This is a genomic window from Caballeronia sp. GAWG1-1, from assembly GCF_023631465.1.
GTDB lineage: Bacteria > Pseudomonadota > Gammaproteobacteria > Burkholderiales > Burkholderiaceae > Caballeronia.
In genome coordinates this window covers 225,128-282,798 of record NZ_JALQDB010000034.1, presented here as the reverse complement: position 1 = coordinate 282,798, position 57,671 = coordinate 225,128, and the positions used below count along the sequence as shown (strand labels likewise).

At 62.3% G+C, this 57,671-nt stretch carries 51 protein-coding genes (2 of these 51 running past the window's edge); 42 read left to right on the top strand and 9 right to left on the bottom strand.

The window, feature by feature from the left end; all coding sequences use genetic code 11:
- From NCT03_RS24570 to NCT03_RS24525, 10 genes are all read left to right on the top strand, one after another.
- Positions 1–755 carry the 3' portion of an ImcF-related family protein gene (locus NCT03_RS24570; protein WP_502800415.1) on the top strand. It extends 2,809 nt beyond the left edge of the window, so the window shows 755 of its 3,564 coding nt (coding positions 2,810–3,564); its start codon lies off the left edge, out of view; the stop codon is at positions 753–755.
- Positions 755–2,335 (top strand): type VI secretion system protein TssA, encoded by a 1,581-nt coding sequence (tssA, locus tag NCT03_RS24565; protein ID WP_250494248.1) that lies wholly within the window; start codon positions 755–757, stop codon positions 2,333–2,335. The genes NCT03_RS24570 and tssA overlap by 1 nt, the downstream gene beginning before the upstream one ends.
- Before the next feature lie 8 nt (positions 2,336–2,343).
- On the top strand, positions 2,344–4,191 hold the full coding sequence (tssF, locus tag NCT03_RS24560; protein ID WP_250494247.1) for a type VI secretion system baseplate subunit TssF: 1,848 nt from the start codon (positions 2,344–2,346) through the stop codon (positions 4,189–4,191).
- Positions 4,155–5,297: a type VI secretion system baseplate subunit TssG gene (gene tssG, locus NCT03_RS24555; RefSeq protein ID WP_250494246.1), complete on the top strand. Its 1,143-nt coding sequence runs from the start codon at positions 4,155–4,157 to the stop codon at positions 5,295–5,297. The genes tssF and tssG overlap by 37 nt, the downstream gene beginning before the upstream one ends.
- Before the next feature lie 24 nt (positions 5,298–5,321).
- Entirely contained in the window at positions 5,322–5,852 is a 531-nt protein-coding gene (tssJ, locus tag NCT03_RS24550) for a type VI secretion system lipoprotein TssJ (RefSeq protein WP_250494245.1), read from the top strand.
- Between the two features lie 465 nt (positions 5,853–6,317).
- Positions 6,318–7,517 carry a non-hydrolyzing UDP-N-acetylglucosamine 2-epimerase gene (wecB, locus tag NCT03_RS24545; RefSeq protein WP_250494244.1) on the top strand — a complete coding sequence of 400 codons (1,200 nt, stop codon included), beginning with the start codon at positions 6,318–6,320 and terminating at the stop codon, positions 7,515–7,517.
- Positions 7,518–7,709: 192 nt separating this feature from the next.
- Positions 7,710–9,935, top strand: a complete 2,226-nt coding sequence (locus NCT03_RS24540) for a cellulose biosynthesis cyclic di-GMP-binding regulatory protein BcsB (RefSeq protein ID WP_250494243.1) — start codon at positions 7,710–7,712, stop codon at positions 9,933–9,935.
- The gene (locus NCT03_RS24535; protein ID WP_250494242.1) at positions 9,932–12,112 is read left to right on the top strand and encodes a glycosyl transferase family protein; all 2,181 of its coding nucleotides are present in this window, start codon (positions 9,932–9,934) and stop codon (positions 12,110–12,112) included. Before NCT03_RS24540 ends, NCT03_RS24535 begins: the two co-directional genes overlap by 4 nt.
- 98 nt (positions 12,113–12,210) lie before the next feature.
- Positions 12,211–15,177, top strand: a complete 2,967-nt coding sequence (locus NCT03_RS24530; protein ID WP_250494241.1) for an NfrA family protein — start codon at positions 12,211–12,213, stop codon at positions 15,175–15,177.
- Between the two features lie 44 nt (positions 15,178–15,221).
- A complete protein-coding gene (locus tag NCT03_RS24525) occupies positions 15,222–16,274 on the top strand; it encodes an alpha-amylase family protein (protein ID WP_350030175.1) in 1,053 nt (350 codons plus the stop codon).
- 3 nt (positions 16,275–16,277) lie between these two features.
- Here the strand turns inward: NCT03_RS24525 and NCT03_RS24520 are convergent, their stop codons facing one another.
- Positions 16,278–17,669, bottom strand: a complete 1,392-nt coding sequence (locus tag NCT03_RS24520) for an aminotransferase-like domain-containing protein (protein WP_250494240.1) — start codon at positions 17,667–17,669, stop codon at positions 16,278–16,280.
- A 371-nt stretch (positions 17,670–18,040) separates the two neighbouring features.
- Between NCT03_RS24520 and NCT03_RS24515 the strand changes: the two genes are divergently transcribed.
- From NCT03_RS24515 to NCT03_RS24480, 8 genes are read left to right on the top strand one after another with little or no spacing between them, the layout of a single operon-like run.
- The gene (locus NCT03_RS24515) at positions 18,041–18,523 is read left to right on the top strand and encodes an MSMEG_0572/Sll0783 family nitrogen starvation response protein (RefSeq protein WP_244829948.1); all 483 of its coding nucleotides are present in this window, start codon (positions 18,041–18,043) and stop codon (positions 18,521–18,523) included.
- Positions 18,524–18,528: 5 nt separating this feature from the next.
- On the top strand, positions 18,529–19,533 hold the full coding sequence (locus tag NCT03_RS24510) for a Nit6803 family nitrilase (RefSeq protein WP_244829949.1): 1,005 nt from the start codon (positions 18,529–18,531) through the stop codon (positions 19,531–19,533).
- A complete protein-coding gene (locus NCT03_RS24505) occupies positions 19,526–20,596 on the top strand; it encodes an MSMEG_0568 family radical SAM protein (RefSeq protein WP_502800414.1) in 1,071 nt (356 codons plus the stop codon). Before NCT03_RS24510 ends, NCT03_RS24505 begins: the two co-directional genes overlap by 8 nt.
- A gap of 2 nt (positions 20,597–20,598) precedes the next feature.
- A complete protein-coding gene (locus tag NCT03_RS24500) occupies positions 20,599–21,150 on the top strand; it encodes an MSMEG_0567/Sll0786 family nitrogen starvation N-acetyltransferase (protein ID WP_250494238.1) in 552 nt (183 codons plus the stop codon).
- The gene (locus NCT03_RS24495; RefSeq protein WP_250494237.1) at positions 21,147–22,118 is read left to right on the top strand and encodes a sll0787 family AIR synthase-like protein; all 972 of its coding nucleotides are present in this window, start codon (positions 21,147–21,149) and stop codon (positions 22,116–22,118) included. Before NCT03_RS24500 ends, NCT03_RS24495 begins: the two co-directional genes overlap by 4 nt.
- Positions 22,115–23,272, top strand: coding sequence for an MSMEG_0565 family glycosyltransferase (locus tag NCT03_RS24490; protein ID WP_250494236.1), 1,158 nt, complete (start codon positions 22,115–22,117; stop codon positions 23,270–23,272). The genes NCT03_RS24495 and NCT03_RS24490 overlap by 4 nt, the downstream gene beginning before the upstream one ends.
- Positions 23,273–23,284: 12 nt before the next feature.
- The gene (locus NCT03_RS24485; protein ID WP_250494235.1) at positions 23,285–23,569 is read left to right on the top strand and encodes an MSMEG_0570 family nitrogen starvation response protein; all 285 of its coding nucleotides are present in this window, start codon (positions 23,285–23,287) and stop codon (positions 23,567–23,569) included.
- Positions 23,570–23,596: 27 nt separating this feature from the next.
- Positions 23,597–24,877, top strand: a complete 1,281-nt coding sequence (locus NCT03_RS24480; RefSeq protein ID WP_250494234.1) for an MSMEG_0569 family flavin-dependent oxidoreductase — start codon at positions 23,597–23,599, stop codon at positions 24,875–24,877.
- Positions 24,878–24,940: 63 nt separating this feature from the next.
- On the opposite strand, the gene NCT03_RS24475 is transcribed toward NCT03_RS24480, so the two are convergent.
- A complete protein-coding gene (locus tag NCT03_RS24475; protein ID WP_250494233.1) occupies positions 24,941–25,222 on the bottom strand; it encodes a hypothetical protein in 282 nt (93 codons plus the stop codon).
- Positions 25,223–25,381: 159 nt separating this feature from the next.
- Between NCT03_RS24475 and NCT03_RS24470 the strand changes: the two genes are divergently transcribed.
- Both NCT03_RS24470 and NCT03_RS24465 read left to right on the top strand, forming a co-directional pair.
- Positions 25,382–26,020, top strand: coding sequence for a TetR/AcrR family transcriptional regulator (locus NCT03_RS24470; RefSeq protein ID WP_250494232.1), 639 nt, complete (start codon positions 25,382–25,384; stop codon positions 26,018–26,020).
- Positions 26,017–26,835: a helix-turn-helix transcriptional regulator gene (locus tag NCT03_RS24465; RefSeq protein ID WP_244829958.1), complete on the top strand. Its 819-nt coding sequence runs from the start codon at positions 26,017–26,019 to the stop codon at positions 26,833–26,835. Before NCT03_RS24470 ends, NCT03_RS24465 begins: the two co-directional genes overlap by 4 nt.
- 12 nt (positions 26,836–26,847) lie before the next feature.
- Here the strand turns inward: NCT03_RS24465 and NCT03_RS24460 are convergent, their stop codons facing one another.
- Positions 26,848–27,291: a DUF2000 domain-containing protein gene (locus tag NCT03_RS24460; protein ID WP_244829959.1), complete on the bottom strand. Its 444-nt coding sequence runs from the start codon at positions 27,289–27,291 to the stop codon at positions 26,848–26,850.
- A gap of 277 nt (positions 27,292–27,568) precedes the next feature.
- Here NCT03_RS24460 and NCT03_RS24455 point away from each other — a divergent pair, with 277 nt between their 5' ends.
- From NCT03_RS24455 to NCT03_RS24430, 6 genes are all read left to right on the top strand, one after another.
- Complete coding sequence (locus NCT03_RS24455; RefSeq protein WP_250468695.1) at positions 27,569–28,339, top strand: flagellar brake protein; 771 nt, start codon at positions 27,569–27,571, stop codon at positions 28,337–28,339.
- 76 nt (positions 28,340–28,415) lie between these two features.
- A complete protein-coding gene (locus tag NCT03_RS24450) occupies positions 28,416–28,757 on the top strand; it encodes a hypothetical protein (protein WP_244829961.1) in 342 nt (113 codons plus the stop codon).
- A 54-nt stretch (positions 28,758–28,811) separates the two neighbouring features.
- Positions 28,812–29,285, top strand: coding sequence for a hypothetical protein (locus NCT03_RS24445; RefSeq protein ID WP_250494231.1), 474 nt, complete (start codon positions 28,812–28,814; stop codon positions 29,283–29,285).
- 6 nt (positions 29,286–29,291) lie between these two features.
- Complete coding sequence (locus NCT03_RS24440) at positions 29,292–29,957, top strand: MarC family protein (RefSeq protein ID WP_244829963.1); 666 nt, start codon at positions 29,292–29,294, stop codon at positions 29,955–29,957.
- A 120-nt stretch (positions 29,958–30,077) separates the two neighbouring features.
- Positions 30,078–31,832, top strand: a complete 1,755-nt coding sequence (gene araD, locus NCT03_RS24435; protein ID WP_250494230.1) for an L-arabinonate dehydratase — start codon at positions 30,078–30,080, stop codon at positions 31,830–31,832.
- Between the two features lie 4 nt (positions 31,833–31,836).
- Entirely contained in the window at positions 31,837–32,571 is a 735-nt protein-coding gene (locus NCT03_RS24430) for a ribonuclease activity regulator RraA (protein ID WP_250494228.1), read from the top strand.
- Between the two features lie 3 nt (positions 32,572–32,574).
- On the opposite strand, the gene nudC is transcribed toward NCT03_RS24430, so the two are convergent.
- Entirely contained in the window at positions 32,575–33,501 is a 927-nt protein-coding gene (gene nudC, locus NCT03_RS24425) for an NAD(+) diphosphatase (RefSeq protein ID WP_244829966.1), read from the bottom strand.
- A gap of 215 nt (positions 33,502–33,716) precedes the next feature.
- On the opposite strand from nudC, the gene NCT03_RS24420 reads away from it, so the two are divergent.
- Complete coding sequence (locus NCT03_RS24420) at positions 33,717–34,049, top strand: hypothetical protein (RefSeq protein WP_244829967.1); 333 nt, start codon at positions 33,717–33,719, stop codon at positions 34,047–34,049.
- Between the two features lie 27 nt (positions 34,050–34,076).
- On the opposite strand, the gene NCT03_RS24415 is transcribed toward NCT03_RS24420, so the two are convergent.
- On the bottom strand, positions 34,077–34,574 hold the full coding sequence (locus NCT03_RS24415; RefSeq protein ID WP_250468672.1) for a response regulator: 498 nt from the start codon (positions 34,572–34,574) through the stop codon (positions 34,077–34,079).
- A gap of 201 nt (positions 34,575–34,775) precedes the next feature.
- Between NCT03_RS24415 and NCT03_RS24410 the strand changes: the two genes are divergently transcribed.
- Both NCT03_RS24410 and NCT03_RS24405 read left to right on the top strand, forming a co-directional pair.
- Positions 34,776–35,435 (top strand): glutathione S-transferase family protein, encoded by a 660-nt coding sequence (locus NCT03_RS24410; RefSeq protein WP_250494227.1) that lies wholly within the window; start codon positions 34,776–34,778, stop codon positions 35,433–35,435.
- Between the two features lie 23 nt (positions 35,436–35,458).
- Positions 35,459–36,169 (top strand): DUF899 family protein, encoded by a 711-nt coding sequence (locus tag NCT03_RS24405; RefSeq protein ID WP_250494226.1) that lies wholly within the window; start codon positions 35,459–35,461, stop codon positions 36,167–36,169.
- Between the two features lie 79 nt (positions 36,170–36,248).
- Here the strand turns inward: NCT03_RS24405 and NCT03_RS24400 are convergent, their stop codons facing one another.
- On the bottom strand, positions 36,249–37,388 hold the full coding sequence (locus tag NCT03_RS24400) for an acyltransferase family protein (RefSeq protein ID WP_250494225.1): 1,140 nt from the start codon (positions 37,386–37,388) through the stop codon (positions 36,249–36,251).
- Between the two features lie 62 nt (positions 37,389–37,450).
- On the opposite strand from NCT03_RS24400, the gene NCT03_RS24395 reads away from it, so the two are divergent.
- Both NCT03_RS24395 and NCT03_RS24390 read left to right on the top strand, forming a co-directional pair.
- Positions 37,451–38,767, top strand: a complete 1,317-nt coding sequence (locus NCT03_RS24395; protein WP_250494224.1) for an acyltransferase family protein — start codon at positions 37,451–37,453, stop codon at positions 38,765–38,767.
- Positions 38,768–39,183: 416 nt separating this feature from the next.
- The gene (locus tag NCT03_RS24390; RefSeq protein WP_250494223.1) at positions 39,184–40,041 is read left to right on the top strand and encodes a DUF6566 family protein; all 858 of its coding nucleotides are present in this window, start codon (positions 39,184–39,186) and stop codon (positions 40,039–40,041) included.
- A 57-nt stretch (positions 40,042–40,098) separates the two neighbouring features.
- Here NCT03_RS24390 and NCT03_RS24385 read toward each other — a convergent pair whose 3' ends face one another.
- Positions 40,099–41,604, bottom strand: coding sequence for a mannose-1-phosphate guanylyltransferase/mannose-6-phosphate isomerase (locus NCT03_RS24385; protein ID WP_250468656.1), 1,506 nt, complete (start codon positions 41,602–41,604; stop codon positions 40,099–40,101).
- A gap of 384 nt (positions 41,605–41,988) precedes the next feature.
- On the opposite strand from NCT03_RS24385, the gene NCT03_RS24380 reads away from it, so the two are divergent.
- Genes NCT03_RS24380 through NCT03_RS24335 form a run of 10 tightly spaced genes read left to right on the top strand, consistent with a single transcriptional unit; the run spans position 41,989 to position 54,771 of the window.
- On the top strand, positions 41,989–43,380 hold the full coding sequence (locus NCT03_RS24380) for an undecaprenyl-phosphate glucose phosphotransferase (RefSeq protein ID WP_244829975.1): 1,392 nt from the start codon (positions 41,989–41,991) through the stop codon (positions 43,378–43,380).
- A gap of 56 nt (positions 43,381–43,436) precedes the next feature.
- Entirely contained in the window at positions 43,437–44,834 is a 1,398-nt protein-coding gene (locus NCT03_RS24375; protein WP_250494222.1) for a UDP-glucose dehydrogenase family protein, read from the top strand.
- A 9-nt stretch (positions 44,835–44,843) separates the two neighbouring features.
- Positions 44,844–45,287, top strand: coding sequence for a low molecular weight protein-tyrosine-phosphatase (locus tag NCT03_RS24370; protein ID WP_250494221.1), 444 nt, complete (start codon positions 44,844–44,846; stop codon positions 45,285–45,287).
- The gene (locus tag NCT03_RS24365) at positions 45,266–46,462 is read left to right on the top strand and encodes a polysaccharide biosynthesis/export family protein (protein WP_250494220.1); all 1,197 of its coding nucleotides are present in this window, start codon (positions 45,266–45,268) and stop codon (positions 46,460–46,462) included. Before NCT03_RS24370 ends, NCT03_RS24365 begins: the two co-directional genes overlap by 22 nt.
- Positions 46,463–46,493: 31 nt before the next feature.
- Positions 46,494–48,725 (top strand): polysaccharide biosynthesis tyrosine autokinase, encoded by a 2,232-nt coding sequence (locus tag NCT03_RS24360; RefSeq protein WP_404989410.1) that lies wholly within the window; start codon positions 46,494–46,496, stop codon positions 48,723–48,725.
- Positions 48,726–48,754: 29 nt separating this feature from the next.
- Positions 48,755–49,726 carry a glycosyltransferase family 2 protein gene (locus tag NCT03_RS24355; RefSeq protein WP_250494261.1) on the top strand — a complete coding sequence of 324 codons (972 nt, stop codon included), beginning with the start codon at positions 48,755–48,757 and terminating at the stop codon, positions 49,724–49,726.
- Positions 49,723–50,850: a glycosyltransferase gene (locus NCT03_RS24350; RefSeq protein WP_250494219.1), complete on the top strand. Its 1,128-nt coding sequence runs from the start codon at positions 49,723–49,725 to the stop codon at positions 50,848–50,850. Before NCT03_RS24355 ends, NCT03_RS24350 begins: the two co-directional genes overlap by 4 nt.
- A 4-nt stretch (positions 50,851–50,854) precedes the next feature.
- On the top strand, positions 50,855–52,369 hold the full coding sequence (locus tag NCT03_RS24345) for a glucose-6-phosphate isomerase (RefSeq protein WP_250494218.1): 1,515 nt from the start codon (positions 50,855–50,857) through the stop codon (positions 52,367–52,369).
- Positions 52,366–53,544 (top strand): glycosyltransferase family 4 protein, encoded by a 1,179-nt coding sequence (locus NCT03_RS24340; protein WP_250494217.1) that lies wholly within the window; start codon positions 52,366–52,368, stop codon positions 53,542–53,544. Before NCT03_RS24345 ends, NCT03_RS24340 begins: the two co-directional genes overlap by 4 nt.
- Positions 53,545–53,604: 60 nt before the next feature.
- On the top strand, positions 53,605–54,771 hold the full coding sequence (locus tag NCT03_RS24335; protein WP_250494216.1) for a glycosyltransferase family 4 protein: 1,167 nt from the start codon (positions 53,605–53,607) through the stop codon (positions 54,769–54,771).
- A 63-nt stretch (positions 54,772–54,834) separates the two neighbouring features.
- On the opposite strand, the gene NCT03_RS24330 is transcribed toward NCT03_RS24335, so the two are convergent.
- A complete protein-coding gene (locus tag NCT03_RS24330) occupies positions 54,835–55,752 on the bottom strand; it encodes a GDP-mannose 4,6-dehydratase (protein ID WP_250494215.1) in 918 nt (305 codons plus the stop codon).
- Positions 55,753–55,758: 6 nt separating this feature from the next.
- Positions 55,759–56,802, bottom strand: coding sequence for a GDP-mannose 4,6-dehydratase (gene gmd, locus NCT03_RS24325; protein WP_250494214.1), 1,044 nt, complete (start codon positions 56,800–56,802; stop codon positions 55,759–55,761).
- Positions 56,803–57,082: 280 nt separating this feature from the next.
- On the opposite strand from gmd, the gene NCT03_RS24320 reads away from it, so the two are divergent.
- Positions 57,083–57,671: the beginning of an NHL repeat-containing protein gene (locus NCT03_RS24320; RefSeq protein WP_502800412.1), read on the top strand. It continues 1,607 nt past the right edge of the window; only the first 589 of its 2,196 coding nucleotides appear in the window; the start codon lies at positions 57,083–57,085; its stop codon lies beyond the right edge, outside the window.

Sequence of the window (57,671 nt, the reverse complement as noted above, 5' to 3'; positions counted from 1 at the left end):
ACAACGATGCATCGTTGCCCGATCTTGCGCGCTTCCTGCGACTCGACAATGGCGTGATTGCGCAGTTTGTCGCGACGCAACTTGCAGGCATCATCGAACGGCAGGGCGATCACTGGGTCGCGGCGCAGGGCGCGAATCAGGGCGCGCTTACGCTCGATCCCGCGTTCCTCATCGCGCTCAACAAGCTCACGCGCGTCTCGACCGTGATGTTTCCATCCGGCGATGCACACGTCCGCTTCGATCTCCGTGGTGTACCAACTCCCGGCGTCACCGAAATGACGTTCGTGCTTGCGGGCCGCACGTTCAAGTACTTCAATCAGCAAGAAGAATGGATGCCCTTCGAATGGCCGGGCCAGTCGCTGGAGAACGTCACGCATCTGGAATGGGAAACGGCGCAAGGCGGCCTGCGCTCGGCCCTCGATGCCCAAGGCCGTTTCGGCGTGATACGCCTGCTCGAGCGTGCGAAGGTTACGCAACAGGACAGCGCGCGCTACTTGCTTTCCTGGACACCCGATCAAAGTCAGGCGCTGCCGCTTTCGGTGCAGATGCGCGCGGAAGGCGGCGCGGGTCCGCTCGATGTGCTTGTGTTACGACACTTCGCTTTGCCGGAGCGCGTCTTCCTGGTCAATAACCCCGCGAAGACGAAGGCGACGTCGGCGGCCTCGAACCCTCCGCCGCTGCCTCCCGGAGCGTTCACTGCGGCGAATCAGTTGGGCATTCCCTTGCCGCAAGGCGCAACCATAGAGATGCATTGATGTTTGCTGGTCTTTTTAAAACGCTTTTCCCTTCGCGCGATGCTGCCCAATTTGCTCGCACTCGCCTCGACACTTGGGAGGCTTGGCTCGCGCCGCTTCCCGGAGATGCAGGCGTCGGTCGAGATCCCGGTTACGAAGACGCCTTCTTCAGCTTGAAGGATGAAGCAGGAAAACTTTCGGGCATCGACGATTCGTTGATTGTCCGCTCGTGCGAGCAAATCACGAAAGAAGTCGGCAAGGATCTGCGTGTCGCGGGCCATTACGCTTTTGCGCGATTGCGTCAGGATGGACCTGAAGGCTTCGTCGATGGTCTCGAACTCGCTGCTGCCATGATCGACCGCTTCGGCGATGCCATCTTGCCTTTGCGTCCCGAAGCCAGGAAGGGCGCGCTCGAAATGCTCGCCACGACACGCACGCTGGACTTGCTCGACAGCCGGGACGCTTTCGATCCTGGTGATGTGGAACGCGCGGTCGCCGCGCTCGATGCGATCGTCGGAAAGACACTCACATGGCCGGAAACGGCGCGGCCCAACTTGCAGATGCTCGCCTCTCGCTTCCAACGCAAGGACGACGGCATACAAAGCGCCGAGCCGAGCACGACCGCGCCGATTCCATCGGCTCCGGCGCTTGCCGGTAGCGCCCCGATCGCATCGCAGCGCGAATTGCTCGATCAGGCTCGCACCATGGCAGCATGGTTGCGCGATCAGGAAAACGGCTATCTGCCTTCTGCGCGACTCGTGCGCAGTATCCGTTGGGATACGCTTCACGAAGTCCCGCCCGCGGATGCCGGCGCTCGAACCCGCCTCGCCGCGCCACGCGGCGAATTGCGTCAGCAGTTCAAGCGCCTCGTGTTGCAAAAGCAGTGGAACGAGTTGCTGGAACGCGTCGAAGCGGCGTTCATGGAAGGGGTCAATCACCTCTGGTTCGATCTGCAACATTTTCAGCACGTTGCGCTCGATAACGTAGGCACGCCTTATGATGCATGGCGCGATTTGCTGCGCGCGGATTTCGCGCTCTTTCTCGAACGTCTTCCCGGCATCGAGCGGCTTGCCTTCACTGACGGTACACCTTTCGCCGATGATGTCACGCTCGAGTGGATCGCGCGTCACGCCGTCGTGCGCGATCTTGACGCAGGCGAGAGTATCGCGGCGTTGCCGGTGTCGGCAAATGCCGCGGAAGGTGCGGCCGGAGACTGGCCCGAGATCGAAGCACAGGCGCGTGATTTGTCCGCGCGCGATGGTATTGAAGCTGCATTTATCTGGCTCGATGCGCTGCCGGGCATGAAGACAGACAAGCATCGCTATCTGCAGCGCCTGATGATGGCGCGTCTGGCCGAGCAGGCCGGCCGCGCGGATACCGCACTCTCACTTCTCGCGGAACTCGATGCCGCTACGCGCACCTTGCCTCTCGCACGCTGGGAGCCGGCGCTCGCTTTTGAGGTCAAGCAGCAATTGATGCGTGCATTGAAGACGATGAGCGTCCGCAAGGACGCCGACAAGACAACGCTGACCAACCGTATCGGCGAACTGCGTAGTGAACTGATCGTGCTGGACCCGGCGCGTGCGCTCACGCTGTCATGAAAACATAGATGAACGACGAATCGACACAAGACCCCAATCAGGACCTCTCGCGCGGCGATCCGGTCCTGCGCTACTACGAAGCAGAAATGCGTTATCTGCGCGAGTCTGGGCGCGAGTTCGCACGGGCGCATCCTGATCGCGCGCGCATGCTCAATCTCGATCGCGTGGGTGATCGCGACCCCTACGTCGAACGTCTTTATGAAGGTTTTGCGTTTCTCACGGGCCGGCTTCGGCAGAAACTCGACGACGAACTGCCGGAGCTGACAGAAGGCATCGTAAGCCTGCTCTGGCCGCACTACTTGCGGATGATCCCATCGCTGTCCGTCGTGGAACTGTTGCCGCAAGGCGAGCGGATGCAAAAAACCGCATATGTCCCGGCAGGCGTCGCGGTGCGCTCCGCGCCGATTTCTGTGCCGACGGATTCAGGCACAACCGCTGCGCCTCGGACGGTGCAATGCCTCTACCGCACGACGCAGCCCGTCGCCATGCAACCGTTGCGCCTCTTGCAGGCAGGCCCCGCGGTGCGGCACGACGGCCGTTCGGTCATTCGGATAGCCTTTGAACTGGATAACTCGGCGCGCCGCACGGAAACCGATCTCTCGCGCCTGCGGCTACACCTGAGCGCGGATCAGCCGACGGCGTTTGCCATGCACCTTGCGCTGACCCGTCAGGTCGACGCCATCGAATGGCGCATCCCCGAGGTTCGTAACGGCGAGGCCCTGCCTTGCAAAGGCGTGAGCATCGAACCAGCAGGGTTCTCTCCTGAAGAACGGTTGTGGCCTAAGTCTGATGCTGCATTTTCGGGCTATCAGCTGCTGCTCGAATATTTCACGTTCCGCGAGAAGTTTCTGTTCGTCGATCTTTGCGGGCTCGACATCGACATGCTTCCGGTGGGCGCGACGCGCTTCGAGTTCGAAATTGTGTTGAAGCATGCATATCCGTCGGATCAGCGTTTTAACAAAGACAATTTGCGTCTCTTTTGCACGCCGGTCATCAACCTGTTCAGCCTCGACGCCGAGCCGGTGGTAATCAATCATCACGAGACGGAGTATCGCGTGGTGCCCGCGGGGCATCAGGGCGGGCACGTCGAAACCTATTCGGTCGATGCCGCCGAATCTTTCGATCACGAAACCGCCGAGCGCTTCGAATATGTTCCCTTCGCGACGTTTCGACATCGCGGAGGCATGTTGCGGCACGAGTCGCCCGAACGATACTTCCATACGCGCGTGCGGCCGGGTATGGACGGTCTACACGAGACGTGGGTGATTCTTGGCGGACATGCATGGGATTCGATGCAGACGCTGCCAGAGGAAAGCATATCGCTACGCGTGACCGGCACCAACGGAATGTTGCCGCGTAAGGGTTTGCGCGAAGCGCGCATCGACGAGCTCGCGCTCAGCACGCCAAACGTGGGCGGCGTGCGTAATCTCGTCGCGCCGACGCTGCCGCTTTATCCGCCCACCGGCGACCGGTTTCAGTGGCGCGTGTTGTCACATCGCGCGCCGAATTTTCTATCGATGCTCAACGCCGAGGTCTTGCGCGGCGCGCTCGCACTTTATGACTGGACCAACGACGAACTCAACCGGCGGCGGCTCGCCGGCATTCTGCACGTCTCGGAGCAACTGCTGGAGGAGATTTCCGGCGGCGCTGTGGAGCGCGGCGTGCTGATCGAAGTGACGCTCGACTCGCAGGCGTTCTCGGGCGAAGGCGACGTGATGCTGTTCGCCGAACTGCTGCATCGCTTCTTCGAACTGTATGCGGAAATCAATCTCTTCACGAAGCTCGCCATCGTGAGTCTGCCTTCGCAGGCTCGCATCGAATGGCCGCGCAGCAAGACGCGGCGTGCTCCGCTATGACGGCGCGCGATCTATCGGGGGTCGAACCGTTCGTCGCCGCGTTGCTCGCGCGCGCGCCGCGAATGAGCTTCATGCAACTGTGCCGTCTTTTTGAGGCGAGCGAGCCGAACAGGCCGGGTTTCGGCGAGCGTGACACGCCCGAACACGAACCCGTGCGCTTCAGGCCGCGCCCGCGCATGGGCTTTCCCGCAGGCGAAATGGCGAGTGTCGAATTCGCGGACGAGGGCGATGCCCTGCTTGCGCCTACCGTGCGCACTACGTTCATGGGTCTGTACGGCGTCGATGCGACGATGCCGACGCATTATCTCGACGATATCGTCCAGCGCGAGGAGGGGCACGAAGCAGTCGAAGCGTTTCTCGACCAATTCAATCATCGGCTGGCGACGCTGCTTTATCGGGCGTGGAAGAAGTATCGCTATCCGGAAAGTTTTTGCCACGGCGGTACGGACCAGCACTCGCAAAAGCTTTTGTGTCTTGCTGGTTTCGGCTGGGGCAACAAGCCCGCGCGCGCCGGTTTGCCAGATTCGCGCATGCTCGCCTTGCTAAGTCTGATGGTTCAACGTACTCGCACGCCGGAGGGTCTGGCTGGCGTCATTGCGCTTGGTGCGCCCGGCGTGGAGGTCAGGGTCGATGAGTTCTGGCCGGTTGCGAAGCGCACGGAACAGGGTTCGCCGCTAAGCGCGAAAGACGTGGGTGCCGCAAGCGCCGGCAGCAAGCGACGTGGCCTCGGCGGAGGTTATGTGCTCGGCAAGCGAATTACCTATCGAAGCCGTGCGGTGCGTGTGACGATGCGTCCGCGCGACGCCGAGCAGGCCAACGATCTCCTGCCCGGTGGGTGGCTGCATCGCGATCTGATGGCACTGGTGCGTCTCTATATCGGCGTCAAGGCCGATGTGCATTTGCGCGTGCAGATGTCCTCGCGTTTCGTTCCGACACCGGCGGTTGGCGTCCTGCTGGGTGCGCGCGCCCCGCGGCTCGGCTGGACCGTCGTGCTGCCCTCCGAGGCGGAACGCGACATCGAGATATCGCTCGGTGTGTGCGAGGCGCTTCCTGCTCCCGGCATCAATCCTTATCTCAAGCCATATGTCAGCCCGCACGCGGCGTGACTTCGAATCAAGCAGAGGGCAATCATGTTGAAACGATTTAGCGCAGCAAGCGTCGCCGCGACGCTGCTGCTTTCCGGATGCGGCGCTTGGCAAACCGTTTCCGATACCTCGGTCGACGCTTATAACGCAGTCTTCCACAAACGGGTGAAAGTGCTCGACGTGGATCTGACCGCGCGCGCCGGGCTGAATCAGGACGCGGCGGGTCGTTCGACTTCAGTGGCGGTACGCATTTATCAACTGAAGGACCGCAAGCTATTCGACAGCGCGGCCTATGGCGATCTCATTCGTGACGACAAAACCATGCTCGCGCAGGATCTCCAGGCAAGCCTAGGCGTGGTGGTCAACCCAGCTGCATCGGTGAGTCTTTCACAGCCATTGGAAAAGGAAACGGCATACATAGCGATCGCCGCTTTCTATCGCGATCCGCCTGCGAACGGAAGCTGGAAGCAGGTCGTCGAGGCGAAGAAGCTGTCCGCCGATGCTCCGCTCAAACTCGAGCTATCCGATCGGCAAGTAACGGAGCTCACCGATACTAAGGCAAGCGGCAAGAAATAGACTTGCGCACCGGGGCACTGATTCAGTTCGACGGACATTTCGCTCGCGAACCGCGTTCCTCACTACGGACAATGTCCGCCCGCTATCCATGCTCACGGGAGTCTGCATGGCGGGCTGCGCAGCGAATGATAGAAGACGGCTGTGTCGCGGCAATAGCATTCGCTCCCAGGCAAGTGCCCGACGTCCCTCGCCCTCGACGCTCATGGGAAATCCATGAGTTCGGTACTACTGGATATCGACTTCGATTGATCGTATAAAACGGCCGTGCGCATGAGGCGGCTGCGCGCTTCGAAGTGTGGGAAAAAACTAACCGTTCCGGTAAAAACCACCGTCCATGCCTTGACAAAACATGGCCACGCGAGAGCAGAAACTCTCGTTAGACTTTTTTACACTTTAGTTGGCAGAAGGTTTCTAAACGTCTGAATACAATCGAAATTGTTAAAGATTGTGTAGCCGTCGGGACCAATGACAACGAAGCGAACAACGATACTGTCCATTTTTGGGACGCGCCCCGAAGCCATCAAGATGGCGCCGCTCGTCAAGGCGCTGGAAGCGGAGCCGGGCGTTCGGTCCATCGTGTGCGTAACCGGTCAGCATCGCTCGATGCTGCAACAGGCGCTGGATCTCTTCGATATCGCTCCGCAGTACGACCTCGCGGTCATGTCCGAGAACCAGAGTCTGAACGGGCTGGCCGCGCGGCTGATCGGCGCGATCGATAACGTCATCGAAGAAGAAAAGCCGTGCCGCATTCTCGTGCACGGCGACACCACCACGGCAACGGCAGGCGCGCTCGCGGCGTTTCATCGGCGCGTGCCGGTGGCGCACGTCGAAGCAGGCTTGCGTACCGGCGACATGACGCGGCCTTGGCCGGAAGAAATGAACCGCCGCGTGGTCGATGTCATGAGCGACCTCATGTTCGTGCCGACGCAGCGCTCGGAACAGAACATCGCGCGCGAGACGCTGCAAGGCCGCTCGATCATCACGGGCAACACGGTGATCGACGCGCTTCTGTCAGTGACGAAGCGCATCGACTCGAACGCCACGCTGCGAGCCTCGCTCGATGCTCGCTTCCCGTATCTCGACGATTCGAAGCAACTCGTGCTCGTGACCGGTCATCGGCGCGAAAGCTTCGGCCAGGGTCTGCGCGACATCTGCGCGGCGCTCGGCGAGATCGCCCGGCGTGACGATGTTCAGATCGTCTATCCGGTGCATCTGAATCCGAACGTGCAGGCCACGGTGATCAGCGCGCTCGGCGCCTCGCCGAACGTGTTCCTCATCCAGCCGCAGAACTACATGGGCTTCGTGCGTCTCCTGCAGCGCGCGTCCATCGTATTGACTGACTCGGGCGGCGTGCAGGAAGAAGCGCCCGCGCTCGGCAAGCCGGTGCTCGTGATGCGCGATGTCACCGAGCGCCCCGAAGCCGTGCAGGCCGGCACCGCGCGGCTCGTCGGCACGGATCGCCATGCAATCGTTTGCGCTGTGTCGCTGCTTCTCGACGATGAAAGCGCCCGCGCCGCCTTCGCCCTCAGCGTGAACCCTTATGGCGACGGCCATGCCTCGTCGCGCATCGTTTCGGCGTTGCTGGACCGTCCTTTCGAGGAGTTTCGCCCCGACTTGCGCGTGTCCGAGGAGCAGCATCGTCTGATGCGCGCGGCGGTTGCGTAGTGCGGCAGTGCGCGCATCGCGCGAAGCGCCGCAAGGCCGCGAAGCGAACGATGCGGATATCGAACGAAATAACTGCCAGCTTGGGCGTTGCACCAAAAAGACCATCGCAATCTCGCGCGTTCGCGCTCTCGAGCCTCTTCGGGCGACAGAGCGGCTGTGCGTGAGAATGCGCCAAAATTCGAGCCATTCGCCTTGATCAACGACATCATCAAACCGCGCCGATTGCGCGTCGCACTCGCTTTGACCGCCGCATGGGCGGCCTTTTTCATGGCGCTTCCGTGCGCGGCGCTCGCCGCCGCCGGCAATCTTGCAAGCACGTTCGCGCATCTCGGGCTCAACGGCCGCGAATCGCGCACGGTGACACTGCGCGAGCTAGGGCTCTTGCAAGACGTCACGCTGAGCGCACCCGACACGCGCCAGGAGTTCTATCTCCCCGTTCCCGCCGATGTCCCGCTCAGCGACGCCACGCTGCAACTCGACGGCGGTTACGTACGCGGCGACGGCGGACGCGTGACGATGCTGCTCTCGCTCGACGGCTCGCCCGTGCTCTCGCGCGCCTTCACGCAGGACGCGGGCAACGTCGCGGTGAACATCGGCGTGGACGGCGCGCCGCGTTCGGCCGGTTTCGTGCGGCTCGGGCTCGGCTTCGCCTCGGTAATCAACCAGAACGTGTGCACGGACCAGACCGCGATCGGCAACTTGCTGCGCGTGCGTCCGGAAACGCGTCTGACCTTCAGCTTCGATCCCGCCGATATTCGCGATCTGCGCACGGCGTGGAGCGCGCTGCCTTACGCGCCGGTGCTCGCGGTGTCGTCGCCAAAACTCGCCAGCGACGCCTACGACACGGCCTGGCGCACCGATGCGCTCCTGCAACGCGACGGCAAGCGCCCGCTCGTGCAGGCGCTGCCAGCCGTGGGCGATACGGCCGACCTGACCGGCATCGACGTGCCCGCGGCTTTGCGCGCGATTCCCGCGTTCAGCGCGCTGGCCTCGGGCGGCAAGCATGCAATAAGCGATGACGCCGAACTCGGCGCGCTTGTCGTGCTCGGAGCGCGCGCGGCGTTCGGTCCGGACGTGATCGTGGCGGATGACGGCATGAGAAAGCGCATCGTCGGCGCGCTCGATGCGTTGCGCGCGCAAGTCGCCACCGCTTCCGCCGATGCCGTGCCCGCCTTCGACGAATGGCGCGCCCGCACGATGAACACGCTGACCGCGCCGCTCGCGCCGGGCGAGGTGCGCATTGCGCATGTCGGCGGACGCGCGGTGATCGTGGTCGGCGACACGCGCGGCATCGGCGCGCTGGCGGCAAGCTGGCGGCCCATCGATGTATCGAACCGGCTGATCGTGCATTCGATCGATGCCGACCAGCGCGTGCGCGGCGACAACATCGCGCTTTCGGAGCTCGGCGGCGATCCGCGCAGCATCGACGTGCAGACCAACGCGTCGTGGTCCGCGCGCTTCGACCTCGCCGCGGCTTCGGGCAACGGCCGTCTGCCGCAGAACGTGGTGCTCGACCTCGCGGCATCGCCGACACTCTCCAACGGCGGCGCGACCGCCACGGTGTATTTCAACGACGTGATGATCGGCGCGCGCCTCCTGAACGTGGATGGCGTGCGTCAACGCATCATCGTGCCGATTCCGCGCTATGCGCTTGCACGCACCAACGAATTGCGCGTGAGCTTTCGCCGTCAGCCGGATGCAGGCTGTCAGGCGCGCCAGGCCTATCCGGTCGCCGTGTTGCCGACGAGCCATCTGCAACTCGGCAACTCCACGCTCGACAACACCTTCGCGGGCATGGCGGCGCGCTTTGCATCGGCGGCGACGGTTTACGTGCCGCACGCCTGGCTCGACGATGCGTTGAACAGCGTGCCGCGTCTCGCTTATCTGACAGGCGCGGCGGGCGTCGCTCCCGTGCAGGCGAAGTTCGCCGTGAGCGAGTCGGGCGCGACCGTGCATCCGGATGGCGCGTTCCTCGCCGCCGATGTCCCGCTTGCCGACGAGCACAATCCCGCCGTTTATTCGGCCGACAGGCTTTCGCTGAAGTCCGCTTCGGGCGACATGCTGCTCGACATGTCGGGCCTTTCGCGTGTCGCGGTGGTGAGCGTGGCGAGCTCAAACGGACAAAGCGGCGTGGTCTATCGCTCGGCGGGCGCCATGCCCGTACTCAGCGACAAGCTGCAACTCTCGCGCGGCGACATTGCCGTGGTGGACGGCAGCGGCGTCCTTAAGCAGTTCGATACCGTGAATCCCGATGAACTCGTCGATGAACCGGCGGGCAGCTCCGACTGGATCACGCGGCACTGGGCGCGCTGGGGCATTCCGGCCGTGCTCGTGGTGTTGTTGCTGGTGCTGATCGCGCTGGCGGGTCAGGCGCGCCGCAGGCATCTGCGCCGGCAGAAGAAGGACAACGGCGCGTGATCCTGGAAACGATCAGGTGGTACGGCCAGATACTCGTCGCCGAGTACTACCAGACACTTGAATACGTCGCGGCGGTGGTGGCGACGATCATCCTGCTGTCGAGTCTCGATGATCTCTTCATCGATATCTGGTTCTGGACCCGCAAGTTCTGGCGGCGCGTGACGGTGGAACGCCGTTACGCGCCGCTCACCGTCGAGCAGCTTTACGCGCGCGACGAGCAGCCGATCGCCATCATGGTGCCCGCCTGGCAGGAGCACGATGTCATCGCGCCGATGATCGAAGACCTCGTGCGCGTGCTCGATTACCGCAGCTATACGATTTTCGTCGGCACCTATCAGAACGATCCGGCGACGATCCGCGAAGTGGAACGCATGCGGCATCGCTACAAGCATTTGCATCGCGTGGAAGTGCCGCACGACGGGCCGACCTGCAAGGCCGACTGTCTCAACTGGCTCGTGCAGGCGATTCTGCGCTACGAGTTCGAGGCGGGCGTGGAGTTCGCGGGGATCGTCATGCACGATAGCGAGGACGTGCTGCATCCCATCGAACTCAAGTTCTTCAACTATCTGCTGCCGCGTAAAGACATGATTCAGTTGCCGGTGGCATCGCTCGAACGCAACTGGTTCGAACTGGTCGCGGGCACGTACATGGACGAGTTCGCGGAATGGCACGCAAAGGATCTGGTCGTGCGCGAAAGTCTCGCGGGTGCGGTGCCCTCCGCCGGCGTGGGCACGTGCTTCTCGCGCCGCGCGATGCTCGCGCTCGTTCGGCAGACCGAGAGTCAGCCGTTCAATACCGAGAGCCTCACCGAAGACTACGATATCGGCGCGCGCATTCTCAAGATGGGCATGCAGTCCATCTTTCCGCTGTTTCCGGTGCAGTTCACGTCGCGCCGCAAGGTGTGGTTCGGCCTGGGTCCCGAGCGCGAGATCACGACCACCATGCCGCTATGCGTGCGCGAATTTTTCCCCGACACGTTTCGCACCGCGTACCGGCAGCGGGCGCGCTGGACGCTCGGCATCGGCTTGCAAGGTTGGGCGCTGACAGGCTGGAGCGGCACGCTCGCCAACCGCTATCTCTTGCTGCGCGACCGCAAGGGCGTGGTGACGGCGTTCGTCGGCATGCTGGCCTATCTGCTTGCCGTGCAGTTCATGCTGTTCGCGAGCGCTTCGTACTTCGGCTTCACGAATGATTTCTTTCCGTCACCGTTCATCGATTCCGGCTGGCTGCAGGCGCTGCTCGCCGCGAACTTCGTCGCGCTCTTGCTGCGCGTCACGCAGCGCATCATCTTCACGACGCGGCTTTACGGCTGGGAGCACGGCGTTCTGGCGGTGCCGCGCATGGTGATCGGCAACGTGGTCAACTTCATGGCGGTGTCGCGCGCGTGGCGCCTTTTTATCGTGCATGTGGTGACGGGAAGGCGGCTCGCGTGGGACAAGACGATGCACGATTTCCCGAGCGTGGATGGCTTGCGCAGCACGCGCCAGGACCTCGGCGACTTGCTGGTGTCGTGGCAGGCGATCGACCCCGAACGGCTCGAACAGGCGAAGCAGACGGACCATGCGCGCGAAGCGCCGCTTGGACGCGTGCTCGTCACGCGCGGCTGGCTCGACGAGGAGACGCTCGCGGAAGCGATCGCGTTTCAGGCGGACTTGCCGCGTGGAAGGTTCGACGTGGCTCGCATGCAGAACGAGCCGGGCGTCGCGGTGCCGCCGGAAACGCTCGTGCGCCTGCGCGCCATGCCCCAGGGCGCCGATGCGAACGGCAACGCGATCTTCGTGAGCGCCAGTCTGCTCGATGACGCGGCGCTCGCCGAATTGCGCGAAGCGACCGGCTGCGCGGTATCGATCAACGTGGTGCGCGAAAGCGAGATCGCGGCAGGCTTGCGGATGTTGCGCGATGTGGGCGTGTCGGCGCTTTCCGGCGACGAGCAGACGGCCGCGAAGGCGGTGAACGACGAGGCTGCGCGCGGCGTGCCCTTGCTTGGCGACATCATGATCGAGATGGGCCTCGTCACGCGCCGCGCGTTCGAAACGGCGTTGCAGAATTATCGGCCGGAGCGGCATGGACGTATCGGCGATTACATGGTCGCCGAACGCGTGATCACGAGCGAAGCGCTCGCTTCGGCGGTGGGCGAGCAACGGCGCCGGTATGCGAAGCGGGCGGGTGGGCAATGAAGCGCTATCGTGCGCGCCTGCGTGGCGAAGAATCGGCTTTGCGGGAAAGAATCGATTTGGTTGCGAGAAAGCATGGGGCTCGATTGCACACCGGAACGATGCCCGATCGTCAGGTGCCGAACGCGCGCCGGATGACGCCGCCGGCAACGCGCGCGACATCCCGCGTCGCTCGCGTCATGTTCTGGACCGCCGCGATGATGTGCGCGAGCGGTCACGCACACGCCGATGAAACCTTGCCCTTGCAATTGAGCGGCGCGCCGTATCGCATTGCGCGCGACGCTTACGCGGCGTTCGGCGAACATCGATATGCCGATGCCACCGCGTCGGCGCGCGAGGCGATTCGGCAGCGGCCGGACGTCGTGGGTTTGCGCGTGCTGCTGGCCAATTCGCTGGCGGCGCGTGGCCGTCTGAAAGAAGCGAGCCACGAACTGTCCGATGCGATCGCGCAACTCGGACCCGTGCCCGCATTGATCTCGCGCCGCCGGCAGATCGATACGTTGATCGCGGGCGGTGGCGAAGGGCATCCGGGCGGTGGCGGCGCCGGCGATCTGCAAGGTCCGGCGCTCGTGGCCGCGCGCGCGGCGTATCGCGATTTCGGCAAGAAGGATTACGCGGCGGCCGTGCGCGAGAGCCGTGAAGCCGTGCGTCTCGCGCCGCACGTCGAGCGCTTGCGCTATCTGCTCGTCGATTCGCTCGCCGCTTCCGGCGACGATCCCGCCGCCTACGCCGCCGCCGACGATGCCGCGCGTCGCTTCGGCGAGAACAACGAATTGCGCACGCGGCGGCGTTATATCGGCGATCGGCTGGCGCCGGTGGAATCGAAGGCGGCGTATGCGGCGCGTGCGAATGGCGATTTCGTCGAAGCGGAAAGCCATGCGCGCAAGGCGGTGGCGTTCGCGCCGTCGCGGATGGAGTTTCGCACGCAGTTGCTCGAAACCCTCTTCGCGCGTGGCGATCTGGCGGGCGTGGAAGCGGCGGCGAGCGATTGCATCGCTATCGATCGCAACGACGCGCTCTGGTGGACCTTGCGCGGTTATGCGCGTGCGGCGCGCGGCGCGAATGCGGACGCGGATTTCGCGCACGCGTTGGCGGTGGCGCCGGAGTCGCTGTCGCAGGCGGGGGATACGCGGGCGAACGTTGGGGCGCAGGCGGATGATGCGAACGAAGGCGGCGCGATGAGCGTTGCTTCCTCGGCATTGCGGAATCCGCGCCAAAGTGACGCTGCCAGTGCAAAGACAAGCGCCGACTCTTCAGACCCAAACAGCACGATGCTCGCTGATTCGGCGGCAGTGCGCCATCGACCACGCGGCAGCGAAGCTACGGATGCAAACGTGAACGCCGACACGCAAGGCAGCGCCATGCGCGCCGACCCCACGGGCATCGAACTGGAACGCGTGTTGATCGCCGAAGGCGACGCGCGCCGCGCCGAAGCCGCCGCTTCCGGCGAAAACGTGATGTTCGACGAAGCCGATGCGCGCCGCGCCAATCCGTCGATTGCGGGCATAACGCAGTCGCGCGGCAACCAAGCCACGAATGACGTGGCCTCGACGAGCGGCGAAGCCGCTTCCGCAGCCGAACGTAGATATCGCGATGCCCGTGTGGCACGCACGATCATCGCCGATGTGCGGCTCGCGCAGAACCGTCCGCAAGCCGCGCTCGACGCGCTGCCGTCCGTATCGCAACGAAACGCCGCCGCGCTCGACGATGCCGACGCCGCCATCGCTTTACGCCGTCAGCGCGCTAAGACGATGCTGCAAATGGCCGCCGCCGCGCAGAACGACATCGACCCGCGTGCGCGGCCGACCTTCGATTGCCGCGAAGACCGCTACGGCGCATCGTGCGATGTCTACGCCCACGACCGCGCGCTCGCCGACACGCGCGCCGCACGCTTGGCCGAACGCGATGGCGAGCATGGCGAGGCCATCGACCACTGGCGCGATGCGATCGCCGCCGTACCCGACGATCCGCAATTGCGCATCGCGCTGATCGATGCGCTCGCGGCGGCGGGAAAAACGCGCGAGGCATCGAAGGAAGCGCGCGCGGCCATCGACGCCAATCTGCTCGATTCGATGAGCGACCTGCAGGCGGCCTTCATCGCGTCGCGGGCGGGCGAGCGGCAGCTTGCGCTGGACCGTTTTGCACGCGCTGAACGAAGCGGGACATTGCCACCGGGCGCGCAAGCCGATGCGGGTTATGCCGCGCTTTCGATGCATCGCAACGAGGAAGGCGCGCGCTATCTCGAACGCGCGATGGATCGCACCGCGAGCGCGCCTCACGCAGACGACGCGCTCACGCCTCAAGCCGTGTACGACGCGCGCGCGGCCCACGCCGAAGCCACCCGCGACTGGGGCTTCAGCATGAACGTGAACTATCGCGGCAGCGGCGCGCAGCAGGGCTTTGCGTTCAACCCGACGCCCGGCCTGTCGAGCAACTGGCAAGCGGGCGCAGAGGCGTACTGGCGCCCGTTCGGCAGCCTCGGCGACCGCATGTTCGAAGTCTATGCGCGCGGTTACGAGAACTTCGGCGTGCAGGGTAGCGGACCGTCGGGGGCATCGACGTTGCAGGCCGCGTTAGGTGCGCGCGTGAAGCCGTTTGCATCGGTGAATGCAATCTTCGCCATCGAAAAGATCTTGCCGATAGGCTCGGACGTGCGCTCCGACTGGCTCGCGCGCGCGGCCTATTCGACCGGTTTCGGGGACACGCGCCGCCTCGACGTGCCGAGTTGGTGGACCGGCACGTTCTACGGCGAGGCGGGCCATTACCTTGTGAATCCGTCGACGTATGCGACCGCGAACGCGCGGCTCGGACGCACGTATCGTATCGATTCGATCAGCCCGCGCCTCACCGTGTTTCCGCATGCGGTGGTCGGCGTGGACTACGATTCTGCAATCGATCGCAGCGTGCCGGTGGGCATCGGCGCGGGCGTGGCGGCGCGTTGGTGGTTCCGTGGCGATGGTTACGATACGACGCGCTCGTTCGTCGATATATCGGTGCAATATCGCGTGCGCGTGGCGGGCGACGATCGCGCGAAGGGCGTGTTCTTCGGTGCGGTATTCTCGTACTGATGGCGCTCATGCTGCCGATGGGTTGGATGCAGTGCAGGTCTTGCATGTACGAGGTTTATGACATGTTCGCGGGTCATGCGTTTGCACGGCGATTACGCGCTTCGTTGTTCGCGGGGCTCAGTGTGCGCGGCGCTCGGTCGCTTGCTTCGTCGCGTTTAAGTGCGGGCGGCGGCGTCGATCAGTCGCCTGGATTGGGCTCGCAGGCAGATGCAACCGCAAGCGCGTTGCCCGCGCGGACTTCACGCGCCGTTATCCGTGTGATGACGACGGCGTGCGTGTTCGCATCGATATGCTTCGCGAGCGCGGCGCCGGCGCAACCGCCGCGCATCGTCTCCGGCATCGTCTGGCAGCCGGACAACACGTTTTACGATCCGCACGGCGACTGGGACAAGCTCGGCGCGCACGAACTGATCGTCCAATGGACGGCGGTCGATGGCATCTCCTTCGTGCCCGGCGCGGGCTTTCGGCCGGCGCCGCGCATGCCGGACTGGGAGCGCATTGGACGTGAGCCTTGGGCACGCGATGTGATCATCGGCTTGTCGGGACGTTTCAGCGAAGCGGTGGCGCGTGCGAATGCGGCGCAGCTTTCCATCGAGTCGATGCGTCTGGCGGATGTCGTCTTGCCGGTGCACGTGACGGGCTACTACTTTCCCGTCGAGATCGATCCGACCTGGCAGGATGCGAGCGCGCTGCGCACCTTGCTCGATGCGTTGCCCCGGCCGCTCTGGATCAGCGTCTACGATCGCGCGAACGTGGGTGGGAATGCGATCGCCGAATGGCTCGATGGCTGGCTGCCGCGCGATGTCGGTGTGCTCTTGCAGGATGGATGCGGCGTCTATGCGCGCGAGCCGCGAGTGGCGCGGCAATATGCGGATCAGCTTGCGGCGCGCCTGGGGCGCCATCGCGTGAGAATAATCGCGGAGGCGTTTCGACCGAACGTCGGTGGCGGATTTCGCTCCGCAACGGTCGATGAATTGAAGCCGCAGATCGATGCTTATCGCGGATATAAAACCTATCTTTTCGATGGGCCGCATTATGTGTCGAACGAGCTCGTCAAAGATCTGCTCGATGCCTATTCAATCAACAGAGCGCAGTGAACGTCAAAGCATCGGCATATGCAAATGATGCGGATCGGCCAGCATATCGGCCACCCGCTTCAAAGCCTCCCTGCAATCCTCGCGATTCTGCGGTCCACCCAGACACAAGCGCAACGCATTAGGCGGATTGCCATCCGTTGAAAACGCCGCGCCCGCAACGGCTCCGATCCCCTGATTACGCAACTGCAACGCCAATTCCGAAGCGCTCCAGTCACACAAGTCGGGCACGGGCAACCAGAGATGAAAGCCATGCGGATGCGCGCTATACGGAAAGTCGCGCAACGCCTGCGCCGCAATCGCCTGCCGCGCGATCGATTCCTCGCGCATGGCATCGAGCACGTCGGCGGCGGTGCCGTCGTTGATCCAGTGCGTCGCCAGCAGCACCGTATATGGGCTCGGCATCACCGTCGTCGCGCGCAACGCGCCCGCGATACGCTGCGTCTGCCGTGGCGTCGGCGCCTTGAGATACGCCACGCGCAAGCCCGCACCGAAGGTCTTCGATAAACCCGTGACGTGATAAGTCAGCTCGGGCGCGAGCGCGGCAAGCGGCGCGGGCGCATCGAGCGGCAACATGCCGTACGGTTCATCCTCGATGATCGGCACGTTATAGCGCATGGCGACATCCGCCAATGCCTCGCGTCGTTGCGCGCTGATGGTCAACGTACTTGGGTTCTGCAAGGTCGGATTGCAGTAGAAACCGCCGGGCTTCTCCGTCTTGCAAAGCGCTTCGAACGCATGCGGCAGCGGCCCCTCGTCGTCGCGCGGCAACGCCTGCAAGCGAACTCCGAGTTGCGATGCGATCGCCTTGATGCCAGGATACGCCAGCGTATCGAGACAGATCATCTCGCCCGGTCGCGCAAGCTGCGAAACAAGTGCCACCAACGCGCTATGAATGCCGGGACAGACGAGCACCGTATCGTCCTCGCAATCGGGCAGTCGCATGCGCAGCCACGCACGGCCCGCCGCGCGATCCGCCGCCGTCCCGCCGAAGTCCTGATAGCGCAACAACTGCCACGGGTCCGCACTCTGCATCAAACTGGCCGCCGATGCCCGCAAGCGCGCCGTCAACCCGGGCGGCTCGGGCGGCATGTTCATCGACATCTCGACGCTGCTGCCGCCCGCCAGCGGCAAGGTCTGCGTTCGGCCGCGCACGAAGGTGCCGCTGCCCGCGCGCAGATCCAGCAAGCCGCGTTTGCGTGCTTCCGCATAAGCGCGCGCCACGGTCGTGTAGTTGAGATTCAGGACATCGGCGAGATCGCGCAGTCCCGGCAGACGATCGCGCGGACGCAAGCGGCCGCTCGCGAGATCTTCCTCGATGAGATCGGGAATCGTCAGATAAGCAGGCTTGCGGCTCTCTTCGAGCTTCCTGATCCAGTGATGCGCGGGCTGATTCATAGGGGCGATTTCCCTTGTGTGCATGCGATCAGCCAAGCATGCCGCATCAAAAAAGATCGCATAAGCCTGGGCAACCTGATTGCATTGATCGCATCGATGCACGGCTTCGGTGTTGCGCGCACCAGCGCCATGCGTGTCTGCGCCGAATTCGTGCGCGCGATCTTCATTGATTGCATCGACAAAACGTCGCGAAGCGTTACCCATCATGGCGCGCGAAAATTTTTTTCGGCGCGCATCGCCGCAGCGCTTTTTATTGATCGCGAAGTGATTGCATTTCGCGGGCCAATCATTGGCATATCCGTTGCGTTTGTAGGCTCGCCGTCGCGACAACTCGATGCGCGCCATATCAGACACCACCATCGGAGAATGCCATGCCCGCAGTCACGCAACCGCTTCACAAGAACGGCGATTATCTGGTCGACTACGAAGAGAAGGTCTTCGAGGATGTCAAAGCCGAGCCCGGCGAAAAAGCGCTCGTCACGTTTCATACGGTCGCGTTCGAAGGCTCGATCGGCTTCGTGAATCTGCTGCAGGCAACGCGTCTGCAACGCAAGGGTTTCGATACTTCCGTGCTGCTCTACGGCCCCGGCGTCACGCTCGGTCTGCAACGCGGCTTTCCCACGCTTGGCGACGAAGCCTTCCCCGGTCATCTCAACTTCAACAAGCAACTACAGAAGTTCATGGCCGAAGGCGGCAAGGTCTATGCATGCCGATTCGCGTTGCAGGCGCTGTATGGGCACGGCGAAGCGTCGTTGATCGAAGGCATCCGGCCGATCAGTCCGCTCGATGTGCTCGACATCCAGCTGCTCCATCGCAAGGATAACGCGCTCATCATCCATACGTGGACCGTCTGACGATCATGGCCGCACAGAGCGCAAAACGCATCGTCCGCGCGGCGGCCGTGCAGATCACGCCCGACTTCGAGCGGCCCGACGGAACGCTCGACAAGGTGTGCACGGCTATCGACGAAGCCGCCGCGAAAGGCGTGCAGTTGATCGTGTTCCCCGAAACCTTCGTGCCGTACTACCCGTACTTCTCGTTCGTGCGCGCGCCGGTTGCCATGGGCGCCGATCACATGAAGCTCTACGAACAGGCGGTCGTGGTGCCGGGGCCGGTCACGCATGCAGTCGCCGAACGCGCGCGGCTCGGCAATATCGTGGTCGTGCTCGGCGTGAACGAACGCGATCACGGCAGTCTCTATAACGCGCAACTCATCTTCGATACCGACGGCAAGCTGTTGCTCAAGCGCCGCAAGATCACGCCGACGTATCACGAACGCATGGTCTGGGGACAAGGCGATGCAGCGGGTCTCAAGGTCGTGGATACGAGCATTGGACGTGTCGGTGCGCTTGCTTGCTGGGAGCACTACAACCCGCTCGCGCGCTATGCGTTGATGACCCAGCACGAAGAGATCCACTGCAGTCAGTTTCCCGGTTCGCTCGTCGGGCCGATCTTCGCGGATCAGATCGAAGTGACGATCCGTCATCACGCGCTGGAGTCCGGCTGCTTCGTCGTCAACGCGACGGGCTGGCTCACCGAGGCGCAGATCGAAGCCATCACGCCCGATCCGAATCTGCAGCGCGCGCTGCGTGGCGGCTGCAACACCGCGATCGTTTCGCCCGAAGGCCAGCACGTGGTCGAGCCATTGCGCGAAGGCGAGGGCATGGTCATCGCCGATTTGGACATGTCGCTCATCACCAAGCGCAAACGCATGATGGATTCGGTCGGCCATTACGCGCGACCCGAGTTGCTGAGTCTTGCGATCAACGACCGTCCCGCCATGCCCGTCATGCCATTCACCGGAGCCTCATACGATGAGCGCCAGAGAGAACCTGCCAGCGTCGAGCCGGCAATTGATGACTGAGCTTCAGTCGGCGGGCCTGCGGCTCGTCGATCCGCGCGCCGGCGTTTCGAGCCGGCGCGGCGGCGCGGGGCCATCGGATCACAAGGCCGTCACCGTGGATGGCGTGACGATCATGGTGCCCGTGCATACGAGCACCGCGTGGAACTCGCCCTTCGTCGCGGGCGAAGCGGACGCGAACGGCGCGAGCGCGCTGATGCGCAATGCGATCCCTATCGCGAGCATCAGCTTCCCGAAAGCGCCGCGTTTCTATGCGATGCAGACGCTCGACGGCGTGCCGTACTCGCACATCGCCACCTTGCACAGCAAGGACGTGCTCGCGACGACGGTGCTGCAAACCTGCATCCGCTATGAAAGCCGCCGCAAGTCGTGCAAGTTCTGCGCGATCGGGCAATCGCTCGCGGCGGGGCGCACCATCGCGCACAAGACGCCCGAGCAGCTTGCCGAAGTGGCGCGCGCGGCGGTTCTGCTCGATGGCGTGAAGCATATGGTCCTCACGACCGGCACGCCGCCCACGCCGGATCGCGGCGCAAAAGTGCTGTGCGACAGCGCGTTCGCCATCAAGGCCGCCGTCGATCTGCCGATTCAGGCGCAGTGCGAACCGCCCGATGACGACCGCTGGTTCGAGCGCATGAAGGCAAGCGGCATCGATACGCTCGGCATGCATCTCGAAGCGGTGACGCCCGCCGTGCGCGATCGCATCATGCCGGGCAAGGCCAGCGTGCCGATGTCGCGTTACATGGAAGCGTTCAAGGCAGCCGTCGCCGTCTTCGGACGCGGACAGGTCAGCACGTACATTCTCGCCGGCCTCGGCGATAGCGCGCAGTCGATCATCGACATGTCGCGCGAGTTGATTGCGCTCGGCGTGTATCCGTTCGTCGTGCCGTTCGTGCCGATCAGCGGCACGCCGCTCGAAGACCATCCCGCGCCGGAGCCGGAATTCATGCGTTCGGTGCTGGCGCCCATCGGCTCGATGCTCGCCGAAGCACAGATGCGCTCGACCGATATCAAGGCCGGCTGCGGCAAGTGCGGCGCGTGTTCGTCGCTTTCATCGTACGAGGTGTGATCATGTTCGTCGAAGCCGATGTGCCCGATCTCGATTACTCGCCGGTCGAATATCGCGTGAAGTGGGCGACGCTGTCGTGGGAAGCGAGCGAAGCCTACAAGCTGCGGCGCGCGGTGTTCTGCATCGAGCAAGGAATATTCATCGGCGATGACCGCGACGCTATCGACGAACGCGCGCAACTGCTCGTCGCGCTGAGTTGCGTGGCGGGCATGCCGGAACAGGTCGTTGGCACGGTGCGCATCCACGAGGAAGAGCCCGGCGTGTGGTTCGGCTCGCGCCTTGCCGTGCACGCTGCGTTTCGCTCGCACGCGAAGATCGGCGCGACCTTGATCCGGCTTGCGGTATCGAGCGCGCATGCGTTGGGCTGCGAGACGTTTCTCGCGCACGTGCAGTCGCAGAACGCGCCGCTCTTTGCGCGCCTGCGCTGGGATTCGCTGAAGGAGGAAGCCATTTTCGGGCGCCCGCATCATCTGATGCAGGCGCAACTCGATGCGTATCCGCCGTGCGTCACGCCGCAAAGCGGCTTCGTCGCGCTGGCGCGCAAGCCGTCATGAGCACGTTGTCTGCACTGGTCGAGCGTTTGCGCGAGAGCCGCGGCTTTCGCCACAAGCGCGATATCGCGGATGTCGTGAGCCGCTTGCCCGACAACCGTCTCGATCTTTCGCAAGCGGTTGCAATCGGCGACGACTGCGCGGCTATTCGCGATGGCGACGGCTTTCTGCTCTTCGCCATCGAAGGCATGGTCAGTGACTTCGTGCGCGCCATGCCGTGGTTCGCGGGCTATAGCGCGGTCATGGTCAACGTGAGCGATATCTACGCGATGGGCGGCCGCCCGCTCGCCGTAGTCGATGCGTTATGGAACGCGAACATCGAGGACGCCTCCGAAGTGCTCGCGGGCATGACGGCCGCATCGGCGACGTACGGCGTGCCTGTCGTCGGCGGACATAGCAACGTGCAGAGCGACGGCGCGCAACTCGCGGTGGCCATTCTCGGCCGCGCCCGCAAGCTCTTGACGAGTTTCGATGCACGACCCGGCGACGCGCTTCTCATGGCCGTCGATCTGCGCGGCAAGTATGAAGACCCGTATCCGTTCTGGAATGCGTCGACCGATGCGCCGCAAGGCCGTGCGCGCGACGACTTCGAGATACTGCCCGCGCTCGCCGAAGACGGACTCTGCGATGCAGCCAAGGACATCAGCATGGCGGGCGCGCTCGGCACCGCGCTCATGCTGCTCGAATGTTCGAAGGCGGGCGCGCGTATCGATCTCGATGCCATCCCGCGTCCCGCTGACGCCGACCTCGAACGCTGGCTCACCGCCTTTCCGAGCTTCGGCTTCGTGCTGTCGGTGCGCCCCGAACATGTCGATGCCGTGCGCGCGCGTTTCGAAGCCCGTTCGCTGGCGTGCGCCGCGATCGGCTCGGTGGATGCGTCGCGCGAAGTGGTCGTCGAACGTGGCGGGGAAAGCGCGCTGTTATGGAATCTGCGCGAAGAAGGCTTCATTTGCGCGAGGAGCGCGACATGATGCGCATAGGCTTGCTCACGCATTCGGTGAATCCGCGCGGGGGTGTCGTGCATAGCCTCGAACTCGCGCGTGCGCTCCACGAAAGCAGCCACCTCGTGACGATCTTTGCGCCCGCGCGTGAAGGCGAATCCATGTTCCGCGCATCGCCGTGCCGCGTGGTGCTGGCGCGCGTGGTCGGAACGCGCGATGGTCTCGCCGCAATGGTCGATGAGCGCATCCGCGCGCTGAAACATGCGCTGATCGAAGAAGGCGCGGAGAGCTTCGATGTTCTCCATGCGCAAGACAGCATTGGCGGCAATGCGCTCGCCGAGCTTAAAGCGGAAGGCTGCATCAAGGGATTCGTGCGTACCGTTCATCATCTCGACAATTTCGACGATGCGCGTCTTTCGCACTGGCAACGTCGCGCGTGGCAAGACGCCGACGCCGTGCTCTGCGTCAGCGATGCATGGACGCGCACGATGTACGACACGCATGGCGTGCATGCGCGCACGGTGAGAAACGGCATCGACAGAATGCGTTATGCGGCGCGCGCGGACCGACAGCGCGACGAGTTGCGCAAGCGCTTTGCGATAGGCGCGGGGCCGGTCGTGCTGGCTGTGGGCGGCATAGAGGCGCGCAAGAACACGCTCATGCTGCTCGAAGCGTTTACGCTGCTGCGTGCGCAACGGCCATCGGCGCAACTGGTGCTTGCCGGCGGCGCGAGCCTGCTCGACCACGACGCCTACACGCGCCGCTTTCTTGCGCGTGCAGCCGAGCTCCGCCTCGATCACACGCAAGTGATCCTTACCGGTCCCTTGCCCGACTGTCAGATGCCCGCGCTGTTCAGCATCGCCGATGTCGTCTCCATGATCTCGCTACGCGAAGGCTTCGGCCTGGTCGTACTCGAAGCGCTGGCGAGCGCCAAACCCGTCGTGGTCTCGCATATCGAACCCTTCACCGACTATCTCGACGATCGAACCTGCATCTTTACCGATCCACATGACGCCGCTTCGATTGCCAAGGCGCTTGCAAAAGCAATGGACGGTGCACACGACATCGATTTCGATCAAGCCGTGCCGGCCTTGCTCGACCGCTACACATGGCAGGCGAGCGCTGCGCATCATCTCGACATCTACGGCAAGTGGCTGCAAAGCCTGCCGCTCACGACCGTCTAAAGGAACGCCACCATGCCTGTCATGCACTTTCGAATTCGCTGGCCCGATGGCGTCGAAGCGAACTGTTATTCGCCGTCCACGGTTGTCGGCGAATTCTTCACACCGGGCAACACCTTTCCCGTCGATGACTTCGTCGCGCGCTCACGCGAGGCGCTGACGATAGGCTCCGAGCGCGTGCGCGAGAAGTACGGCTTCGCGTGCTCGGCCGCGATGGATCAACTCGCGCAGATCGAAGCCGACGCGGGCCGCTTCGATGCAAGACCCGGCGCGCTCGTCACCGTGCTCGCGCTCGATTGAAGTCCTTGGATCAAAGGGAATCGGAACATGTCGAACGTCACTTCCACAGAGACGCACTACAGCGTGATCGTCGTTGGCGGCGGGCAGGCCGGGCTGTCGGTCAGCTACTTTCTGCAGCAGGCGAACATCGATCATCTCGTGATCGAGAAAGCGACCGTCACGCATACCTGGCGCACGCAGCGCTGGGATACCTTCTGCCTCGTCACGCCGAACTGGCAATGCGCGTTGCCGGGCTACCCGTACACTGGCGCGGACCCGCATGGCTTCATGAAGAAGGATGAGATCATCGACTATCTCGATGGCTTCATCGCGAAGGTCAATGCGCCCGTGCTCGAGCAGACCGCCGTGTTACGCGTGCAACGTGATGCAGCGGGCCGCTATGCCGTGAAGACCACGCAGGGCGAGTTCACGGCGGATCAGATCGTGGTGGCATCGGGCGGCTATCACACGCCTATCGTCCCGCGCATGGCCGAACGCTTGCCGCAGGAGATCGCGCAGATGCAGTCGTCGGAATATCGCAATGCGGATCAGTTGCCACCGGGCGCGGTGCTCGTCGTCGGATCGGGCCAGTCGGGCGCGCAGATCGCGGAGGACTTGCATCTCTCGGGACGCAAGGTGCATCTCGCCGTGGGCGAAGCGCCGCGTTGCGCGCGGTTTTATCGCGGACGCGACGTGGTCGACTGGCTCGCGGACATGCGCTACTACGAAATGCCCGTGACGGATCATCCGTTGCGCGAAGGCGTGCGCGACAACACCAATCACTACGTGACGGGCCGCGACGGCGGCCGCGATATCGACCTGCGCCGCTTTGCACAGGAAGGCATGGAATTGTTCGGGCGGCTGCAGGATCTCCGCGATGGCAAGCTGCGTTTTGCGCCCAACCTGCGCGCGAACCTCGACGAAGCCGACGATATCTACAACCGCATCAACATGAGTATCGATGGCTTCATCGACAAGCATGGCATCGACGCACCCGCAGGCGAACGCTACGAACCCGTGTGGCAGCCGCAAGACGAGCGCACCGAGCTTGCGTTGACGGACAGCGGGATCACGTCGGTGGTGTGGTGCATCGGCTTCACGCCGGACTTCAGCTGGCTCGATGCGCCAGTCTTCAACGGACGCGGCTACCCGACGCACCGGCGCGGCGTGACAGCCACGCCCGGCATCTACTTCGTGGGTTTGCCGTGGTTGCATACATGGGGCTCGGGCCGCTTTTCGGGCGTCGCGCGCGACGCGCAATTTATCGTCGATGCGATCTGTGCCGAACGGGCCGCCACGGTCGATCAGATATCGATCGCGTGCGCCTGATGCTCGACGCGAGTGAAACGGCCCGCGCTAAAACGTACAACGAAGCGGGCCTTGGCCACACATTTACTTCACCGATGCAGCGCTATTGAGCTGTGCATAGTCGGCGGGCATGGCGCCGGACGTCAGCACGGTGGCAGGCAGATGCTGCGTGTCTTCCGCCGATACGGCGCCGACGAACTTCCAGCCGGCCGGCATCTTCACGAACGTGTAGCCCGTGGGTTGATCCACGAACACCGAATAAACCGGACTCGCTTGCGACACGACAGGCGCGGCGGTTTGGGCAAACGAAGCCAGCGGCGTGGCCAGAACGAACGCGGCGGCCAGGGCGGTAATAGATGATTTCATGTTGATGCTCCAGAAAACTGAATTGTGTAATGATCGACACACATATTAAAACACTGGTCCGTGCAAAGGTCCAGATATTTTGTTACGATCAACACAGAATTCAGAATTCCATGGAACGCACCAATCGCGTGCCACGTCGTTCATAAAAACGGAGACGACATGACGCTGCATCGAGATGAAGTCTTGGAGACGGTTCACAAGACGCGTGGCCGACCGCGCGCCTTCGACCGCGACGCCGCCCTCAGGCGCGCGATGGAAGTGTTCTGGGCCAAGGGTTTCGACACCTGTTCCATGGCCGATCTCGTCGATGCCATGGGCATCAACTCGCCGAGCCTTTATGCCGCGTTCGGCAGTAAGGAAGACTTGTACCGCGAGGCGATCGCGCTCTATTCCGCCGCGGAAGGTGGCGCGGCGGTGCGCCAGTTGCGCGCGCACGAGTCCGCGCGCGACGGTTTGCGCGCCATGTTCCGCACGAGCATCGAGCTTTTCACGAGCGGGACGGGGTCACGCGGCTGCATGATCTTTCTGGGCGGCATGTCGGTGGCGCCGGAGCACGGCGAGTTGCGCGACGAGTTGCGCAAGATTCGCCGTCAGGTGGCAAGCGCCATCGCCGCGCGGCTCAACGATGCGCGCAAACACGGCGAGCTCCATGCCAACGCGGACATCCATGCGCTCGCCGCGCTTTGCATGACGCTCTTCGCGGGCTTGTCCATCGAGGCGCAGGATGGCGTGCGTCGCAACGCGCTGTACGCCGCGATCGATCAGTTCATCGCGAGCTTGCCGTTCGAATCGAAATGAAAGCGCCGCTCAAGGCCGACACGCACATCTGGCGCGCGCCGGAACTCGGCGCGGAACTACTGCGCGGCCGCTTTGCCGATTTCTCCTACGACGTCCATGCGCACGACACAGCCTGTTTCGCGCTGCTAACGGGCGGCGCCATCCGCATCCGCATGCGCGGCACGGAGTTCGTGGCGCGACGTGGCGACCTCTACGCCATCGACGCCGATGAACCGCACGCGGGCTGGCCCGTCGACGAAGCCGGCTGGACGCAGCGCACACTCTATGTCGATGTCGCGCATCTGCGTGCGCTCGCGGGCGACGAACGTATGCGCGGCGGCGGGCTGATCGGCCCGATCATTCGCGATCCGGCGTTGTGCGCGGCGCTTCACGATGTGCACCGGTCATCGGAAGAGCAGGGACCGTCGCTGTATCGCGACGAGCGGTATTTGCAGTTCGCGGCGCGTCTCACCGGCCGGCATATGACGGATCGCACGAAGGACGCAAAAGCGCCGCGCGAACCGCGCGCCGTGGCGGCCGCGCGCGGGTTTATCGACGAACGTCTGGGCGAGCAGGTGCATCTGGAAGATATCGCGGAGGCGGCGAATTTGCCGCCCTATCGCTTGTTTCGCGCCTTCAGTCGTGAAACCGGCATGACGCCGCACGAGTATCAGCGGCAGGCGCGCGTGCGCGTCGCCATGGCGTTGATCCGCGATGGCGGCGCGTTGAGCGATATCGCGGCCGCGACCGGTTTCGCGGATCAGGCGCATCTCACGCGCACTTTCCGCCGCATGCTTGGTGTCACGCCAGGCGCATACAAGACGGCGACGCGTTGAATCGAAGCAAGTTTATTTAAGCAGGCCGAGATTCGCGACCGCTTTGCTGACGGGCTTCTTGTCGCCGATCAGCGCGAGACCGACATAGCGCAAGGCCTCGGTTTCCACGCTGGCGACGGCATCGCGGAAGGCGTCGTAATCGGTCGTTTGCTGGCCTTGCACGGGAAACGTCACGACATCGCACGATGCGGCCGCGGCCTTCGCGCGCAACGCCGATAGTGTGTCCTGATCTGCCGCCAGCACTGCAATGCCGATGGGAATCAGCCCCGGATGCGCGTGCCCAGAGGCATCGACGAGCGGCGCGCCGACGAGCGACGGATGCCGCTGCCCCACCGTCAGCGCCAGCACCGCCGCCGCGTTCGCCGCCCGGCCGGGTGGCAGTTCGCTATCCACCACGATCACGCAGCGTTGCGGCCGCGCGCTTGGTTCATGTTGTTCCGGTGATGCGCTCGTCATAAGGGCTGTCCGTTTCGGTTCGAAGTGACCCATTGTGAAAGCGCTGGCGGCTTGTCGTCTTGAATCCTGTTGCACGCATGTTGCAACGCTAGCGCGTCGGCGCAGGCATTCTGAAAGCCTCGAACCCTTTCCTGCCGGGCAAAACGCTGAAATAACACGAAAACCTAGTCGTAACCCGCGTTATGAAGCGTTTGCTTTTCGTGCAAACTGCGCATATTCGAGACGTAGCTCGCATTGTTCGTCGTTCCTGCTGGAAACCTCAATCGACCCGACCGCCATGCTCGCTGAAACGCAGTCGCAGACTGCCCCGCCCATTACCGACATCGAACAACTCGCGGAAGACTACGCGCGCTTTGCCCGCCGTACGCCTTCCGAAATGGGCATTTGTCTGCGTTCGCTCCTGCAGCGGCGCGACATGCTGACAGTGGCGAGCGCGCACGGCCAGATCGTCACGCAACTGCTGGAAGTAGACCCGCGCGAAGGGCGCATCGTGTTCGACTGGGGCGGCGTGGAGTCGGACAATCGCGCGTTGCTCGCAGCGCCGCAGTTGTACTTCAAGGGCGCGCCGGAAGGCGTACGCGTCGAGTTCACGACGGGCCCGGCGCAAGCGGTGAGCTTCGAGGGACGACAAGCGTTCGAAGTATCGTTCCCGGAAGCCGTCTATCACGTGCAGCGCCGCGAGTACTTCCGCGTGCCGGCGCCCATCCTCGATCCCTTTTTCGCCAAGGGCACTTATCCGGACGGTGACCCGTTCCACTGCGAAGTGCACGACATTTCGCTCGGCGGCGTCGCGCTGCGCATGGATACGCCGCGCCTCGCGGAAACGGAGATCGGCACGCTCTTCACCGATGTCCTTTTGAACCTCGGTGCGGGCGGCTCGCTTTCGGTGGATCTCGCGCTCGTCTCGCCACGCAGTATCACGACGCCGCGTGGCGACGTGCGCTATGTCGTCGGCTTTCGCTTCACGCGGCTTTCGGGCTCGGCGGAAAGCGTGTTGCAGCGACTGATCACGCGCATCGAGGCGAAGCGGCGCAGCCTGTCGGCGTGAGCGCGGACAGAGGAAACGAGGCGCGTGGAGTAGAATTCGGGCCTCATTCCAGCAGTTAAGACGACGCATGTTGACTATGTTGCCCAGAGCCTGGCGCGGAGAAGAACGCTTCTGGAAAGTCTGGTGGCTACTGGGTCTGCCCTTGCATCTCGCATGGTGGGCGCTCTATCTCTACCTTCTGTCGAGCGGCCTCGCTCCCGAAACGTTCCTGTTGCTCACCATCTGGTTCTGGCCCGGCACGCTCGCGTTATTCGCGGCGGGTTCGGTACTCTATCTGGCGTGGTGCGCGGTGGCGTGGCGTTGTTCCGGCAATGTCGATAACCGCTTCTGGACAATCCTCGCGCGCGTGCTGATCGGCGTGGGGCTGGGCTCGTTTCTGACCGAATGGCTGTTGATTCTCGGCGCGCCGCTCGCCTGAGCGCGACGCCTGGCGCGATGCTTCGCGGTTTCTTTTGACACGGAGTGCCTTTGCATGCCGCTTCGATCGATGTTCCGTTTCCTGAGCGCTTGCTGCGCCGCCGCCGCGTTGTGCGGCGCGCTGCCACCGGCGGCCAACGCGCAGACCGATCAGGATGTCGATGCCCGCATCGACACGCTCTTCGGCGCCCACGAGACATATCGCGCGTTCTTCGACAAGCTCAAGCAGGCCGTCGCGGCCGGCGACAAGAACGCGGTCGCGGGTATGATCCACTATCCGATCGCGGTGCATCGCAACAGCAATGGCGACAACGCCTTGCTGCGTAACAAGCGCGAGTTCGTGGCGGCCTACGCGGGTATCTTCACGCCAGAACTCGTCGATACCGTCGCGCATCAGCAATACGCCAAGCTCTTCGTGCGCGACCAAGGCGCGATGATCGGCGACGGCGAAATCTGGTTCAGCGGCGTGTGCCGTGACGATGCCTGCAAGGACTCGGACGTTCGGATCACGGCGTTCAATCTGGAGTGAGCGGACATGTTCACGGAGTTCGCGAAGACCGTGCTCGTGATCGTCGCGGGCCTGTTTCCGATCATCAATCCGCCCGCGGTCGCACTCGTCGTGCTGAGCATGCTGCCGCATCTGGCCGATGCCGAACGCAGCGAACTCGCGCGGCGCATCTGCATCAATAGTTTCGCCATCCTGGTCGTGTCGCTGCTGGTCGGTGCTTATGTGCTCAACTTCTTCGGCATCTCCATTCCGGTGCTGCGCGTGGCGGGCGGTATCGTCGTGGCCATGGCGGGGTGGGGATTGCTCCAGGCGCCCGACGACGACACAACGACCGAACCCGCGCCCACGCCGCGTAGCGGTGCTTCGCTGCGCGCCAAGGCGTTCTATCCGCTGACCTTGCCGATCACCGTCGGACCGGGTGCCATCGCTGTCGCCATCGCGCTCGGAACCGGGTCGCCGCGTGAAGGGTTGCAGCCGGTGCATCTGATCGGCGTGATCGTCGGTCTCGTGCTCGTGTGCGCGAGCATCTACTTGTGCGTGCGCTTTGCCGGGCATCTGGAACGGCTGCTCGGCACGGTCGGCACGCAGGTCGCCATGCGGCTTTTCGCGTTCGTCATCTTCTGCATCGGCGTGCAGATTCTCTGGCTCGGGCTCTCCGATCTCATTGCGTCGGTGCGGCTCAGTATCAAATGAATCGTAAACCCTAGGCGACGCGTCTTCGATGCGAGCGCTAGGATGCGGTTCGATTCAATGGTAGCGATACCATCGCACGCAAAGACCGGACGACGATCCGGCCGCACAAGGAGACACGGTTTGACCTCATCCCGCAAGACGCCCGAACAGTTGCGCAGCCACCGCTGGTACGGCGTGAACGACCTGCGCTCCTTCGGTCACCGTTCGCGCACGGCGCAGATGGGCTATCACTCGTCCGATTACATGGGCAAGCCGGTCATCGCCATTGTGAATACATGGAGCGAGATCAATTCGTGCCACACGCACTTCAAGCAGCGCGTCGAGGAAGTGAAGCGCGGCGTCTGGCAGGCGGGCGGCTTTCCCGTCGAAATGCCGGTGATGACGCTCGCCGAGCCGTTCCAGAAGCCGACGACCATGCTCTACCGCAATTTTCTCGCGATGGAAGTCGAGGAACTGCTGCGGTCATATCCGTTCGATGGCTGCGTGCTCATGGGCGGCTGCGACAAGACCACGCCTGGCCTGCTAATGGGCGCGATCAGCATGAATCTGCCTTCCATCTTCCTGCCCGCCGGCCCGATGCTGCGCGGCAACTGGAACGGCCGCACGCTCGGCAGCGGGTCGGACACGTGGAAGTACTGGGCCGAACTGCGCGCGGGCAAGATCACGGAAGACGAGTGGAAGGGCGTGGAGAGCGGCATTGCGCGCTCGCCGGGCCATTGCATGACGATGGGCACCGCCTCGACCATGACGAGCGCCGCCGAAGCGCTCGGCCTCACGCTGCCGGGCTTCGCTTCGATCCCCGCCGTGGATTCGCGGCACGCGCAGTTCGCATCGCTGACGGGGCAACGCATCGTCGAAATGGTGTGGACCGATCTCAAGCCGCTCGACATCCTCACGCCGAAGTCGTTCGATAACGCCATCACCGCCGTGCTCGCGATGTCCGGCTCGACCAACGCCATCGTGCATCTCGTGGCCGTCGCGCGCCGCGCGGGCGTGCCGCTCACGACCGCGCGTTTCGATGAGTTGTCGCGCATCACGCCCGTCATCGCGAATCTGCGTCCGGCCGGCAAGTATCTGATGGAGGACTTCTTCTATGCCGGCGGTCTGCGCGCATTGCTCGCGGAACTTGGCGATCTAATCGATGGCTCGCAACTAACTGTCAATGCTGCGACCCTTGGCGAAAATATTGAGGGTGCCGAAATTTTCGACGATGACGTCATTCGCCGGCGAAGCAACCCGCTCGTGCCAAACGATGGCCTCGCCGTGCTAACCGGCAACCTCGCGCCCGATGGCGCCGTCATCAAGCCGGCTGCGATGGAAGCGCATCTGTTGCGGCATCGCGGCCCGGCGGTCGTGTTCAGGGATTACGCCGACATGGCCGCGCGCATCGACGATGAAGCACTCGACATCACCGCCGATTCCGTGATCGTACTGCAGCACGCAGGACCGGTCGGCGCGCCCGGCATGCCGGAGTGGGGCCAGTTGCCGATTCCGCAAAAGCTCCTCAAGCAAGGCGTGCGCGACATGGTACGCATCTCGGATGCGCGCATGAGCGGCACGAGCTACGGCGCGTGCGTGCTGCACGTGGCGCCGGAATCGTTCGTCGGCGGACCGCTTGCGCTGGTCGAGGATGGCGATGTCATCGAACTCGACGTGCACGCGCGCAAGCTTCATCTCGACGTAAGCGACGCGGAACTCGCCGCGCGCAAGGCGGCGTGGATCAAGCCGAAACGCCCGTTCGAGCGCGGCTTTGGCGTGATGCATCAACTGCACGTCACCCAGGCGAACAAGGGTTGCGACTTCGACTTTCTCGAAGAACCCTTGGCCGATGACTCTGCTGAAATGAAATCGCACGACGATCCGGAAATTCACTGACACCATGACCATTCAAGACATCGACGTCGCCGACGAAACCATCGAGCAACTGCGCCACGTCAGCACCGCGACGCTCACCACGCAGCTTTTCAAGCGCGGCTTGCGCAACGTGTTTCTGCAAGGCGTCGCGCCGCTCGTCAAGCCCGCTAATGGTGCGCCGAACCTCGTCGGCCCCGCGTTCACGTTGCGCAATATTCCGGCGCGTGAGGATATCGATCACGTCGGCGTGTTTCAGGACCCCGATCATCCGCAGCGCAAGGCCGTCGAAACGGCGCCGCCTGGCAGCGTGCTCGTGCAGGATTGCCGCGGCGACCGCACGGTGGCGTCGACGGGATCGATATTGACCACGCGTCTCAAGGTGCGCGGCGTCGCGGGCATGGTCTCGGACGGTTGCGTGCGCGACAGCGGCACGATAGGCGATATCGGCTTGCCGTTGTTCTGCGCGGGCGCGAGCGCGCCGCTCAATCTCGCGAAGCATCACGCGGTCGATATGAACGTGCCGATTGCATGCGGCGGCGTGGCGGTGTATCCGGGCGATATCGTCGTCGGCGACGTGGATGGCGTCGTCATCGTGCCGCGTCACATGGCGTCCGAGGTCGCAAGGGACGCGGCCGAGCAGGAGTTGCTGGAAGAGTTCATCGCGAAGCGCGTGGCGGACGGCGCGATCTTGCGCGGCACGTATCCGCCGAACGAAGAAACGCTCGCCGCCTACGCGCAATGGCGCAAGACACGCGGCTGATCGCTATTCTTCCGCGAACGCCTTCAGCAAATGATGCGCGATGGCAAACGGCTTCGGCGCGGACAAGCCTTGCGCGTGGGAGCCATCGAGCATCGACGCTACTTCCTCGCGTGAGAACCAGCGCGCATCTTCGAGCTCGTTGTAGTCGATCGTGATGTCGGTTTCGACCGCGCGTGCGAAGCAGCCGATCATCAGCGACGATGGAAACGGCCACGGTTGCGAAGCGTAGTAGCGCACGTCGGCCGAGCGGATGCCCGCTTCCTCCAGCACTTCCCGGTACACCGCATGCTCGAACGTCTCGCCCGGCTCGACGAAGCCCGCGAGCGCCGAGTACATGCCGGGCGCGAACTGCTTTTGCCGCCCGAGCAGGCAGCGCTCGCCATCGGTGACGAGCATGATGACGACCGGATCGACGCGCGGAAAATGCTGTGCGTGGCAGTTCGGACAAAGGCGTCGCCAGCCCGCGCCGGCGGCATCCGTGGCGTGGCCGCAGTTCGCGCAGAAGCGGTGCCGCCGATGCCAGTCGAGCATCGAACGCGCTTCGCCGAGCGCACTGACGAGCGACGGTTCGACAAGACCTTGCATTGCGATGGGCCGCAACTCCACCGCTTCGACGGGCGACGCCTCGAGCGCATTCGCAATACTCTCGGCGCTGCCTTCGAGCGCGTGCGCGAAGAGCGCGCGGCCATCGGCTTCGCGACCGAGCAGCACGGTTTGCAGCGGCGCGCCGAATTTCGCGGCTTCGTCTGCATCGAACAAAGGATCGTGACCGTGCGCGCGCTTGAAGAGCGGCACATCGTTCACGAAGAGCAGAAAGCGCGTGGACGTCTGATCGCGCAGACCGGCGACGAAGCTGTCGTCGTCGCGCTTTTCAGAGACGCGGTCGAGCGGAGCAAGCGTGAAACCGATGGCGTGGGGCGGCGTGGGCATGATGTTTTTATCGATGAGCGGGATGCGTGTCATCCGCGCGGACTGGGGATATTCGTTTAGTCGGACATCGTAACGAAGTTGGCGGGTTCTTGCTGATGGGCAATTGCTTGACGGCAGGCTTACAGTTATCGCGCGGTTTTAGGATTTATCCCGTGGCGGCCGCCAAGCCCAGACTCCTAGAGTTCAGCTCCAACTCAACTAAAAGGGGAAGACTCATGGAGCCGAACATATCCGTGTCGATCGACGAGAAAGGGCAGCCCGTCATCACGCACGGCATGCCGCTTGCCGATTACTGCGTGCAGCGCGCGCAGACGTTGCGCGCGATGGTCCAGGTGGTATGCGGCGCGAAGCGCCCAGGAGAGGACGCGGGCGTCGTGTCCGCCGCGCTCATCAAGCCTCTGATGCAGTTGATCCGCACTCAGGTCGACGAGCTCGAACCGCTTTTCAGGGCGCTCGATCAGCGCGCGTACGAGAAGGGTTTCGATGACGGCAAGGAAGTCGGTTACCCCAGGCGCGCGCTGGTGGAACTGGACAAACAGAAGGTCTAGCAATGGCGCGGGGCACGCGCCCCGCGTTCAACTTGCGACTGTTTTGACGGACACGCGCACGTCGCGATACGACGGATTGATATCGAAGCTGCGCGCGGTGTTGCAGTACGCCGCGATACGGCGGGAAACAATGCCCGTTGCCCCTGACAACGCGCGCTGACAAACGCGCTCCATTTCGCGCAACTCGTCGCACTTGCTGACGATACCCGCCGCGCCCGCCTCTTGCATCGCGAAGAGCGTACTCGGCTCGGTTTCCTGCGTAAAAGCAACCACGGGTACATCGGGGAAACGCTCGCGCACCATGCGCAGCAGCGGAAACTCGCCGCCTGGCGCGCCTTCGAACGCACAATCCATCACGATGAGATCGCCGCCCGTCCTTTCGAGCTTCGTGAACAACTGCGCGGCGTTGCGCGCCGTTGCCGCCACCCGATAACGCCCGCGCGCCTCGAACCAACTTTGCAGGCCCAGCAGCACGACGGGCTGGTCGTCCGCTATCACGATATTTATCTTATAGATGGGCGTCATGCAGAGTTTCGCGGGTTTCGCTGGTGCTTCGGGTCTCGCACCTTAACAAAGGACGGCACGTCAGCGCTGCATCGCACAACAAAATTTTTTTAATTCCGCATGATCCGCTGTCGATTTTCAACGTGGCCGCGCGTCGTGCAGATAAGGGCCAAAGTCGCGACGGTTTTTTGCTTCTTTCGGCTCATTACAGGAGGTTTGTCGATGAGTCTGATTCTGTACGCGCATCCGTTTTCCTCGTATTGTCAGAAGGTGCTGACCGCGCTGTACGAGAACGCGACGCCGTTCGAATGGCGCGCGCTTTCGCCGCAAACGCCCGAGGCGATGCGGGAACTGACGGAGTTGTGGCCGATAAAGCGCTTTCCCGTGCTCGTCGACAACGGCCGTTCCGTGATCGAGGCAAGCGTGATCATCGAGTATCTCGGGTTGTTTCATCCCGGCCCGGTGCGCTTGATTCCGGAAGATCCGCGCGCCGCACTGGAAGTGCGCTTTCTCGACCGCTTCTTTGACAACTACGTGTCCACGCCGCAGCAGAAGATCGTGTTCGATTGCATGCGCGCGGATGGCGAGCACGACCCGCACGGTGTCGCTGATGCCCGCGCGATGCTCGACACGTCCTACGCCTGGCTCGACCGCCTGATGGCCGCGCGCGAATGGGCGGCGGGCGATGCCTTCACTCTCGCCGATTGCGGCGCGGCGCCTTTTTTGTTTTACGCGGACTGGACGCATCGCATCGATGAGCGGTACGCGAACGTCGTCGCGTATCGAAAGCGTTTGCTCGCGCGGCCTTCGTTCGCGCGTGCGGTGGATGAAGCGCGGCCGTATCGCGCGTTCTTTCCGCCGGGCGCGCCGGATCGCGATTAAGCCTTCATGACAGGAGACGAAACATGAATACGCTCGTTCCCGCAGCAGAACTGGCTCAACGCGCCACCATGACTTTTCCGAACGAAAGCGCGGAGTATCGGCAGGCGCGTATTGCGTTGCTTGCCGAGGAAATCGAATTGAGGCGACATATCGAGCGGGTTGCGGAGATGCGGCGCGCGCTGCCGCCTGGCGGTATCGTCAAGGGCGATTATCACTTCGATGGCGAGCGCGGCGCGGTCGATATCGACGGGCTCTTCGGCGACAAGAACACGCTCGTCACGTATAGCTACATGTTCGGGCCGGAGCGCAAGCGGCCGTGCCCGATGTGTACGTCGCTGCTATCGGCGTGGGAAGGGGAGGCGGCGGACATTGGACAGCGCGTGGCGCTGGCGGTCATCGCGCGTTCGCCGCTCGAACGGCTGGTCGCGTTCAAGCAAGAGCGCGGCTGGCGCGATCTCGCCTTGTTCTCGGATACGAATGGCAATTTCAGCCGCGATTATCACGGCGTTTCGAAAGACGGCGGCGACGAACCGGCCATCAATGTCTTCACGCGGCGCGACGGCGTGATTCGCCATTTCTGGAGCGGCGAGATGGATTTCGCCACGGCCGATCCCGGCGAGGACCCGCGCGGCGCGCCCGATCCAATGCCGCTCTGGACCGTGCTCGACATGACGCCGGAAGGGCGCGGAACGGACTGGTATCCAAAGCTGGAGTATGGGGCGAAGAGTGAGTAAGGTGCTTAATGATCGCAATTGCAAGCACCTGCAATTACGCGTCAGCGACACGCCGCACACGGGCAATGGCGCATGCAAACTACTTCGGCCCCTGCGTGCCGAGCGCATCGCCATGCGTCATGCCAGGCTGCCGGCTTCTGCCCACCCGCGCCGCGAAGCGTTCCTTGATGCGCAGGAACGGCACTTCGACCAGAAAGTAGCTCAAACTCGCGGCGACGAGCGCACCGATTACGCAGTCCGGAAAGCCGAATGCAACCGGCGAATGCGGATGCATGAATAGCTGCTGCCATAAGTAAAGGCTGAACGAGATCGTGCCGACATAAACGAACGGCGCGGTACGCAGCAAGCGCGAGAACCAAAAGCCCTTTTGCGATACCAACACGATGATGACGAAGCCGACCATCGCGGCTTCGAGCGTCGTGCCATAGGTGGCGCGCCATAATCCGCCGAGTTTGTCCTGCACGGGAGGCACGACGAACATCAGAAGCGCGATCAGCACGCTGGGAATGACCGAGCCTAACGGCAGCGACGCGACCTTTTGCGCGAGACGGTCCTTATTCATCGCGACATAGCAGCCGATGAGAATTGGATCGATACCGGTATGCAGCATCATGCTGAGTTGCCCGCGAAGGCTCGGCGCCGCAAAATAAGTGGCTATTCTCACGAGTGGCACGAAGAAGATCAATCCGATGAGTACACGTTGATTGCCGCGCTTCAGGATGTAAAAGAGAAGCGGCGGCCAAAACCAGTAAAACTGCTCTTCGAGCGCGAGCGTCCAGAAGTGCCCGAGATACCAAGCGCCTTCGACGTGAGCCGCGTTCACGTTCGCAAGGCCCGCAACGCCGGCATAGTTCCAGAGATGCAATGCAGCCAAAGCAACCTGCCGATGATCGACATCGACGAGACCGGCAGCCGCTAGCGTCGACACGATCATGAGATAGATATAGAACGCGGGCCAGATGCGCAGCGCGCGCTTTGCGTAAAAAGGCATGAGGCGAATGGTGCCGGTTGCTTGCCACTCGGCTTGCAGAATGCCTGTAATCAAAAAACCGCTCAGCACGAAGAACATCAGCACGCCGAGCCTGCCATCCGATATTAGGCGCAGCGGCGCATAGACGCCTTTGAAACCGCCATCGCTCATATGCTGCGCGTGTCCGATGACGACCATCATCACCGCAATACAGCGCAAGCCTGTCAGCTCTTGCACATGCTTCTTCATCGATATTCCTCAAGGAAGTCATGATCGGCGGCTAGTCGTTTAGTCGCACGCGCTCGAGCTCGATGGTCGGTCTAAAAAATTGGCAAGAAATAGCGCGGCTTGTTAGGAAATATTTCCGGTGCACGGTAGCGGCAGCTTTAGCGGCTTCAGCCCAAGGCTCAAGCACACAAGAAAAGTACAAAGGGATTTTTTTATTTTTATCCCTTCTATTCTTAAGCTGCCACCTATCTACCAGACAAGATCGTGCAAAGATGAACAAGAAAATTCGCGGCTTCGACGGCCTGCGCGGCATCGCCGTGTTCCTGGTGTTTCTTCATCACAAGGCAATGGCCGAAGGAACCGGCTTGGGCCATCTGGGCGTATGGATATTTTTTGCGCTAAGCGGATTTTTGATCACCGACATATTGACGACACAGCGACGGTATATCGATGCAGGCACGAGTACGTTCGGCGCGGAGTTGAAACGCTTTCTGTATCGGCGGACGTTGCGCATTTTCCCGATCTACTATCTGCTGCTCGCCACGCTCGCGGTGCTGATGACCATGGGTTTCGCCGGCCCCGAGTTGGCGGGCGGCATGCCGTATCACTTCGCCTATTTGTCGAACTTCTGGATTGCGGATGTGCTGCACGCGTGGCCGGGCCGTTATTCGCACTTATGGAGCCTCTCGATCGAGGAGCAGTTTTATATCGTCTTCGCGCCGCTGTTGCTTGGTCTTCGGGCAGATTGGCACGGGCGCATATGCTGGCTAGTGATTGCGCTTGGCGTGGGTTCGCTCTTTACCATGAAGGCGCTGCACGAGTCACCGATTGCAATCTACACGCATCCGCTAACCAATTTTTGGTTGCTTGCGCTTGGCGGTATAGGAGCCGCGTTCGTCAAGCGCAGTCGCTTGCGCGCGCCGCTTTACGCGGTCGTCATTCTCTCTACGGTGATCGCGCTTTTGTGTTTTCAGGAACCCGAGTGGGAGCGCTTGGCCAATCCCTATTCATACACCGCGCTGTATGTTCTCTATGGCGCATGTATCGCAATGCTCGTTTGCGCGATAGCATGTAGCGCAAGCGGTCCGCTCTTGCGTGTGCTTGAGTGGGCGCCATTGGCGGCGCTAGGAAAGATTAGCTATGGATTTTATCTTTACCACGGCTTCATTCCCGACTTCTACAAGAGCGCGAGCCTCAAGGCGCTGTTTGGCGCGTCGGGTGTTCCATGGTGGGCGCGTGTTCTTTGCGTACTTGCGTCGTTTGCGCTGACCTGGATTTTGGCGCGGCTTTCGTGGCGTTTTATCGAAGCACCGATTTTACGGCTCAAGAATCGGCGCTTTATGCGGGTGTCAGTGCAAGGTCCGGCCAATGCCGAATTAAGCGGCGGGGAAGCACGCTGAAGCACTTGAGCACCAAGGTTTTTTTAGCGCTTCACAAAGATTATTTTTTGCGCTAAAGAATGCCGTCCTGCCGCGCTAGCCCATGCTTAAGGTCTTAGTGAAAAAACTGCTAAGTTTCGCTCAAAAAGTCTTGTGTTGTCATATTCGGACAAACCATAGTAATGGTATGCTTCCTGCACATATTCTTCATACACGAGCTGGACTACGCGTCGTGCGCCGGTTTGGTTAAATTGCTGCACCAAGAGCGAAAACCTTATCGGACGAATGCACCATTTTGTTGTTCGAGCAAACGTTTGCGAGTACCTCGAGATCCTTCGTTCGCGTGCTGACAAAGCCGGGGTTTGTGCTTCGTCGTCAGTGCTTGACCAGTACGCAGACCGATATCCGCAGCGCAGTCGACTGCATGGAGCAAAGCAATGTTTTTTAGCGAACTCAGCAATGAAGAGTGGGTATTGGTCTCCCAAATCATAGGAGAGAGCGAAGTCCGCGAGCATAGGCGCGGGCGTCCCAAAGCTCATCCACGCACAGTAGTCAATGCCGTGTTGTGGATTCTCACCACAGGCGAAACCTGGTCCAGATTGCCAAGCCATTACCCAACGGTTCCAACCTGCCGGCGCCGTTTCGTCGAATGGCAACTGAACGGCATTCTCATCGAGATCGTCAAGGTACTGGCGAACGCGGGCCGTTCTTTCGCCTATGTACCGCGTCAGCCGGTCACCGAAGCGGCGCCGCGTCCTGCGCCCGTGGCGTACGAATGTGACCGTCTGCGCGGTGTGTTTTGGCAGAACCCGGAGTCGTGGCAAACGCCGGGCGCCTTGCCGTTCAACAGTCTCGCGAGCACGCCAAGGCGTCTGCCGGAAGCGCGCGACGTGGCGCAAGCCAATGCGTCCGTGCTGACGGTCAGGCGCATGCGCGCATCGCGTCCCGCGCGGCCGTACGAGGCGCCGTTGCCCTTCGAACCGGCGTGTCCGCCTGTCGTCGATGCGCGCGGCTACAACATCTATCCCATCGCGCGGCCGGTGTCCGGCAACATGTTTCGCGGCTGGGCGGAAATCGTGAAAGACGGGCGGCGTATCGAGCGTTCCGGTTTGATCGGGCCGCGCTTCGCTTCGTCGGATGAAGCGCGCACGTATGCGCTCGAATGGGCGCGGCGCTGGATCGCGGCCGAAGCCACGCGCGGCGATACACCCGATGAAGTGGACATGGAGTCCGCTCAAGTCATGCAGCCTGAAGAGCGACCGGTCGAGCGCATGACGCTCGAGATGCGCGACTAAAAATGCGAACGCGCGGACCAGCTTCTCAAGGCTGGCCCGCGCGCTCTTGCTTAAAGCTTAATTTCTGCCGTAAGTATCTTCGAATCGCACGATATCGTCTTCGCCGAGATAAGTCCCCGACTGCACCTCGATGATTTCAAGCGGCATCTTCCCCGGATTTTCCAGCCTGTGTTGAATGCCGATAGGGATATACGTCGACTCGTTCTCGGCCAGAATGAACGTTTCCGTTCCCCGTGTGACGAGCGCCGTTCCCCGCACCACGACCCAATGCTCGGCGCGATGATGATGCATCTGCAATGAGAGGCGCGCGCCCGGTTTGACGACAATGCGCTTGACCTGGAAGCGGTCGCCCTGATCGACCGAATCGTAATGTCCCCACGGCCGGTGCACCTTGCGATGATCCGCCGCCTCCGTGCCGCGCTCGGACTTGATGCGCCCGACGATTGCCTTAACGTCTTGCGCGCAAGATTTATCGGCAACGAGGATTGCATCGGCCGTTTCGACCACCACGAGATTTTGCGTTCCCACGCACGCAATCAGCCGCCCTTCGGAATGCGCATAAGTCGATGAAGCGCCCTGGAACATCACGCGTCCGCGCGCGACATTCGAGGAATCGTCCTTAGGCAATATGTTCCAGATCGCATCCCATGAGCCGACATCGGACCAGCCTGCGTCGAGCGGCACGACAGCACCCGTGAAGGCCTCCGTGGCCCGTTCGCCCGCAAGTTGCTCCATCACCGCATAGTCGATCGAATCCGACGGCGACGCCGCGAACGAATCGCGATCCAGCCGGAAGAACTCGTCATCGTCGCTGCCGTTATCGAATGCCGCGACGCACGCTGCATGAATAGCCGGCTGATAGTGTTCGATAGCTGCAACCCAAGTCGATGCGCGCACGATGAAAATGCCGGCATTCCAGCCATATTCGCCCGATTCTAGATACTGACGCGCGAGTTCGAGATGCGGCTTTTCGACGAAGCGCTCCAGCTTCCACGCGCCGCACGGCAGAGCTTCACCGCTCTTGATGTAGCCGTAGCCCGTTTCCGCATGCGAAGGCACGACACTCAAGGTGACGATCGCCCCTTGCTCCGCGCATTGCGCGCCGGTCGCAATCGCTCGATGAAACTCGTCCTGATTTGCAACCACATGATCGGCGGGCATGACGACGAGCACTGCATCTTCGCCTGCGCGTAACGCATGAATGGCCGCTGCAGTCAGCGCGGGCGCCGTGTTGCGCGGCACGGGTTCGAGCACGAGCCGCGCGCGCCGGCCTTGGCCGCGCAGTTGTTCAGCCGTCGTGAAGCGATGCTCCTCATTGCACACAATGATGGCATCCGCCACGCGCAACGTCTTCTCCGCGGACACCGAGCCAAGACCATCGAGCCGATTGGCAGTGGCCTGCAGCAACGACTGCTCGCCAATGAGACCGATGAGCTGCTTGGGAAAATGTTCGCGCGACATTGGCCAAAGACGCGTGCCCGAACCACCTGCAAGGATCACGGGTTGAATGGCTAGGCGCGTGTCTGCGGCGACCGTGGCGAGCACGGTATCTGAAGCGTTCATGAAAAGCCTCCTGGCGTTGATCGCCTGATTCGGTAAGGCAATTTTTAGCACGCAGCAAAAGAGACGTTAAAACAAAAAAATCATGACGCGGCGCTGCATTTATTCGTTGAAAGCAACCGCGACTGTCATGCGTTCGAGTGCCCGAATATTTTTTGCTAAGCGAGCCGATGCCTGCAAAGCCCCGTCCAGCAAGGGGGTCTTGAGCAAATAATTCTAAAAAAATCAGGCTGAACACGCAGACATATTTTCGCGGTTGCGGCGCCTTAATTATTCCGATTCCATATGCCTGAACAGCGGATGGACAAGAGCACTCAAGCAATTTGCTGGCGACTCCATCCGCGACAAGACGAATATGCGGGCGATCTTTCTTCCAGGGGTAAAGCGATGCTGAGCGTGCTATCGAGAGTCGTCGACATTGCCATGGCGGTGCTGGGCGCAGCGCTCGGCGCGTCGCTCTATGCGGGCGCTTTCGTATGGGTCGACGACGTGGAAGGCACCATGCTCGCGTTTTCATGCGTGCTGATGGTGATGACGTTTCCGTCTCTCGGCATCTATCAATCATGGCGCGGCAAGCCGTTCTATGACCTGCTGCTGCGCGTGATCGCGGCGTGGATTCTGGTCGAAAGCGCGGGCGTGCTGCTCACCTTCAGCATTCATCGCGCGGAGTCGCTGTCGCGCTTGTGGCTGATTTACTGGGCTGCGTCGACCATCGGTTTGTTGATCGTCACCAAGACCGTGATTTATACGGCGCTCAGGTTTATCCGCCGCGAAGGCTTCAATCAGAAGACGGTGGCTATCGTCGGCTCGGCGCCTTATGCGAAGTTCCTGATTGGCCAGATGCGCAATCGTCCCGAAGCGGGCTTTAGCCCCGTGCTCGTCTTCGACTTGCAACTCGACGCAAACGATTCACCCATGCAAGGCGATGCCTTCAAGGGCGTGCCTATCGAACGCGATCTCGCGGAATTGACCAAGCGTGTGCGCGGCCGTGCGATTCGCGAACTATGGCTTGCCTTGCCGATTTCCGAAGAGCAGACCATTCACCGCCTCGTGAACGAGTTTCGCGACGACTTCGTGAACGTGCGCTTCATTCCGGATGTCCGCAGCCTCTCGTTCTTCAGCAACGCGGTGGTGGATTTGCTCGGCGTGCCCGCGATCAACCTGGCGGCATCGCCGATCACGGATGTGAAAGTGCTCCCCAAGCTCGTCTTCGATCGCGTCTTCGCCGCTCTGGTGCTACTTGGCATGGCGCCGTTGCTCGCGGTGATCGCGTTGATGGTGAAGCTCTCGTCGCCTGGACCGGTGTTTTTCAAGCAAAAGCGCAAGGGGATCGACGGATACGAGTTCGAGATCTACAAGTTTCGTTCGATGAAGGTACACACCGAAGCCAGCGGGCAAATAACGCAAGCGCGTCGCGGCGACAAGCGCGTGACGAAGGTCGGGGCGTTCCTGCGGCGCACGAGTCTGGATGAGCTTCCGCAGTTCATCAACGTGCTGCGCGGCGAGATGTCGGTGGTTGGGCCGCGGCCGCACGCGCTCGAACACGACGATATCTACAAGGACCTCGTCAAAGGCTACATGCATCGCTACCGCATCAAGCCGGGCATCACGGGGTGGGCGCAAGTGAACGGCTATCGCGGCGAGACGGATCGCATCGAAAAGATGTCGGGACGCGTGAAGCTGGATCTCTATTACATGCAGCACTGGACCTTCGGACTCGACATGAAGATCGTCGCGCTGACGCTGTGGAAGGGCTTTGCAGGCGCAAACGCGTATTGATCGGCGGACAAAGTAGTTAGCGATGCAACGATATTTTCACTACCTGGAGCAGGACCATGAAACTGACGATCATCGGCAGCGGCTACGTGGGGCTCGTAACCGGCGCATGCCTCGCGGACATCGGCAATGAAGTACTGTGTCTCGACGTCGATCGACGCAAGATCGCCATTCTGAACAGCGGCGGAATTCCGATCCACGAGCCGGGACTCAAGGAAGTGATCGATCGCAATCGCGAAGCCGGGCGGCTCTCGTTTTCGTCAAATGTGCAGCAGGCGGTCGAACATGGCGAGATGCTGTTTATCGCGGTGGGTACGCCATCCGACGAAGACGGCTCCGCCGATTTGCAATACGTGCTCGGCGCCGCGCGCGATATCGGCCGCTATATGAATGGCTTCAAGGTCGTCGTCGATAAGTCCACCGTTCCGGTTGGCACCGCTCGACGCGTGAAGGCTGCGATAGAAACCGAGTTGGCCGGACGCGGCGTCGATCACATGTTCTCGGTGGTCTCGAACCCCGAGTTCCTCAAGGAAGGCGCGGCGATAGAAGACTTCACGCGGCCCGACCGCATCGTGATTGGTTGCGACGACGACGTGCCCGGCGAGCGCGCCCGCGATCGCATGAAGCGCCTCTATGCGCCATTCAACCGCAATCACGAACGCACGCTCCACATGGACGTGCAGTCGGCGGAATTCACGAAGTATGCGGCCAACGCAATGCTCGCCACGCGCATCTCTTTCATGAACGAGCTCGCGAATTTCGCGGACCGTGTGGGCGCCGATATCGAAGCGGTGCGGCGCGGCATCGGTTCGGACCCGCGTATCGGTTATGACTTTCTCTATGCGGGCTGCGGCTATGGCGGTTCGTGCTTTCCGAAGGACGTGCGTTCGCTGATCCAGACCGCGACGGAATTCGGCCATGAGATGAGCATTCTCAAGGCGGTCTCGAACGTCAACGAGGCGCAGAAAGATACGCTCACGCGCAAGATCGTCGAACGTTTCGGCGACGATCTCACGGGACGCACCATCGCGCTTTGGGGCCTCGCGTTCAAGCCCAATACCGACGACATGCGCGATGCGCCGAGCCGCGTGCTGGCCGCTGCGTTGCTCGAACGCGGCGCATCCATCGTGGCTTACGATCCCGTCGCCGTGGATGAGGCGCGCCGCGTCTTTGCCATCGACCTGCACGACAAGCCCGATGCGCTCGGACGTCTCACGTATGCGAACAATCACAAGCAAGCGCTCGACGGCGCGGATGCACTCGTGATCGTCACCGAATGGAAAGTCTTCAAGAGCCCCGATTTCGACGCGATCAAGCGGCGTCTCAAGACACCCGTGATCTTCGATGGCCGCAATCTTTACGAGCCGGAAACCCTCCAGGAAATGGGCATCGAGTATCACGCGATCGGGCGCGGCGTGCGCCACGTCGAACGTGACGTGACGGCGAGCGTGGCCTAGAGCGCGCGCATGTTCGGAAGCGTATTGATCGTTTGTCACGCCAACATCTGCAGAAGCCCCGCCGCCGAAGCGCTCTTTCGTGCGCATCTCGCGCGGTGCGGTGGCCGTCCGATCGAGTTCCGTTCGGCGGGTCTCTATGCGCATGAAGGCGACGACATCGACCCGACCATGCAGCGTCTGCTCGCCGAACTCGGGCTGGATTCGTCGGGGCATCGCTCGCGCCGCTTCAATCGTCAAATGGCGCGCGATGCCGAATTGATCCTCGTGCCCGAGCGCAAACAGATCGATGCGATTTCACGACTCGCGCCCACGACGCGCGGCAAGGTGCATCTCTTAGGCAAGTGGGAAGACTCGGAGGTGACAGACCCGTATGGCGGCCATGAAGCCGCTTATCGGGAGAGTTTCGGACTCATCGAACGTCTGGTCCTTGGATGGCTAAACAAAATATGCTGATTTCGCGCTTGTCTAAGTACTCGATTTTGCTGACGACCTTTTTGTCGGCCTTTATTGCCGGATGTGCCGCCACACCGGGAAACTTCCTGAACACATCGCGTCTGCAGGACAATGACCCCACGCCGACCGCGACCTATCCCGTGCGTCTGATCACGGCGCAAGTCGTCGCAGAGGAAATGACCGCGCCAGAAGTCGCGCAACCCTTGCCGCCCGCGCGCTTCGCCGACGAATCGCAATACGTTTATCGCGTGGCGCCGCAGGACATTCTAGGCGTAACGCTCTGGGATCACCCCGAACTGACGACGCCGCAAGGCAGCACCCTGTCGATGGGCGGCAACACCACGCAAACCGTCGCGGGCGCGCTGGCGCAGCCTTATACGCAGGCTTTGCCGGGACAGGCCGATCCATACGGTCAGACGGTCTCCGCGGACGGCTACATCTTCTTTCCGTTCATCGGCAAGACGCGTGTGGCGGGCAAGACCGTCGGCGAGATTCGCGACGAACTTGCGGCCAAGCTCTCGCCGTATATCAAGAACCCGCAGCTCGATGTGCGCGTGCTGGCCTATCGCAGTCAAAAGATCGCGGTGACGGGCGAAGTGAAGACGCCGGGTCCGCTCGCCGTGAGCGATGTACCGCTCACGCTCGTCGATGCCATCACGCGTTCTGGCGGCACGACGACAGAAGCCGACCTGCAGCGCGTGCGCCTCACGCGCGGCGGCAAGCTCTATGTACTCGATGCAAACGGCATGCTCGATCGCGGCGATGTCTCGCAGAACGTCATGCTGCAATCGGGCGACATCCTCAACATCCCGGACCGCTACGACAGCCGCATCTTCGTGATGGGTGAAGTGAAGACGCCGATGCCGGTGAACATGGTGCGCGGCCGTGCATCGATTGCGGATGCGCTCACGCAAGCGGGCGGCGTGCTCGATACCGACGCCAACGTGCGCCAGATTTATGTCGTGCGCGGCGTGCGTGCGAATCCTTCGCAGCCGGATATCTATCGCCTGGACATGTCGCAACCGGATTCGCTCTTGCTGTCGACGCAGTTTCAGCTTCGTCCGCAAGACGTGGTCTATGTCGGAACGGCTGGCGCGGTGCAGTTCAATCGCCTGATCAATCAGGTGCTGCCGACGCTGCAGACGATCTTCTACCTGAAGCAACTGACGCGCTGAGCGTTTCAACCATACCCGTGGCGGGAGTCGAATCGTGGATATGCAAGCTCATCCTTATTTGCAAAAGCCGGACGAAGAGGACGTGGTCCTCGGCAATCTGATCCAGGCCGTGATCGACGATATCTGGTGGCTGATCGGCGTCGCTGCTTTCGTCATCGCGGCGGCGGCTGTGTACTGCTATCTCGCGCGGCCCATCTACTCCGCCGACGCGCACGTGCGCGTCGAGACCAACGACAACACGTCGCAAGCGCTGACGCAGACGCAGACGGGTCAGGCCATCAACAGCGGATCGAGCGCGCTGCCGACGGATGCGGAAATAGAGATCATCAAGAGCCGTGGCGTGGTCGCGCCGGTGGTCGATCAATGCAAGCTGAACTTCGCGGTATCGCCCATGACGATGCCGTTTTTCGGCAGCATCGCGGCGCGGTTCGCGACGCCCGGCCAGCCCGCGAAACCTTGGTTCGGCATGACGAAATACGCATGGGGCGGCGAGGTGATCGACGTCGATTCCGTCGATGTCGAGCCGCGCTACGAAGGCAAGGACCTGATCCTCACCGCACTCGGCGATGAACGTTTTTCGCTCGTCGATCCGGACGGTCATGCGCTCTTGCAAGGCAGGGCCGGCGCAAGCGCAAGCGGCAATGGCGTGACGCTGCTGGTGACGAAGCTCGTGGCGCGCCCCGGCACGCAGTTCAAGGTAATGCGCGCGAACGACCTGAGCGCCATCGGCGCGTTTCAATCGGGTATCACGGTGACGGAGCAAGGCAAGCAAACCGGCGTGATTCAGATATCGCTCGAAAATCAGAATCCGGACAAGGCGGCGGAAATCGCCAATGCGCTTGCGCAGTCTTATCTGCGTCAGCATATCGAGAGTAAGCAGGCCGACGCCAGCAAGATGCTCGAATTCCTGCGCAGCGAAGAGCCGCGTCTGAAGTCCGATCTTCAGCGCGCGGAAGCGGCTTTGACCGAGTATCAAAGACAGGCGGGCGTCATCAACGCAAGCGACGAAGCCAAGGTCTATCTCGAAGGCAGCATCAACTATGAAGCGCAGATTTCCGCGCTACGTTTGCAGATTTCGTCGCTCGAGCAGCGTTACGGTAACGCGCATCCCGCGTTGCAGACCGCGCGCGATCAGCTCTCGCAACTCGAAGTGCAACGCGAACGTTATGCATCGCGTTTTCGCGATCTGCCGCAATCCGAAGTGAAGGCGGTCGCCTTGCAGCGCGATGCAAAAGTGGCCGAAGACATCTACGTGCTCCTGCTCAATCGTGTGCAGGAATTGTCCGTGCAGCGCGCGGGAACGGGCGGCAACGTGCATATCGTGGATGCCGCGCTGCGTCCGGGCGATCCGGTCAAGCCGAAGAAAGTACTCATCATGTCGGCGGCCGTGATTCTCGGCTTGATCCTCGGCACGGGTTTCGTGTTTGCGCGGCGCGCGATCTTCAAGGGCATCGACGATCCGGAAAGACTCGAACGTGTCGCTGCATTGCCTATCTTCGGCCTCGTGCCGCAAAGCGCGGAACAGATCAAGTTCGATACCGACGCGCGCCGCTATCAGAACCGTGGCGATCGTCTGCGCGAGACGCCGATCCTCGCGACCATGCGTCCGAACGATGTCACCGTCGAGATCATGCGCAGCCTGCGCACGTCGATTCAATTCGCGTTGATGGAATCGCGCAATCGCGTCGTCATGTTCACGGGGCCAGCAGCAGGCGTCGGCAAGAGCTTTCTGGCGGTGAATCTTGCCGTGCTGCTCGCGGCGACCGGCAAGAAAGTCTTGCTGATCGACGCCGACATGCGACGCGGCAAGCTCGAACGTTCCTTCGACGGCGAACGCGTGCCGGGTCTTGCCGAGTTGCTTGCGGGGAACATCGGGCTCGAAGAAGCGATACGCACGACGCGCATTCCATCGCTCGGGTTTCTTGCCGCAGGCAAGCGTCCGGAGAATCCTTCGGAGCTATTGATGTCGCCGCGTCTTCAGCAGTATCTCGATGGCCTGAGCCGCGCGTACGACGCAATCATCGTCGATACGCCGCCGGTGCTCGCAGTCACGGATGCGCTGATCGTCGGCAAGCTCGCGGGCGCCAACTTCCTCGTGCTGCGCTCCGGCGCACATAACGAAGCGGAGATCAGCGAAGCCACGCGCCGTTTGCGCACGGCGGGCATCGCGGTGCAGGGCGCGATTCTCAATGGCACGCCATTGCGGGCACGCGGCTACGGGCGCTCGCATTACGCGAGCACGGAAGAATATTTGAGCGCATGAAGTCGATTCGAGAGGAACGAGCCATGACTCTGAAAGTTTCCGTGGTGGTGCCGACTTATCGGCGCCCGGCGGACCTTAAGCGCTGTCTTGCCGCATTGCGCGCGCAGACGCATTTGCCCGATGAAGTGCTGGTCATTGCGCGTCCGGAAGACGATGCGACCGCGCGACGTCTCGCGATCGAGATGAAAAGCGCGAACGGCTTTACGTTGCGCGTGATCGATACCGGCGCGGGCGGCCAGGTCGCCGCACTCAATCGCGGGCTGGAGGCCGCGCAGGGCGACATCATCGCCATCACGGACGACGATGCGGCGCCGCGCCCCGACTGGACCGCGCGCATCGTCACGGCATTCGCGCGCGATACGCGGCTCGGCGCAATCGGCGGACGCGACTGGGTGCACGAGAAAGGCCGCGTGCTGGATGCGTCGCGCGAGGAGGTGGGCGTGATCCGGCGCACGGGGCGCATTGTCGGCAATCATCATCTCGGCGTGGGCGCGGCGCGCCGTGTACGCATGCTGAAGGGCGCGAACATGAGCTATCGGCGCGTGGCCGTGGCGATGCTGCGCTTCGATACGCGTTTGCGCGGCGCGGGCGCGCAAGTGCATAACGACATGGCGTTCAGCATGAGCGTGGAGCGCGCGGGATGGCATGTGATGTACGACCCGCTGATCGCGGTGGATCACTTCCCGGCAGAACGTTTCGACGATGACCGCCGCGACGCGCAAACGCTCAACGCATTAAAGGACGCGGCCTACAACTTCCATCTGATCCTGAGCGAACAACTGGCATCGTTCAATCGCGAGGTCGCGTGGCTTTGGTATGCGTTGATCGGTACGCGCGTGTATCCGGGTGCGCTGCACGCGCTTGCTGCCGCGCGTTTCGGATTGCCGCGCGCATGGCAACGCTGGCGCGCGGTCCGACGAGGCGCATATGAAGCGCGCCGCGATGCACGACATTCGCGCGATGACGCCACGCAATCCATTCATGCCGCGAGGACGCTATGACTCACGTGCACGTGCATCTCTTTCATGGCGCGGACCCACGGCACTACCGTTCCGGCGACAAGATCGGCTGCCTCTACGGCTATCACCATGCCGAATCGCCGGAGTTCGTGCTTTCCTATTCACGCGATGCCGCCGAAGGTAAGCCGATGCGCATCTTGCGGCGCGCGCTGAAGGCGATCGTAGGGTTCGACTTCATTCATACGTGGCGCAATCGCGATGACATCTTGTCCTCGGATGTCGTATGGACGCATACGGAGCACGAGCATCTTTCGGTCGCGCTGTTGCTGCTTCTCAAAGGCCGGCGCAAGGAATCGCCAGGCTCGCCGCTCTTGCTCGCGCAGTCGATCTGGTTGCTCGACAAGTGGGGGGGTTATGGCGCGTTACGTCGCTGGGTGTATCGCAAGCTGATCGACCGGGCCGATATTCTCACCACGCATTCCAGCGTGAATGCAGCGCTGGTGCGCGAATACTTCGACCGTGAAGCGACCCAAGTCTTCTATGGTTTGAACATGCAGGACTTCACGGTGCAAGCGCCGCGCGAATGGACGCCGCACGCGCCGGTGCGCATCGGCGCAATTGGCAATGACCGTGACCGCGACTGGCCGACGCTTGCCGCCGCGTTTCGTAACGACGCGCGTTATGAAGTGCGAATTGCAACGCGTCGCCGGGTGCCGGCGGCCTTGCGCGCATCGAATGTTCATGTGGCGCCTGCAATCGGTCTCAAGGCCGCCCGCGAGGTCTACGATTGGGCCGACGTGATCGTCGTGCCATTGCGCGCGAATACGCATGCCTCGGGGCTGACGGTGCTGCTCGAAGCCATCGCGCTTGGCAAGCCCGTGATCGTCACCGATGTCGGTGGCCTGCGCGACTACTTCGGCGCAGGACATGTCGCCTATGTGCCCGCGCACGATTCCGCTGCCATGCGCCGCGCGCTCGATGACATGCGCTCGAACCCGGCGCTTGCGCTTCATCGCGCACAAGCGGCGCTGCGGCATTTCATCGAGCAGGACTACACCACGCGGGAATTCGCGCTGCAGCACGTGAGGATTACGCGCGAGGCGCTGCGTCCTTCGTTCGGACGCAACATGCATACGCGTTCACAACCGACGCACCGCACGAGTTGATGCGATGACCGCGCCCACGCTTCCTCATTCCCCACGCGCCCCACGCGATCTCGCCGGTCGCATCGGCAAGGTCGGCGAGGACTCGACGCACACGCGCAAGGGCGCACCGGAGTGGACCGCGCAAGCCATCGTCTGGGGCTTGACGACGCTGCTCGTGCTCGCCAAGCAAGGCACCGTGCTCACGCTCGCCTTCCCGTTGATGGCCACGCTTGCCGCGCTATGGCTCTACTTCAAGAGCCCTGCGCGTTATGTGGGCTTCATGTGGTGGGTCTGGTTTCTGAGCCCCGAAGTGCGGCGTCTCGCGGACTGGGGCAAGGGCGGCTTCACGCCGACGAGTCTCATTCAGATTGCGCCACTCGTCGTCACGATGATCTGCGGCATCACGCTCTTGCGGCAATATCGCGTGCTTGCGCAACGGCGCGGCCTGCCGGTGCTGCTGATGCTGCTCGGTATTGCGTATGCGTATCTCATCGGCGTGGCCGCGAGCGGGCCGATGGCCGCGACTTACGACCTCGCGAACTGGCTTTATCCGGTGCTGATCGGCTTTCACATTCTCGTGAATGCGCACGAGTATCCGAAGTATCGCAAGGTCATGCTCGATACGTTCGTGTGGGGCCTCTTCATCATGGGCGCATACGGCATCGTGCAATTCTTCGTCATGCCGCCGTGGGACGCCATGTGGATGATCGGCTCGCAGATGAACTCGCAAGGCGAACCGGTGCCGCTCGGCGTGCGTGTATTCAGCACGATGAACTCGTCAGGGCCGTTTGCGCTCGTGGTCATGGCCGCGCTGACCTTCGTGATGGCGGGCACGCAGCGCGTCAAATGGATCGCGGGCGGTCTCGGCTTCGTATCGTTCGGTCTTTCGCTCGTGCGCTCGGCGTGGGGCGGATGGATCATCTCGATGGTGTTGCAGCTCATCAAGGCAAGCAACCGCGTGCGCTTGCGGATACTGCTTGGCGCCATCGTGCTCGTCGGAATCTCGATCCCTTTGATGACCGTCGGCCCGATTGCCGACCGTCTGGGCACGCGTCTGCAGACCATGACCAACCTGAGCGACGACAGCAGCTACGCCGCACGCAACGAGTTCTATGCGAACTTCATGGTGACCGCTTTCACCGATGTCACCGGCGAAGGTTTTGGCGCTACCGGAACCTCGACGAAACTCGCGAGCGCAAACGGTGATCTTGGCAAATACGGCAGCTTCGATAGCGGCCTCATGAACGTGCCGTTCGTGCTCGGCTGGCCCGGAGGATTGATGTATGTCGCGGGCGTGGGCCTCTTGCTCGTGCGTGCGTTACGCGCTTCATTTTCCCTGCGCGACGACAAGTTCGCGCAAGCATGCCTGAGTCTTTCATTTTCGATGGTCGGCATTCTCGTGTTCGCGAACACCTTCGTCAGCACGGGCGGATCGTTGCTGTTCATGAGTCTCTTTTCGATCATCGCCGCGCGCCATCATGCCAAGCTCACGCGCCGGCGCGCCACGTTTTCTCCTTCCATCACGAGGTCAAGCCGATGAAGATCGCGATCGTCACGCACGTCGTGCGTCATAACGACGGCCAGGGGCGCGTCAACTACGAGATTGCACGCGCGGCGCTCGCGGAAGGGCATGACGTGACGCTGATTGCGTCGCATGTCGCGCCCGAACTGCTGCAAAACCCGCGATTGCGCTGGGTGCGCGTGACAGCGGGCCGCTATTGGCCGACGCGGCTGCTCAAACAACAGGTCTTCGCCATCAAGAGCGCCTGGTGGTTGCGCACGCACCGCGATGAATACGATGTCCTGCACGTGAATGGCTTCATCACGTGGGCAAGGGCCGACGTGAACACCGCGCACTTCGTCCATGGCGGCTGGACGCGTAGCCCGTATTATCCGTTTCGCTTGAGCGGAGGTGTCTGGTCGGCGTATCAGGTGATCTATAGCCGCATGAATGCGTGGCTCGAAGGATGGGCTTATCGACGCTCGCGTGTGATCGCGGCGGTATCGGAGAAAGTGGCCGAGGAGATACGCGCGGGCGGTATAGAGCGAAATCGTGTCGAAGTGGTTTATAACGGCGTGGACACGGCCGCGTTCTCGCATGCGAGCAAGAACCGCGCGATGTTCAGTCTCCCCGATGACGCATGCCTGTTGCTCTTCGTCGGCGACTTGCGCACGCCGCGTAAAAACCTTCAAACGGTGCTGCAAGCGCTGGTGGGTCTGCCGCGTAGCGTGCAGCTCGTCGTGGCGGGTTATCTGCCGGGCAGTCCTTATCCGGAGCAGGCGCGCATTCTCGGCATTGCGGACCGCGTGCATTTTCTCGGGCTCGTCAAGGACATGCCGACCTTGATGCATTCCGTCGATGTCTTCGTGTTTCCCTCGCGTTATGAAGCCATGAGTCTTTCGCTGCTCGAAGCGCTTGCAGCGGGTCTTCCCGTGGTGACGGCGCAAACGGCTGGTGGCGCGGAGATCATAGGCGACACGTGCGGCATCGTGCTCGACGATCCCGACGATGAACTGGCACTCGCACGCGCCATCGATACGTTGGCGCATTCGCCCGCACGTCGCGCCGAAATGGGCGAAGCGGCGACGCAACTCGCGACCAATTTCAACTGGGCGCGCATGGCGCGTCGTTACCTCGACCTTTATCGCAGCTTCGCGCAGCGTGAGCGTTCACCTGCCCCGCTTGCTGCAACCTCCGCGCAAACAGGCGTCTGACCGCTCAACCCGAGATTATCCCGAGCTTATCCCGAGACTAACCCGACCTTGGACCCACACATGAGCACGCACACTATCAAGTCCCTGCAAATCGGTATGCATTGGTTCCCCGAGCGCGCGGGCGGACTCGATCGCATGTATTACACGCTGGTCGGTGCGCTGCCCGCAGCGGGCGTCGAAGTGCGCGGCGTGGTCGCGGGCTCGCCTCGCGTGGCTGTCGATACGGGCGGCGCGATTCGCGGCTTCGGTCCCGCCGCGCAGTCGTTGCCGCGACGCCTGATGAATGCACGCAACGCATTGCGCGATACCTTGAAGAGTGAGCGTCCCGATGTCGTCTCCTCGCACTTCGCGCTTTATACGTTTCCTGGTCTCGATGTGACGCGCGGCATCGCGCAGGTATCGCATTTTCAGGGGCCTTGGGCGGATGAGAGTCATGTGGAAGGCGCAGACTCGTTCGGGCAGCGCGCGAAATTCATGCTGGAGCGGCGCGTGTATGCGCGTTCCTCGCGGCTGATCGTCTTGTCGGAAGCGTTCGGGCAGATTTTGAGCACGCGCTATGGCGTGCCGGAAGAGCGCATTCGCGTGGTGCCGGGCTGCGTGGACGTTGCGCAATTCGACCTTAAGATGACGCGCACCGAAGCGCGCAGGCGTCTGCAATTGCCAGTGGGAAGACCGATCGTGCTCGCGGTGCGGCGGCTCGTGCGGCGCATGGGACTCGAATCGCTGATCGACGCGATGACGCGCGTGAAAGCCAAGATCCCCGATGTGCTACTGCTGATCGCGGGCAAAGGCAGGCTTGCGGACGAGTTGCAGCAGCGTATCGATGCAGCGGGCTTGCAGGATAGCGTGCGCCTGCTCGGCTTCGTGCCCGATGAGCAGCTCGCCGCGCTTTATCGTTCCGCCGATGTGAGTATCGTGCCGACAGTCGCGCTGGAAGGCTTTGGCTTGATTACCGTGGAATCCCTGGCTTCGGGAACGCCGGTGCTGGTTACGCCGGTTGGTGGCTTGCCAGAAGCGGTACGTGGACTATCCGAGGACCTCGTGCTGGCATCGACCGGCGCGGATGCTATCGCCGATGGACTGATCGCCGCGTTCGATGGATCGCTCGATCTCCCGAACGAGGCGGATTGCAGGCGTTACGCGTGGGAACATTTCGATCGCGGCGTGATTGCGCGGCGCGTGGCTGCGGTTTATGAGGAAGCGATTGAAGCGGGACCGGTGCATTGAAAAACGATAAAGCGCTTCCGCGGATAACCGCCGAAGCGCTTTTAATCGACGCTCAAGCGCAAATCAGACCGCTACTCGCGCGCTCATATACTCGTACATCCACTCCAACGTGCGATCGATCGGTGTAGCCGGCACTTGCCCGATCACCCGCCGCAACTTGCGATTGGACCCGACGAGCCGCGCAATCTCATTGCGTCTCAAGAAACGCGGATCGACGAATACATCGATCTTGTAGCCGGCTATGCGCGCAAGCATTTCAAGCACCTCGCCAAGCGAATGACTACGCCCGGAGCAGATATTGAACGTCTCACCCGCAGGCGCCGCTTCGAGCAATTTCGCATAGGCGGCCACCACGTCCCGTACATCGGAGAAGTCGCGCGACACATTCAGATTGCCGAGCGAGATGCGCGCTTCATGCCGTGCGTAGTGCCCGACGATCTTCGGCAACACATAGTCTTCGCTTTGGCCCACGCCCGTATAGTTGAACGGCCGCACGAACAAGATCGGCAACCGGTCCATCCATAGCCGCGAAGCCTGTTCCATCGCGAGCTTGCTGACCGCATAGTCGTTGGCGGGCTTGATATCGACATCTTCATCGATCACTTCCACCGCTGCGTTGCCATACACATTGGCCGTGCTTGCAAGCAAGACCGCGCGCGGCTTGCGGTCGAGCGTGGCGAGCGCGGCAAGCAGGTTACGCGTGCCGACGATATTCACGAGATAAGTCGTGCTCGGCGTGTTGCCCGTGACATGCGCCGCGCCCGCCAGGTGCACGACGACATCGGGCCGCGCATCGGCGACGAATGACTTGAGGGCGTCAGCGTCGAGCAGATCGACGGGCAGGCCGACGACATTGGGGACATCGGCTTCCGGCGAAGCGGACGTGGTGCCCCAGACGTCGTAGCCTGCGTTCATCAAATGCGCCGCCATGTGGCGGCCCGTGAAGCCGGAGAGCCCGGTTATGAGTGCGCGACGAGGCATGGGCGTTCAGAAGGTAGGCTGCAATTCGTTACGCTTCAGGTCCGCTTCCACCATCATCTGGCAGAGCGCTTCGAGCGTGGTCGTGGGACGCCAGCCTAGCTTTTCGCGTGCCTTGTCCGCGCTGCCAATCAACAAATCCACTTCCGCCGGACGATAGAACTTCGGGTTCACGCGCACCAGCGTGCGTCCCGTCGATATGTCGATACCGCGTTCGCGCTCGCCTTTACCGGCCCATTCAAGTTGATAACCCGCTGCGGCAAATGCCATGCGCACGAAGTCGCGTACCGTCTCCGTGCGATTGGTGGCGAGCACATAAGTATCGGGCTCGCTCGCCTGCAGCATGCGCCACATGCCTTCCACGTATTCGGCGGCAAAGCCCCAGTCGCGCTTTGCGTCGAGATTGCCAAGCTCGAGCAACTCTTCCTTGCCGAGCTTTATTTTTGCAACCGTATCCGTTATCTTGCGCGTGACGAATTCACGGCCACGCAACGGCGATTCGTGATTGAACAAGATGCCGCTGCATCCGAAGATGTTGTACGACTCGCGATAATTGATCGTCGTCCAATGAGCGAACAGCTTGGCCACACCATATGGGCTACGCGGATAAAAGGGTGTCTCCTCCGATTGCGGAATCGCCTGCACCTTGCCGAACATCTCCGATGTCGATGCCTGGTAATAGCGGATCGTCGGATCGATCACGCGCACGGCTTCGAGCAGATTGAGTGCGCCTAAGCCCGTGACGCCCGCGGTCGTCGAAGGCTGATCGAAGGAGACGCCCACGAAGCTTTGCGCCGCGAGGTTATAGAGTTCGCTTGCTTCGGCGGATTCGAGCAGACGCAGGTTCGAACCGAGATCGGTCAGATCGTGCTCAACCAGCTTGAGCTTCGGATGCCGGTCTATACCGAGTTCCGCGATACGCCAGAAATTCACCGAGCTCGTGCGCCGATACGTACCGACCACTTCGTAACCCTTGTCGAGCAGCAGCTTGGCAAGATACGCGCCGTCCTGCCCCGATACTCCGGTGATGATCGCCTTGTTCTGCGTGGCCATGGTGTTACCTCTTCGGTGATGTCATGAGGCGATTCTAGGCAAAAGAAATCGGAAAAAAACTTTTAGCAATTTTTAATGAGCGCGCTATTCGGCGCTTAGGAAAAGACGTTTCTTAAGCCATGCGAACGCCATTTAGCAGACGAATATTTTTCGTTTTTTTAGCTTTATTTGGCCTCTAACCTGCAAAGCGTCGGACCGCGACTCTTCTCGTTGATGCGACCAGACGACGTCCCGATGCATCGAGCGCACCGGCGTGCACGCAGTTTTATCGGAGGCCCCGTTGCGGCGTAATTCGTTCTTCACTTCCGTTTGCAAGCTGATCTGTTTGCCGCTCGCGTGCGTGGCGGCTGGCGCATTCGCGACGCCGCCCGTGCTCGATGCAAAGACATCGTGGATAGGCAATACGTCGGGCTTTGGCGACGGCACATGGACGCAGATCAACATCACGGCGATTGCCGTTGCGCCCGATGGCCGCGTGTTCACCAATGCGCCGTGGGACGAAAGCGGCGCGGAAGCGAGCGTGTATCGCGATGGCCGCATGTCGAGTTACGCCGGCGGCACGCATGGATGGGGCGCTTCCGGCGGCAATGCCGTTGCAGTGAATTCGCGCTATGTATTTGTCGCCGTCGGCGTAGGTAACGAACGAGGCCGGCTCGTCAAGCAAGGCGTGTGGCCGCCTGGGGGCAAGCAGTGGTGGGGCGTATCGCGTCGCGATATCAACGACGTCAAGCGTCCCGTGCCTTTCGGTGCGAGTGCATTGGACGAAAAGGACCCGCGCGCCACGCTGGCGCGCAGCTTCCTCACGATCAACGAGTCGAACGACGCACGACAGGACGTAAGCGGTCTTGCTGCAAGCGAAACAAGGCTTT

Bases quoted from the DNA above. Each gene is read 5' to 3' on its own strand.
- tssA (WP_250494248.1), top strand. From the start codon at position 755: ATGTTTGCTGGTCTTTTTAAAACGCTTTTCCCTTCGCGCGATGCTGCC.
- tssF (WP_250494247.1), top strand. From the start codon at position 2,344: ATGAACGACGAATCGACACAAGACCCCAATCAGGACCTCTCGCGCGGC.
- tssG (WP_250494246.1), top strand. From the start codon at position 4,155: ATGGCCGCGCAGCAAGACGCGGCGTGCTCCGCTATGACGGCGCGCGAT.
- tssJ (WP_250494245.1), top strand. From the start codon at position 5,322: ATGTTGAAACGATTTAGCGCAGCAAGCGTCGCCGCGACGCTGCTGCTT.
- wecB (WP_250494244.1), top strand. From the start codon at position 6,318: ATGACAACGAAGCGAACAACGATACTGTCCATTTTTGGGACGCGCCCC.
- NCT03_RS24530 (WP_250494241.1), top strand. From the start codon at position 12,211: ATGCCCGATCGTCAGGTGCCGAACGCGCGCCGGATGACGCCGCCGGCA.
- NCT03_RS24525 (WP_350030175.1), top strand. From the start codon at position 15,222: ATGTACGAGGTTTATGACATGTTCGCGGGTCATGCGTTTGCACGGCGA.
- NCT03_RS24520 (WP_250494240.1), bottom strand. From the start codon at position 17,669: ATGAATCAGCCCGCGCATCACTGGATCAGGAAGCTCGAAGAGAGCCGC.
- NCT03_RS24515 (WP_244829948.1), top strand. From the start codon at position 18,041: ATGCCCGCAGTCACGCAACCGCTTCACAAGAACGGCGATTATCTGGTC.
- NCT03_RS24510 (WP_244829949.1), top strand. From the start codon at position 18,529: ATGGCCGCACAGAGCGCAAAACGCATCGTCCGCGCGGCGGCCGTGCAG.
- NCT03_RS24505 (WP_502800414.1), top strand. From the start codon at position 19,526: ATGACTGAGCTTCAGTCGGCGGGCCTGCGGCTCGTCGATCCGCGCGCC.
- NCT03_RS24500 (WP_250494238.1), top strand. From the start codon at position 20,599: ATGTTCGTCGAAGCCGATGTGCCCGATCTCGATTACTCGCCGGTCGAA.
- NCT03_RS24495 (WP_250494237.1), top strand. From the start codon at position 21,147: ATGAGCACGTTGTCTGCACTGGTCGAGCGTTTGCGCGAGAGCCGCGGC.
- NCT03_RS24490 (WP_250494236.1), top strand. From the start codon at position 22,115: ATGATGCGCATAGGCTTGCTCACGCATTCGGTGAATCCGCGCGGGGGT.
- NCT03_RS24485 (WP_250494235.1), top strand. From the start codon at position 23,285: ATGCCTGTCATGCACTTTCGAATTCGCTGGCCCGATGGCGTCGAAGCG.
- NCT03_RS24480 (WP_250494234.1), top strand. From the start codon at position 23,597: ATGTCGAACGTCACTTCCACAGAGACGCACTACAGCGTGATCGTCGTT.
- NCT03_RS24475 (WP_250494233.1), bottom strand. From the start codon at position 25,222: ATGAAATCATCTATTACCGCCCTGGCCGCCGCGTTCGTTCTGGCCACG.
- NCT03_RS24470 (WP_250494232.1), top strand. From the start codon at position 25,382: ATGACGCTGCATCGAGATGAAGTCTTGGAGACGGTTCACAAGACGCGT.
- NCT03_RS24465 (WP_244829958.1), top strand. From the start codon at position 26,017: ATGAAAGCGCCGCTCAAGGCCGACACGCACATCTGGCGCGCGCCGGAA.
- NCT03_RS24460 (WP_244829959.1), bottom strand. From the start codon at position 27,291: ATGACGAGCGCATCACCGGAACAACATGAACCAAGCGCGCGGCCGCAA.
- NCT03_RS24455 (WP_250468695.1), top strand. From the start codon at position 27,569: ATGCTCGCTGAAACGCAGTCGCAGACTGCCCCGCCCATTACCGACATC.
- NCT03_RS24450 (WP_244829961.1), top strand. From the start codon at position 28,416: ATGTTGCCCAGAGCCTGGCGCGGAGAAGAACGCTTCTGGAAAGTCTGG.
- NCT03_RS24445 (WP_250494231.1), top strand. From the start codon at position 28,812: ATGCCGCTTCGATCGATGTTCCGTTTCCTGAGCGCTTGCTGCGCCGCC.
- NCT03_RS24440 (WP_244829963.1), top strand. From the start codon at position 29,292: ATGTTCACGGAGTTCGCGAAGACCGTGCTCGTGATCGTCGCGGGCCTG.
- NCT03_RS24430 (WP_250494228.1), top strand. From the start codon at position 31,837: ATGACCATTCAAGACATCGACGTCGCCGACGAAACCATCGAGCAACTG.
- nudC (WP_244829966.1), bottom strand. From the start codon at position 33,501: ATGCCCACGCCGCCCCACGCCATCGGTTTCACGCTTGCTCCGCTCGAC.
- NCT03_RS24420 (WP_244829967.1), top strand. From the start codon at position 33,717: ATGGAGCCGAACATATCCGTGTCGATCGACGAGAAAGGGCAGCCCGTC.
- NCT03_RS24415 (WP_250468672.1), bottom strand. From the start codon at position 34,574: ATGACGCCCATCTATAAGATAAATATCGTGATAGCGGACGACCAGCCC.
- NCT03_RS24410 (WP_250494227.1), top strand. From the start codon at position 34,776: ATGAGTCTGATTCTGTACGCGCATCCGTTTTCCTCGTATTGTCAGAAG.
- NCT03_RS24405 (WP_250494226.1), top strand. From the start codon at position 35,459: ATGAATACGCTCGTTCCCGCAGCAGAACTGGCTCAACGCGCCACCATG.
- NCT03_RS24400 (WP_250494225.1), bottom strand. From the start codon at position 37,388: ATGAAGAAGCATGTGCAAGAGCTGACAGGCTTGCGCTGTATTGCGGTG.
- NCT03_RS24395 (WP_250494224.1), top strand. From the start codon at position 37,451: ATGGTCGGTCTAAAAAATTGGCAAGAAATAGCGCGGCTTGTTAGGAAA.
- NCT03_RS24390 (WP_250494223.1), top strand. From the start codon at position 39,184: ATGTTTTTTAGCGAACTCAGCAATGAAGAGTGGGTATTGGTCTCCCAA.
- NCT03_RS24385 (WP_250468656.1), bottom strand. From the start codon at position 41,604: ATGAACGCTTCAGATACCGTGCTCGCCACGGTCGCCGCAGACACGCGC.
- NCT03_RS24380 (WP_244829975.1), top strand. From the start codon at position 41,989: ATGCTGAGCGTGCTATCGAGAGTCGTCGACATTGCCATGGCGGTGCTG.
- NCT03_RS24375 (WP_250494222.1), top strand. From the start codon at position 43,437: ATGAAACTGACGATCATCGGCAGCGGCTACGTGGGGCTCGTAACCGGC.
- NCT03_RS24370 (WP_250494221.1), top strand. From the start codon at position 44,844: ATGTTCGGAAGCGTATTGATCGTTTGTCACGCCAACATCTGCAGAAGC.
- NCT03_RS24365 (WP_250494220.1), top strand. From the start codon at position 45,266: ATGGCTAAACAAAATATGCTGATTTCGCGCTTGTCTAAGTACTCGATT.
- NCT03_RS24350 (WP_250494219.1), top strand. From the start codon at position 49,723: ATGACTCACGTGCACGTGCATCTCTTTCATGGCGCGGACCCACGGCAC.
- NCT03_RS24345 (WP_250494218.1), top strand. From the start codon at position 50,855: ATGACCGCGCCCACGCTTCCTCATTCCCCACGCGCCCCACGCGATCTC.
- NCT03_RS24340 (WP_250494217.1), top strand. From the start codon at position 52,366: ATGAAGATCGCGATCGTCACGCACGTCGTGCGTCATAACGACGGCCAG.
- NCT03_RS24335 (WP_250494216.1), top strand. From the start codon at position 53,605: ATGAGCACGCACACTATCAAGTCCCTGCAAATCGGTATGCATTGGTTC.
- NCT03_RS24330 (WP_250494215.1), bottom strand. From the start codon at position 55,752: ATGCCTCGTCGCGCACTCATAACCGGGCTCTCCGGCTTCACGGGCCGC.
- gmd (WP_250494214.1), bottom strand. From the start codon at position 56,802: ATGGCCACGCAGAACAAGGCGATCATCACCGGAGTATCGGGGCAGGAC.